Here is a 57,671-nt window from a genome sequence, read left to right as displayed (position 1 = left end):
GATCAGCCCCTGCAGGAACATAACCTCCGAGATATCAGACTGTCCTGTTGCGACCGCACCGATTGCACCAAAGATGAACATTAAGGAGTTTCCGATAAAAAACGCAATGACTGTAGTAGCAACCGCTGTTTTCTTTGTTTTTGCAAATCGTGTAAAATCCGGTGTCAGAGTACCGCCGCTGATAAAAGATCCAACACAGATGGTTAGTGCAGCTGCAAGGCCAATCGATTCAGATGGCTGATAGTGCATCAGTCCTTGAATGCCTCCGAGGTCTACCGCTGCTTCCGAAGCCGAGTACCCTCCGAGAATGACAATCGCAGGTACAGCGATAAAGCTCAGGATGGTCAATGCCTTCATGCCGAAAAACGCGGTAGCTGTCATTAAGAGCCCTGAAACAATAATCAACAGGTTCGTATCAAGGCCTGTCACTTTTTGAACCGGCACAGCAAACATGGCTACGCCTACCCCAAACCAGCCAATCTGAGTCAGGCTCAGTAAAAGGGAAGCAACATAAGAGCCTTTTTCACCAAACGCGTATCGAGTCAGCAAGTGCGTGGATAAACCAGTTTTGGCTGCAATATAAGCTAGAGTCCCTGTATAGGCGCCAAGAATCAAGTTTCCTGCGAGGACAATCCAGATGAATTCTGTCAGGGATAGCCCGAGCCCCAAGGTTCCGCCGGAAAGCATGCTCGCCGAGAAGAACGTAAAGCCAAGCATCACGACAAGCATCTTCCAGAAGCCGCTCCGATGGGTTTTAGGTACAGCTGTCAGTGAAAAATCGAGATCAATCTTATTCTTTTCCATTACCAATTCCTCCAATTTGTTAGTGTGCCTGGTACCGAAGAAACCTTCGTAGACATCGTTTTAACAGAGAATCGGCATAAAAAAAGCTACTTGCCGGATTCGACAAGTAGCTTTTTGCACATGAAAAAGGCCGCGGGCACAGAGCACGCTTATTTTTCACTATTCCGCTGTCCTTGTCAGCCTCACAGGACTGAATTTAAAGGTACCAGTTATTAAATTACCATCATTATTTCAGAAATATTTATATTCGTCAATACTCTTATTGCCCCAATTGTTTGAATTCTCCTGCGGCAAAACATTTAAGCAAGGGCTAAACCTTGTCACCATGCTGTTTATCACAATTTCGCAGCACTAGTAATTGGATAAATTTGGACAGCATAAGGTGACTCTTTCACCACATGAACACTATCTCCAAGTATAATGAATCTAACCGTGCGGCCAGCCGTACGGTGTTCTTGCTGCCTATGGTAAAGGTAACTAAAAAAAGATGCTTCCCGGCAAACAGGAAGCATCTTCATTTTCATGCTACATATTCATTTTTGCCAGGAATCCTCCCAGCAAATCCTCTGTATCTTCTTCACTTTCTGCTTCCTCTTCCGCAGGAGCCTGCTCTTGCTTCGCTTTCTCCCAATCAAAGTCCATTAAGTCATCTTCAAAATCATCCATAACCGATTCTGGGACGTCCTCCCGGCTTTCCGGTTCAGCCGGAAGATTCCTCACAGGCTCTTCATAAGAAGGGGATTCTGCGGGCCTTTCCTGCAGATATAAAGCCTGGTCGATATCAAGCGCATTGCTGTTCAGTGTAGCCAGAATGCTCGAAGCCCGCAGAGGGTCTGCCATCAGCTGGTAAACAATTGTCCCTAATAAGGCTTCGGAATGTGAGTGTTTAAGCCAGTTGCGCTGTTCCTTGCTCAATTGCTTCGGAAGCGGAATCGTAACTGTCTCCTTCTCCTTTGCAAGGAAATTGCTGATGCCTTCGATGGCGAACTCGGCTATCTTGCTGGAGAAGTTCCGTTTTTCGGTTTCCTTGAGCCTCTGCAATTGTTTGATGATGTGATCAGGGGTGTCAGAGGGGAGGCGAAATGTGATGGCCTGTCCCCTCTGAATTCGAGTCATTCCCTTTTTGTCCATGAAATCACCCTATTTTTCTACTTTTGAGCTGGCTGCTTTTGCTTCTCTTTGGCTTTATTCTCTTCTTTTTCATTTTTACGGACAAAGTCTGAGAGTAATTTATAGTAGGCATTCGCCATCATCCAGATGCTTTCCTTCTCATCTTCAAAGAACTCAATGTTGTAACCGTCCAAATTGTTGTTCAATGTTTTGATATACTCTTTCAGCACCATGGATCCGCCGCCGACAAAATAGCAGATTTCAGTCTGGGAATTCTTCTGCCAGACATTGCGAAGATGACGGTATTGCTTTTTGGCCAATTCCAGAAGGATCCTGTCAGTTATATCGTGAACGCTGGTGCGGCTTCCTTTAACCATGATATGGTTGCGGTCGTTTTTCCTGGTGATGATCTCAACTACGTCGCGGCGGCTGTCCAGCTCCACGCCATGCTTGGATCTGATTTCTTCCCTTATAGCTTCCAAAGCTTCCGAAACGCCAAGGTTGAATCCTTGAGCCTTGTCATCATCCACATTTCGATTCTTAATTACGGCTACGTCGGTAGACAATCCGCCGATATCCTGGATCAGGATGCTTTTATCAATAAGATCGCGGTTGATGATATTCAGGTTATTGTCCATTACAAGATTGATATAAGCGGCAAAGCCCTCTGGATAGACTTTGACCTGGTCGAATCGGATATTGACTTTCAGACCCTGGTATTTAGGAGTGACCAGGAATTCTACCTGATGGACAGAGCCCACCAGCTGTGAACGGTAGCCAACATCCTTTCCTTCTTTTACTTCGCGAAGGGGGAGGCCTGTACCAAGAGTATAGTTTGCATCAATTACATTATTGTTCTTTCTGAAAAGACCTGCATTTTCATCCCTGACAGCATCCAGTGCCAATGTTGCAAACAGCATAACAAGTGTCTGGTCCTCTTCGGACTTGCTGCTCCCCGGGTCAAGTTCGCTGGCATTGTCACTCTTCGTTGCAAGGCTGCCGACACGATAAATGGCGTTATTATCTTTCAGGGCAGGGGAGTGAATTCTGATATGAATACCGTCCAGCGGATCCTTTTCATTCAATTCTTCAATTCCGATAACCGGCCTGTCTTCTGTATCTCTAGCAATCACATTTGGTATGTACAATTCGTAATCCAACTTGCCAAATAAAGCTTTAACTGAGTCATTCCCTACATCAATCGCACAAATTCTGGAATTGCTCATCAAATCATTCCTTTCGACACTCTATAGTAAGGTTCTATAAAACTATCAAACCATAGTTAAAGATTATAACAGGTTAGTAGGGTCGTCAATGATTCTTTAGTTGTATTCAAATTCGTATACAACCGTTACAAAAACGTATACAACACGCACAATTTTGTATACTTGTTTTCTTTTTTGTACACATCCCTTTAAATCAACATGCAAACGATTTTGTACACACGTATACTTAATTGTATACATTATGTTTACTATTTGTTTACATGTATACAATTAAGTATACTAATGAAAATGTCATAAATGTAACAATAAATCTTCTTTCCGGGATACCGGCTTTCACAATAAACTTTCCAGTTTCTCCCCTCTGCCCTCTTAAAACAGACGAACCCTTTAGAAAATGGGGGATTTAAGCATTTTGAATCTTGATATTATTTCAAAAAAACTTATATTTACTGAGCTTTCCGCATGGAATCCTTTTAAATCAATGTTTTTAGACAAACCTAACTCCATTACCAAAAAAAGTTTTTGACAATTGAAAACTTAAATAGTTATCATGGAATAATGTTAAGGAGGTTGTATAATGTCAAACTCAAATAGGCAGAAAATTGTGGACAGTGTTCCTCAAACGGGTTTCTTTGGACACCCTAAAGGATTATTCACTCTTTTCTTCACCGAATTCTGGGAACGATTTTCCTACTATGGAATGAGAGCAATCCTTGTTTACTATATGTATTATGAAGTTTCCAAGGGAGGACTAGGACTGGATGAAACTCTCGCCCTATCCATTATGTCCATTTATGGTTCTCTTGTTTATATGTCGGGGATTATTGGAGGCTGGCTTGCTGACAGGATCTTCGGTACATCAAAAGCCGTATTTTACGGTGGAATATTGATTATGCTGGGACATATCGTTTTAGCGATTCCAGGCAGCCTTGCCATGTTCTTTGTGTCAATGGTACTGATCGTTCTTGGTACCGGATTGCTGAAACCAAATGTTTCAAGCGTAGTCGGTGAAATATACAGTGAAGAAGATAATCGGCGCGATGCCGGCTTCAGTATCTTCTATATGGGGATCAACCTTGGTGCTTTCATTTCACCATTGATTGTCGGAGAGGTAGGAATGAAGCATAACTTCCACCTTGGATTTGCCATTGCTGCAGTCGGGATGTTCCTTGGACTAGTTGTGTTCGTGCTGACGAAGAAGAAAAACCTCGGCCTTGCCGGGACGTTTGTTGCAAACCCGCTTTCAGGTAATGAAAAGAAAAAGGTCTACACGCGGTTTGCAATCGCTGCCGGCCTATTGGCAATCCTGATCGCAATCGCAATTCCAGCTGGATATTTAACATTTGACAGTTTTATTGCTCTAGTTGGTCTTTTAGGAATCGGGATTCCAATCGCATACTTTGTCACCATGTATCGCAGCTCCAAGACAACTGAAGTCGAGCGGTCACGCATTATCGCTTATATCCCGCTCTTTATTGCATCGGTCATGTTCTGGGCCATTCAAGAGCAAGGATCGACTATTCTTGCGAACTATGCAGACAAGCGTACCCAGTTAGAATTTGCAGGGTTCAACATCTCCCCTGCCTGGTTCCAATCCTTGAATCCACTATTCATCATTGTATTCGCGCCAGTATTTGCATGGCTGTGGGTAAAATTAGGCAAGCGCCAGCCAACCATCCCACAAAAGTTCTCTTTGGGACTCTTGTTCGCCGGGCTGTCGTTCCTTGTCATCCTGTTGCCTGCTTATTTCGGGGGAACAGATTCGCTCGTTAACCCGCTTTGGCTGGTTCTAAGTTACTTTATTGTTGTTCTCGGTGAGCTTTGTCTGTCCCCTGTCGGACTGTCAGCTACGACGAAACTGGCGCCGGCAGCTTTCTCCGCTCAAACGATGAGCCTTTGGTTCTTATCCAATGCAGCTGCCCAGGCAATTAATGCACAGATTGTTAAATTCTATTCACCAGCAACAGAAATGACTTACTTCGGAATTATTGGCGGAGCTTCGATCGTTCTTTCCATCATTTTGTTCACTATGGCTCCAAAGATCCAGGGATACATGAAAGGGATCCGCTAATACAGTTATAAAAAATTGAAACAGTGCATATGAGACCGCAGGCAATTTCGATAAAAATCGAGGTAGCCTGCGGTCTTATTTATATTTGCTATAAATCTGCCTATGTCGATAAAACTCAGGTACACAGCAGTGTACCTGAGTTTTTTATTTTTATTTCACCTCCTCTCCTTCCCATAGACAATGAGGAAGAACGTATATTGTTAAAAAATGGATTACACATAATCGGTAAAAAATGTCTATAATTGCTATATTAAGTATTATCTTGGCTGAAATGAACAAGGGGGATTAAGATTGGGAATCAGACGGCACCAACAGGAAACACTTGCGGCCACAGAAGGGATCATTAAGGGAGAAGTGCAAACACCTCGGACTTTAAGTTCAAACCATGAACGAAACTACCGAACCTCCCTCCCCTTCTATAAAAGAAAAATGAAATACTCTATACTTACGATAGTTGCCACTCTGCTTCTGATGAGCGGTCTTGGCACCTTCACCTTTTATAAATTGTTTTCGGGGAGCACTTCGCAAAGTGAATCAATCACGATTGTGGAACAAGTGCAGGAGCTGGCAACTCTCGCCACTGCTGAGGCTGTAGTTACGACTGTTATCAAGGAAGAAGACAATAAATTATTTAACAAAGAGCTGAATATCCATTTACCCGGGACAAAAAGAACGGTTTTATTAGTGGTTCCCGCGACTGTCCTGGCAGGTGTTGACCTTCAGAACGTCAGCGAGAGAGATATAAAGGTTAACGAGGAACAGAAAGAAATATCCTTAACAATCCCGCATGCCTCCATCATTCAGGAGCCATCCATTCAAATGGATAAAGTGGAGACCTATTCCGAAGAAGGTCTGTTTAGAAGCGAAGTGAACTGGGAAGAAGGCTTTGACCTCGCTGCAGCAGCTAAACAGGAAATTGAAAAAGAGGCACAAGGCATGGGTTTACTGGAAAAAGCAGAGGATAGTGCAGTCAAAGTAATCAGCAACTTTTACCACAACCTGGGCTATAGCGTCAAAATAGAATTTAAATAACATACAGCAGCCCGCCTTTTTAGGGGGCTGTATTTCGTTTCAGAAGGTTCTTTTTCATAACAGATTCACCATTATGCAGGTAAACTTTGTTCGCAGCATCAGGTAAACTATGCTTAGTCATTGGGCCAAAAAAGAGCTCCTGAAATCAGGAACTCTAAAAAAAATCTCTTATTCTCCCCATACCTCACGGGAAATATCAACTACATGACGGATTTTTTTCCACTGATCCTCTTCAGTGAGAATATTTCCTTCTTCTGTAGAGGCAAAGCCGCACTGAGGGCTCAGGCAGAGTTGATCTAATGAAACATATTCTGCAGCTTCAGCAATCCGCTTTTTAATCGCGTCTTTGTCCTCAAGCTCTCCAAACTTGGAAGTAATTAACCCAAGAACAATCTGAAGACTGCTTCTGTTCACATAGCGAAGCGGTTCAAAGCCTCCAGAGCGCTCATCATCATACTCCAGGAACAACCCATCGACGTCCAGCTCGCTAAAAATGGTCTCGGATACAGCATCGTAGGAACCGGCAGATGTATAAGTTGAACGGAAGTTTCCGCGGCAAATGTGCATGGTAATAACCATATCATCCGGACGGTCAGCAATTGATTCGTTGATTGCTCTTGTGTAGAGCTTGCGAAGTACAGCAGGCTCCTGGCCACGATCCCGGATTTGCTTCTCTCCCTGCTCCGAGAAAAAGGCAGCCCAGGATGTATCGTCAATCTGCAAATATCGGCAGCCAGCATCGTAAAATGCCCGAATGGCCTTTTTATAAGCCCTTGTTAAATCTTCAAGCAGAGCCTCGTTATTTTCATAAACACCCCGATCGATATTCGCTCTGTGAAAGATCATATTTGGGCTTGGAATTGTCATTTTGGCTACATGCTGATCCCCTGCAATTGAGTGCAGGAACATATAGTCTTGTAGCATTGGGTGTCCGTCAAAATCAACCTTGCCCACTACCCGGATGGAATGTGAATTTGTCTTTACACCGTTAAACTGAATGCCCGTTTCAGACTCGTAGCCTTCAACACCGACAAGGTTTTCAAGAAAGTCAAAGTGCCACCAGGCCCGTCTGAATTCTCCGTCCGTAATAGCCTGAAGCCCTGCCTCTTTTTGCTTCTCGACAAGCTTAATAATTTCTTCATCTTCAATTTTTCTCAGCTGTTCCGCTGAGATCTCCCCGTTTGCCTTCAGCTGCCTCGCTTCTTTCAAACGCTGCGGACGAAGGAAACTTCCAACATGATCGCCTTTAAATGGTGCCTTAAGTGTTCTGGTTGCCGTCATTTCGCGCTCTCTCCCAACTATTCTATAAGGTAATCACTTCAAATCTATCGATAAAAAAAAGCCCCTCCAATAAGAAGAGACTTTGCAGCTTACAACGCCATCCTCTTATCTTCCAAGTAAAAACTTGAAGGAATTAGCACCTTGTCCAAACAATATACAGGTTGCTGAGGCTTCACAGGGCCTTACCCTCGACCTCTCTCGATAAGAATTATATGAAGATTGTTAAAAATGAATTTAAAAGTAATACTATCAATAAAAATTCAAAAAAGAAAGGTTTTTTTTCAAAAAAATTATTTCAAAATAAAGAACCGCTGTTTCATACTTATAGAGATCTCTGTTTTGAAGCCTTGTCTCTTTCGTAAATAGTCTGGAAAAAGGGTATAATGAGGTGCAGCCTTTTGGCATATGCAATTTTAATAAAGCTCTTATAAGATTATTGGAGTGAATTCGAGAATGAATAATAAAAAAGCGTTGCCCATCCTGTTCGCAATCATGTTCCTAGTCATGGTGGGCTTTGGCATCATTATTCCGGTACTGCCTTTTTATGCAGAAGAAATTGGTGCTTCGCCTCTTCAGCTTGGGCTGCTGATGGGTGTTTACTCTGTGATGCAGCTGCTGTTTGCTCCGATGTGGGGACGAATTTCTGACCGGGTTGGACGAAAGCCAGTCATTATGATTGGCATAGCAGGCCTTGCGCTATCATTTTTCCTGATGGCTGTCTCATCCCAGCTCTGGATGCTGTTTGCTGCCAGAATGATCGGCGGAATCCTTTCCTCTGCAAATATGCCGACCGTCATGGCCTATGTCGCCGATATTACATCGGAGGAAGACCGTGGAAAAGGAATGGGGATCATCGGTGCCGCAGTCGGCCTCGGCTTTATTTTTGGGCCCGCAATAGGCGGTGTTTTTTCAAAGGAAAGCTTAAGCACTCCCTTTTATATCGCAGGTGCCTTTTCAGTCATTACCTTTATCCTCGTCCTGTTTGTGCTGAAGGAATCCCTCGCTCCTGAACTGAGGCAAGGTCATTTAAAAAAGGGAAAGTCAATTCTTTCGGCATTCAAGGGCCCTTCCTCCATTCTATTTATTTTACAGTGGTTTGTGTCTTTGTCCCTCTCAGGCCTCGAGGCCACCTTCGCTTATTTTGGAGCTGAAAAGGCCGGACTGGGAACCACAAGCCTGGGCTACATTTTTATGATTATGGGCTTAGCCGGAGCCATTGTACAAGGAGGACTTGTGGGAAGATTGACAAAAAAGCTCGGTGAAGGTTTTGTTATCCAGCTCGGCATTGTGATTTCGGCGCTTGGCTTTGGATTGATTCTGCTGATTGATTCTTTTTTAACGGCCGCAGTTTTTTTAACCGTATTCGGTATCGGAAATGGTTTCATCCGACCGAGTGTATCCTCCCTGCTGACCAAGACCTCGGCAGCTGGCCATGGAAGTACAACAGGGCTTCTGTCATCCTTTGACTCCCTTGGAAGGGTCATTGGCCCTCCAATGGGCGGCTGGCTCTTTTCTGTCTCTATGGGTCTTCCCTATCTTTCCGGGATCATCCTATCGGCTGCTGCCTTCCTTTTATACCGGATTTACACCCTGCAGCACAAGAGAAGAGTGGCTTCCTAGACTCGTGTATCAGCCAATATGAATAACTCAGCAGTGAAGCCACATCAACCAGCACACGTGAAATCTCAACCTCCACAGAGGACCAGCTGGCTGCCATGCAGGAGATAACGGCATCCGCGAGTGAACTATCCAGAATGGCGGAAGAGCTTCAGGTGCAGGTTTCCAAATTTAAGATCAAATAAAAAAGAAGGATCAAAGGCGTAACTTTCGCCTTTGATCCTTCTTTTTGCCCAGTTTACAGATTTCTTGCATTAAATGTATCACCCTGGTCTAAATTTCCGGATTGAAACCCTTTATAGAACCAGCGTTTCCTCTGCTGGGAGGTTCCATGTGTAAAGCTTTCCGGCACCACATGTCCTTGAGCCCTCCTTTGGATAGTATCATCACCGACTGCGCTCGCTGCATTTAATGCCTCTTCCAGGTCTCCCTCCTCAAGCACGTCCATTCCTTGAGCGTGGTGGGCCCATACACCTGCCAGGTAATCTGCCTGGAGCTCAAAGCGGACAGACTTTTCATTGCTGCTGTGAGGCTGTATCTTCTGAGTTGTGCCCAATAGGGTCTGCACATGATGACCGACCTCATGGGCAATGACATAGGCCATGGCAAAGTCCCCTGGAGCCTTGAACTTTTGCTGCAGCTCATTGTAAAAGCTCAGGTCAATGTAAAGCTTCTGGTCTCCCGGACAGTAAAAGGGCCCAACTGCCGAACTCGCCGTCCCGCAGGCGGACTGCACACTATTTGTATATAAAACCAGGGTTGGCTCTTTATACTCCAAACCCTCTTCCCTGAAGATTTCCGTCCAGACCTCTTCCGTATCGGCAAGGACCACCGAGACAAACTCCGCCAGCTCTTTTTCCTGCGCTGTCTCTTCATATGGCACCGCAGGGTCGGTCCCGCCCATATTGGCCATATTATTTAAAAGATCTCCAGGATTCCCGCCTCCAAGGAAGGTCAGGATCAGGACTAGAACCAGGCCGCCAAGCCCGCCTCCCACAAGGGTCTTGCCTCCCCCTCCCATGCCTCTTCGGTCTTCCATATTGGAGCTTCCTCGTCTTCCTTTCCACTGCATGGTTTTTCCTCCCTAGTTCAGCCGCCATTTTAAAAGTGCGATTCTATTACTAGGTTAATACCCAAATTTGAAGGAATTATTTATTCAGCCAGCATAATTCTTAATTGAAGTTATTGGAAAACGGGAGATGTCCCCTTACTTATTCCTTATCGATTATCGATCTTTTCTGGGTTCAGGTCATGGTTCATCAACCGGTAGTCAGCCATTTCTTCGTATTTTGTTCCTGGTTTTCCGTAATTGCACCATGGATCGATGGAAATGCCGCCGCGGGGAGTGAATTTCCCCCACACCTCGATATAGCGTGGATCCAGCAGCTTGATTAAGTCATTCATAATGATATTTACACAATCCTCATGGAAATCTCCATGGTTCCTGAAACTGAATAAATACAATTTAAGTGATTTGCTTTCGACGATTTTTTTATCTGGAATGTAGGAAATGTACATGGTAGCAAAATCAGGCTGATGGGTCATCGGGCATAGACTGGTGAACTCCGGACAGTTGAATTTTACGAAATAGTCCCTGCTGGAATGCATATTGTCGACTGCCTCCAAAACCTCCGGAGCATATTGAAATGAATACTTTGTATTTTGATTTCCGAGCAGTGTCAGATCCTTTAAACCTTCTTCATGGCTTCTGCCAGACATAATAAAAAACCCCCTTGTATGATGACCCCACAAATTGACAAGAGAGCCGCATGCTGATTCTAAGGAAAAACGCAACGGATAAAAGCAACAAAAAAGCCATGCCCAATATGGACATGGCAGATTGTCATGAATCCATAGTTTTTTATAGAGGGTATCAGCTATGAACCTCTCCCGTTCAAGTACGGGGACTCTTTCCATATGATATAAAACACAAGGGAAAACGTCAAATGATTTTTTAACACCTAAGCAATGCAGGTACATTCCAAATATTCTTTAAGGCCCTCGTTTGCGTTTTTAGCCCTTGCTCCCTTCACTGATAGATTTTAAGTATTTCGTTACATATTCCTGGCCCCATTGGAAATTATATGAAATATGATCAGAGTGAAAGGACGTAATGAGTGATGGACGACTTATTGATTGCCCGTTCCTTATTTGGAACCACCATGGCATTCCACATTATATTTGCAACCATTGGAGTAGGCCTGCCTCTTATGATCTTGACGGCCGAGCTCATGTACCAAAGAACCAAAGACCAGGACTACGTCGTCATGGCCAAACGCTGGACGAAGGCCTTTGCGGTACTGCTTGGAGTTGGAATCCCGACAGGCACCATCGCAGGTGTTCAATTATCACTGCTTTGGCCCGGGTTCATGGAGGTCATCGGCCGTGTGATGCCGCTCCCCTTCCAGATTGAAATCTATGCTTTTTTCGTCGAGGCCCTGTTTATGTCGATCTATGTCTATGCTGCGGAAAGAATTGCCCCGTGGATGAGGATTGTCAGCCTGATTTTAGTAGCAATGGGAGCGCTTGCCTCGGCGGTTCTAATTACAAATGTCCATGCTTTCCAGGGTACGCCAGCAGGTTTTCGGTACGAGGATGGGAAGTATTTGGATATTGACCCATGGGCGGCCTTTTTTAACCCGAGCTTCTTTGTCACAGCCGGGCATGTCGCCTTGTCCGCTTATGTGACCGGGGCTTTTGTGGTCGCATCTGTAGCTGCTTTTAAACTCATGAAGTCAGACTTTGGCTCAAGAGTGTATAAACTGCATCAAAAGGCCATCATGATCAGCCTCGTGGTAGGAGGGATCGCGTCCTTTCTGACAGCCTTGAATGGCCATGAATCAGCTCAATATCTGCATGAATACCAGCCGGAGAAACTTGCGGCTGCTGAGGGGCTTTTCGAAACACAGGACCATGCTCCTCTCGCAATTGGGGGATTTACGGACCGCGAAACAAAGGAAATTAAATGGGCCATTGAAATACCTTGGGCTTTAAGCTTCCTTGCCGGAAACAGCTTCGATACGGTGGTAGTTGGTTTAAATGACTTCCCTGAAGAATACTGGCCCCCTTTGTTTGTCCATACCTTGTTTAATGCCATGGTCGGGATTGGCTCGCTGCTCATCCTTATATCACTTTTAGGCATAGCTTGGAAAAAATTCTTGAAAAAGGATCATTTCCCGAAAGTCTTTCTCTGGACCCTGGTTGCTTCCGGCCCTCTTGCTGTAGCCGCCATTGAATTTGGCTGGATCTTTGCCTGCACCGGGCGTCAGCCGTGGGTAATTTACCGGATATTATCCACGGCACAGTCTGCTACAACGGCTGCCAATTTAGGCATCCTTTTCATCCTGTTTGCCTTTGTCTATGTCATCCTGGGCACAGCTGTCGTTTTCGTGCTTTTATATTATTTTAGAAAAAATACGGTATTGGACGATCTCCAGCGTGCAGAAAAAAAGAGTGTGCCGTTATTTAGTTCAAATTCTTAGGAGGGGAAGCGAATGACCGATGCACTAATAGCCATTACAGTACTTTGGGGATTTGTGTTTATTTATGCCGTAATGGCGACAATGGATTTCGGGGCAGGCTTTTGGTCGATGATCTACATAGACAGGGAGAAAACGAAAGCAACCAATATTGCCAACCGGTATTTATCGCCAACCTGGGAAGTAACCAATACTTTTATTGTTGCCCTCGTTGTTGCGGTCTACAGCCTGTTTCCTACAGCAGCCTACACTTTGGGGACCATTCTGCTGGTTCCCGGCAGCATGATTCTGCTTTTACTGGCTTTAAGGAGTGCATTCCTGGTCTTCTCAAATGTGGCTACTGAGTATAAAAAGCCGCTGACCTACATTTCCGGCATTACAGGCATTATTATCCCTGGATTGCTGATTGCTGTCCTGCCGATTACACACGGCGAGTTCGTTGATTATGGGAATGGGCTGACGCAGCTGAACTTGGGACGCCTGTTCACAAGCCCCAATGTCTATACGTTTATTGGCTTCGCCTTCAGCAGCACCCTGTTCCTCTCCTCCCTGCTTCTGGCCGATTACTCGAAGACATCTGAGGAGATGGATGCCTATCGGGTATATTTGCGCGATGCCAAAATAGCCGGCCCTATTTCCCTCCTTATGGCTTTTTGCATCATGCTGACGTTAAAGGAAGAAGCTCGCTGGATTTATGATCGAATGATGGAAGACCTCCCTCTTCTGCTTACATCGCTGGGATTCTTCCTGCTGGGAGGGGCCGGTCTTTTCCTTCCAAACTTCTTTTCAAAAGGAGTGAAGGGGATGCCAAGGCTTTCGGTTATTGCCGTCACCGCTCAGTACTTAATCGCAAGCTATGTGTACGGAAAAGCCCATTTGCCTTATATTGTCTATCCCAATGTGACCATTCAGTCGGCTTTTACTGACCCCAATTCCTTTAGGGCAGTGTTTATCACCTACATTGTCGGATTTGCCATCCTCTTCCCTGGATTTATCTATTTCTGGAGCCTGTTCATGCATGATAAAAAATTCCTGAGGCAGAAGACCAACCCGAATCAGTGACAGCCTCCTAAAAATAAAACAGGCATCCCTTACGAATCGGGATGCCTGCTTTTATCTGTTGAAACTCTGTTCCTGCTGTCAGGAGATTGCCTCTTTCTCTTTTGAAGGTTTATCCTTCTCCAGCATAACAATCAAAGCGGGCAGCAGGATTCCCCTAATAAGAAACGTATCCAGCAAGATGCCTACAGCAACAATGAAGCCAAACACGAATAACAACTGGATAGGCTGGGTCATTAAGACAGCAAAGGTTGCGGCAAGGATGATCCCTGCAGATGAAATCACTCCTCCAGTGGTGGAAACGGCTATCTCGACTGCCTTTTTTACAGGATGGTGCTTCCGTTCCTCCATGAACCTTGAAATTAAGATAATATTGTAGTCAATGCCGAGGGCCACCAGGAAAACAAATGAATACAGCGGCACACGGTTGCTGATGGTATCAATGTCGAAAAACAGGCTGCTTAAAAACATACCCAGCCCGACAGCTGCCAGGAATGAAACCAAGATCGTCCCCATCATATAAATTGGCATTCTGATGGATTTGGTCATTACGATAAGGAGGCCAAAGATCAGGAGCGACTCAATCGCAACGATCACAATAAGGTCACGGTTGTTTGTTGCACGGTCATCTATTTTTTTAGCCGTTTCCCCTGCAAAGAACAAATCTCCTTCAAGATTGCTATCCTTCAGCAGTTCAGCTGAATTGTCCCGCATTTTTTCCAAGGCGTCCATTGTTTTCGCAGCATATGGACTCTCGGTGAATGTCAGGCTATATTGAACCGCTTTTTCATTGGCTGCAGTGCCATTTAGGCGAACATTGCTGACAAGAGGCTGTTCCTCAAGACGGCCCAGCAGGTCTGCCTGCTGCTCCTGAGTGACCGGTTGATCTGTCTCAAGCAAAACCGTTGTTGGGGCCAGATCACCCTTTTCGAACTTGTCTTCCAGGATTTCATATCCCACCCTGGAAGGCATATCCTCCGGAAAGGATTTGATCGTGTCGAATTCATACTTCATATTCAGCATGTTCAGAGCCGAAGCCAGCAGGATCACTCCAATGGCCGCTGCTGATATGGCAGGCTTTTTTGTAACAAAGCGCCCAACCCTGCTCCATACCGAATTCGATTTTACTGTATCTTCCCCAACCCTTGGAACTTTAGGCCAGAAGGACCTTCTGCCGAATAGGGCGAACAATGCAGGGACCAATGTGATGGAAGCCAGCATGATAATGAACATAGCTGTGGCGAAAACAGGGGCAAAATTGCGGTATTCCCCAAATTTGCCAAAGAACAGGACAAGCATGGCAGCCAATACCGTTCCTCCAGAAAAAAAGACAGGCAGTCCCGTTTCTCTCATCGCCAGCTTCATAGACTCGAGCTTACTCTCTGTTTTCTTTAACTCCTCGCGGAAACGCGAGAAGACAAACAGAGAGTAGTCAATGACTGCTGCAAATAAAAGAATCGTCATGATCGAGAAGGTCTGGCTGCTAATAACCAGGCCGGCTTTCCCCATCAAACCGAGCACCTGATTAACCACCTCATACACAAATGCTGCTGCCAGGAGTGGAATGAGGGCCAGCAGTGGCGAGCGATAAATCACAATCAGTAAAATTAAAATTAACCCAACAGTGGATAGCAGCAGGACAATGTCCGCCCTTGAAAAAAGATTAAGAGAATCCACTGCAATACCGGCTGGACCCGTAATATACAGATTTAAATCGGTAGAAGTTTTAACGATTTCCTCGATCTGTTCCTGTACTTCCCTCATTTCTGCCGATTCCATGGACGGGTCGAATGTGAGAGGAAGAGTAAGAGTGCTCTGATCCTCGGAAAAGAAGCCTGCCGCCGCCTGAGGCGGCATTTTTGTCAGCGGGACAATTTCCTTTATTCCCTCAAGCTTGCCAACTTCTTCATAGAAAGGCACCAGCTGCTCCAGTTCCACTTTACTATCCTCTGATTGAAAAACCAGAATCGCCGGTATCCCTTCGTTATCGTTAAAATACTGATCTACTTTGTCTTGGGCAATGACTGATTTTGCATCAGCAGGAAGAGATTCAATGCTGGAAGATTCATAATCCCTCGCGCTTGGGGCAAAAACGGCGAGCAATAGTGTAACAGCAAGCCAGATACCAAGAGTCGCCCACATCCCTCTTTTAGTTGAAACAAAATCGGTTATTGACTGTAAAAATGATTTCATACTTCCTCCTGCCCTTCTTTTTTTATGGATGTTAAAAAGAAAGTGACACGAGTGTCACTTTGGACAAAAATAAAAGACACCCGGTCACCACAATTATCTTCCATAGTGACACATGTGTCAATTATCTGCTTACGAACATTCCATCACTGAGGATGTCTTTTATCGAGGCAATCCACTCAGCTTTGGGAATTCCAAAATGATTTGGGATCGCGACACTTTGAAAAATCATTCCCAGCATGACGCTGTCCGGTATATGAGATTTTAACTTTCCTTCCTTTTTCCCCGTCGAGATAAAATCCTGTAAATACCGGTACATTTCCAATGGCAGTTTTTCCAGCTTGTCTTTGTTTTCTTTCCCATCTGGGTGGTGCTTTATTTGTTTGGCAATGGGAATTAATTGATGCAGCTCAGTTTTATTAAAAATGGTTTCCATCAGGAAGCTGAACTTTGGCTCAAATCCCGTGTGGCTATTAATTTCTTTCAATTCATCGATAAATTGCTCCATTTCATAAACCATGAACTGAGTAATCAATTCATCTTTATTATCGTAATATTTATACAAGGCTCCTCTTGAAACTTCAAGCCTGTCAGCCAAAAGACTGATTGTAAATCCATCATAGCCATGCTGGAGAAGAATATGCTTGACCGATTGAAATAGATCACTTGTAGAAAACTTCCGCTCGCGTGCCATACATTCACCTCTTGATTTATTATAAAGAAACCATGCGAAGGACAAAAGGGCAAACTGAGATGACCACTAAAGCCCTATGGTGGTGCAGTCCATTTTTACGTTATACTTATGCCAAGTTTCAAACCCTGCTTAATTACTGTTCCAAGTGTTATGATAAGTAATATATAGATTCCTATCATTCCTTACAGGAAGGAGCCCCATCATGAACCAGGATATCTTCATTCGAAACAATATAAAGATTCTAGGCAACGGAACAAAGTCGATGATACTGGCACCTGGTTTCGGCTGTGACCAAAGTGTATGGAAACCAGTTGCAAAAATGTTCAAGAATGAATACCGGATTATTTTATTCGATTACGTCGGTTCAGGGAATTCGGATTTGCGGGCTTATGATGCAAAAAAATACAGCACTCTTGAAGGCTATGCCCAGGATGTACTGGATGTTTGTTCATTACTTGAGCTGAAAGATGCCATTTTTGTTGGTCATTCAGTTGGAAGCATGATTGGAATGCTGGCCTCCCTTAAAAACCCTGAGCACTTTTCTGATTTGATCATGCTCGGACCTTCCCCCTGTTATTTAAATGTCCCGCCTGATTATTTTGGCGGGTTTGAAAAAGAACAGCTTCTTGGATTGATTGAAATGATGGAGCGAAATTATCTCGGCTGGGCAACCGTTTTTGCTGCCACAGTAATGAATAACCCGGACCGTCCCGAGCTCAAAGCAGAGCTGGAGGAACGTTTTTGCTCAACAGACCCGATCATCGCCCGCCAATTTGCGGAAGCTGCCTTTTTTGCAGACAATAGAAAGGACCTGTCAAATGTAACGGTGCCGACACTTATTTTACAATGCTCCGAGGATGTCATTGCCCCTGTTCAGGTTGGCGCATATATTCATCAGCAACTGCCCGGCAGTATGCTGAAACACATGAAAGCAACGGGCCATTGTCCGCATATGAGTCATCCCGAAGAAACTGTTAGCCTTATCCGCAACTATTTAAAGGAAACCTCAAAGGATGGATCTGAGGTGACCTTATGTAATGGATGAGCAGCTGAACCATGCACCATGCGGCTTTCTAACACTATCTAAGGACGGTGCGGTTGAGTCCATCAATGAAACCTTGCTGCGAATGCTCCACTATGAAAGGGACGAACTGGCAGGAAAGCAGATCAGCTCCATTCTGACTGTGCCTTCAAAGCTCTTTTACCAGCTTTATTTTGTTCCGCTTATAAAAGTTCAGGAAAAAATCGAGGAGATGTATCTCTCCTTCGAAGACAGCAATGGCGATGAAGTACCTGTAATCCTGAACGCCCGGAAGACAAAACAGGCCCAGATTGACTGTATCGTTTTCCCAATACGGAAAAGAAATCAGTATGAAAATGAACTTCTCGCCGCCAAAAAAGAGGCAGAGGCAGCTTTATTGGCCAAGCATGAGGCAAATAAACAATTAGAATCAGCCCTGAAGGAACTGAAGGTAAAGCAATTAGAACTTATGGAAGTAAACCAGCAAAATCAAAGATTTAAAATAGAAACAAAAAAGGAACTCGAACTCGCCAGGAAAATACAGGAGACTTCCTTGACGGACCCTATTGACCTTACGGATATTCAGGTTGAATCCTACTACAGAGCTTCCAGTGAACTGTCAGGTGATATTTATGGATTTTACCCCATAGATCAGCACCGCTACGGAATTATTCTGCTGGACGTAATGGGGCATGGAATTTCTTCGGCATTGATCACAATGTCCCTCCATTCCCTATTCCAAAGATTGATTTCAAGTGGGGTCCAGCCGGAGATTGTCATGCAGGAATTGGATAAACATCTGCACAGTCTGTTTCAGAACAAAGAGGAAACAAGGCATTATTGTACGGCGATTTACCTTTTAATCGACAGCAGGCAGCAAAAAATCGACTATATTAATGCAGGCCATCCTCCTGCAATCTGGCAGGACAAAAATGGACAACAGTCAGAACTCAAAGCCACCGGCGTCCCTATTGGCATGTTCGAAGACATAGTCTATAAAGCCAAAACGATTACATATACCAGGGGAGACAGACTGCTGCTCTTCACAGATGGAGTCACCGACCCTCTAGGTTCCAATGTGCTCCAAGCCCTGCTCAGAGAAAACCAGTCGCTTCCACTTGCAAAACTAAAACATAAAATTATTCAATCGCTTGAACACCAGGAAAAGTTCTATCATAAAAGTGATGATAAATGTTTCATACTAGTTGACCTTAAATAAGGGCCAACAGACACATAAGCAGGCCCTTTCCTTACCACTGAATTGATTCGGGCCTTCTTTCACTATGTTGTTTTCTTATCTCAGGACATGCAAAGAAGCATTCTCTTTGACGGGAACTTTACAGCTTAATTAGATTAGTAGTAATATTTAGCACCCGGGCCTATAAAAATACCCCCTGAAGTGAAGTGATCAGGGGGTATACTGCATTATAGCTTGAATCGGTTAACTAATTGTTTCAAATCGCCTGCCAGGCCAGTCAGGTGAACCGCACTTGCTGAAACCTCCTCCATGGAACTGGCTGTCTCCTGTACGGATGCAGAGGTTTCCTCAATTCCCGCTGCCGATTCCTCCGATATCGCCGCGATTTCTTCAATCGATTTATTGATATCATGGCTATTGCCAGCTATGTCTCCAAGATTATGGGAAATCTTTTGGACTCCATTGGCCATCTCAACAAGGGAGTGATTGATTTGCTCGAAGGTTTCACCGGTTGTTGTAATCTGGTTTTTGCCCTTTTCAACTTCTATATATCCGTTATTCAATGAATCGGTCACTGCCCTCGTCTCGGTTTGAATGCTGTCCACAATCCCCGATATATCCCTTACGGAGAGGGCTACTTGATCAGCCAGTTTCCTTACCTCATCAGAAACAATGGCAAATCCAGCTCCGTGCTCCCCTGCCCTTGCTGCCTCGATCGCGGCATTTAAAGCCAGGATTTTGGTTTGTTCGGCAATCTCTTTGATTACTCCGACAAGCTCGGTTATTTCCTGTGACTGTTCCCCTAATCCTTTTACCTTGACCACTGCTACGTTAACAATCTCATCAATGTGGCCCATCTGCGTAATCGAGGACTTCATTAGCTGACTGCCTTCCATGGACAGCTCTAGGACCTGCTGTGAGGCAGCATAAACCTCTCCACCGCTGTGATTCGCTTCCTCAAGCTTGTTTGTGAACATGCCCATTGAAGAAGCAATCTCCGTCGTAGTACGTGCCTGAGACTCGGATCCAATCGATAATTCCTGCATGGTTACGGCCACTTGATGGCTTCCTTCTTTTACCCCATTTGACGCATCAGTCAGGCTTCGGCTTTGATTAGACAAGGCCTCCGAAACCTGATTGATTTTCAGAAACATACCTTTTAGATTTTCACTGACCTTATTGGCTGTGTGAACCAGCATTCCCACTTCATCCTTTGATTCTGCTGCCAGCGGTTCATTGCTCAGGTCCCCATCCGCGATTAAGTCCATACGCTCCTTCAGTCTGTGAATAGGCTTTGCGATGGATCCTGAAATGATGAATGACCCCGATATTACGACGAGCATCAGCACTGCCCCAAAGATAATAGAAAAAGTGGTAGTATCCTCTGCATATCCTAAAGCCAGTTGGCTTCGTTCCTTGCTTTCCTTTTCCCTTGCCAAAGCCAGCTCCATAAATGAGTTGCTGGTTTTATCGATTAATGGGTCAATTTTTTCAGTTAATACCCGCCTTGCTTCCGCGGCACCCTTGGACTCATAAGCAGGAAAGAACTCACTGTCCGCTAATGTGTAAATCTCTTTTACCTGTTCGGCCAATTCTTTTGCCGATGGGTCTTCCGACTGCTTTAATAAGTCTTCCAGGAATTGAAAATTAACTTCTTTTAATGCCTGATAGGTTCCTTTGTTTCCTTCATCTCCATGAATGACATATCCGCGCAGTGCACTTTGATTCGAGCCAAGGATAGAAAGAATTTTCATATCCGTAGCGAGCAGCGGAATCTCCTTATCCGCAATCTCCTCCGTCTGTTGCTTCATTTCTTGTATTGAATAAATTAAATAAAACCCGAACCCCAGAACCAATAGGGTTATCAGCATAAAGGAGGCCATGAGTTTTGCCCTTATACTTTTAAAGTTTAATAAACCTTTCATAAACTCCACTCCATCTTCAATATATGATCGCCACAATTTGTAATCCTCTTAAGAATTATTTCCATATTAAGTCTATCAATTGTCTATCCTGAATTTACGCGGTATTATTTATGACCAACTCCCATTCATTACTCCAAAGTAAATATCTTCGACAACTTTTATATCGGCTGAATTGGAAGCGATGTTAAGTAGGAGTTCATGGTAAACATTAAGGAGTTATCTCCAATGGTCAAAAGGTAAATTTTTGCTTAAATACATGCATTAATTAAAGTTTTAAGGGAGACCCAACTTGGATTAATTCCAGTAAAAATGAGACTCTGCTTCCGGTTTAATAAATGAAGTGTAAAGAGGAATCTTATTTCAGAATTGTCACAAAAAAAGAGGATACCCATAAGGCATCCTCCCTCGTCTATATTTATTATCGTTTGGTAAAAACAACATGATCTAAGCCGGAAATACCAATCCGGTCTCCAGACTTAAGAGTTACTGTTACACTTGTAACCGTATAAGTACCAGGTTTATGTGCAAGGATTTCATTTACAAGTAGATTATCTCCCCTGTAAATGAATAAATTCCCCATATAATCAGGTGTTGTAATTTTATACTTCCCCGGAGCTATATCCTTGCCTACAGTCCAGTATCCAGAGTGCAAAGTGTTGGACCTTATATTTGCGACACGGGTGAATTGTACATTGTCAAGGCCCGAAATCTCAATATTGTCTCCTGCTTTAATATCTGTTGTAACTGCTGTAACGCCAAATTCATCCTTCTCACTCGACAGGATTTCATTTATAAAACGATCCTCTGTACCCATACCAATGACTAAGTTGCCGCTGCCTGCTTTAGCGGTAATCTTATAGCGCCCCGCAGGTATATCCTTTCCTGCCTTCCATTTTCCAGCACTTAAATTCTTAACATAAGGTACAGTAATAGTCGCTGCTGTTGTTTTTCCATTTATTGTTGAAGCTGTAATTCTTGCGGTTCCTGAACCAACGGCCTTGACCTTCCCCTTGCTGTCAACCGTTGCTACTCTAGTATTTGAAGATTTCCATTTCACTGTTTTATTCGTTGTATTATGCGGACTAACCGTGGCTGTAAGAGCTAGAGTTTTCCCCTTGCCCAAGGTAACTGAATTTTTATTCAGTTTAACCGATTTTGCTGGAATAGGTGCCGTGACTGTCACCTTTACCTTAACCGCCTTGGCATCTTTCACTGTGGCAGTTATAGTTGCCGTTCCTTTTGTCTTTCCACTTACTTTCCCTTTACTGTCTACCGTTGCAATTCTTGTATTTGAAGACGTCCACTTTACAGCTTTATCGGTACTGTCTAGTGGTGAAACGGTGGCTTTAAGTACCGCTGTCTTTCCCGCTGTTAAAGTTAGGCCAGTTTTATTTACTTTTACTGTTTTAGTCGAAACCTTTACTGCTACTTTTTTATAGACCTTAGGGTTATCCTTTGCAGTTGCTGTAACAGTAGCCGAACCATTGGCAAGTCCTTTGATATTTCCTTGCGAATCGACGGTTGCTACCTTAGGGTTTGAGCTTTTCCACAAGATGGTTTTATCTGCTGCATCCTTAGGATCTACTGTCGCTGTTACCTTTACAATTTGTTTTTTTGAAATATGCAAAGAGGACTTATTTAATTTCAAGCTAGTCGGGATAATTTTTAATACGGTTACAGGGATGGTTTTTGTGATAGATTTGTCGCCGTTTGCGGTAGCTGTAATAGTTGTTTTTCCAACCTTCACTGCTTTTACATTCCCTTTAGTATCGACAGTTGCAATTGCCGGGTTACCGCTAGTCCAGCTGACACCCTTATTTCTGGCAGTTGATGGGTTAACTGTTGCACTTAGCTGTGCCGTGCGGTTAACCATTAGAGTTAAACTGGTTTTGCTTAATGTGATACTTTTTGGGACAAGGATGACCTCTTTAAAGTTTATTGTCTCAATTAACGAAGAGATATAAATCTTCTCACCTTTTGAGAAAGTATATCTATCAGGATTTACTTCTTCATAAAATAAACTAAATGATTCCTTTTCAAAATATTCGTTGTCCAAAATACTAATATAGGCACTATCATCAGGATTGACAATATCTAATGTATAAGTCCCTGCAGGAATATCAACGTCAACTTCATAATACCCAGCCCTGATGTTTTTCATATCCAGTTTTCCAGTTTGAGACACTTCTATATGGGAGCCGCCATCTAAGTAAATCTCTATTGCATCCCCATCTCTTAAACGGGCAGAAAATTGATTAGATGAATAAGTTTTATCACTGTCAAGGGTTTCAACTAGTAAAACTTCCTCCCCCCTGCTAATGAGAATAGTAGCAGTCCCTTCCTGAACGCTAAAGTTATTTAATCCTGCCGAAATATCCTCCCCTACCTTATAAGTACCTTCTCCCAACGAAGCAGCGGATGCGCCTGTTACTTCACATCCGAACCAAAATGACAGAAAAAGCACCATCATGACTAATAATTTTATTGAACTATTCCTATTCAAAGGCAAACCTTCCTTCCGACTTATATTTTCTATGTATATATCGGCAGAAATACCTCGACTTTCATTATATTAATAATCTCTTTACAATTTTTGTTTAAGAGGCTACTCAGCTATTGAAATAACAGTTACTGGAAGATACTATAGGGATACGAGGATAAAACTTCTTCAGAGGGGGAAAGCACTGAGGCTATACACAGCCACCTGGTAAAAGCTTAATTGTAAAAGGTTGGTTGGGAAAGGTTCTTTGTGAATACCTGTATTAAATCAGACATCTTTGAACCCGGAGGCTATAATGAAAAATAAATCTGTACGGTCGGTGACAATTGTTTTATGCGCACTGGTTCTCCTCTTCAGTATCCCTTTCCCGTCGGCCATAAGTGTTTATGCTGGAACAAATGCGGTGCACACTTTGAAATTCAGCAATAACATTAAAGTGAAGACTCTTTTTTACCCATATCGGGATCCTGCCAATATCAAAGGGACTGCGGCAAAAGGGCTGCAGGGAATTACTGCAGACCCTAAAAATAATTTTTATTTAACTTATGGAACAGGCGATAAAACCAGTTATGGATATATTTATAAGTACAGCAGCAAAGGAAAACTCTTAAAGAAAAGCAAGAAGCTGACGATTGGGCATGGACAGGCCATCTCCTATATGGATGGTTTTCTCTACCAAATTGCCGATATTAAGGGCCAGAAGAGCTATGTGCTGCAAAAAATCAACCCGGCGACTTTAACAGTTGTGAAAAAGTGGAGGATTCCTTCTGCCATTCATCCAAATGTCCTTGCCATGCAGGATGCCAATACCGTAATTGCTGTTTCAAAGGCAGGCGACGGCTACGATATTAATAAGATCCATTTAGGCAAGGGCCCCGAAGCAACTCGTGACTGGCGTGAAAAGATTCATGTGAAGGGACTCATCGGCAAAACACCGAAAAAAGAAATACAGGGCTTTGCGATTGGGGGCCATTCATACTATCTGCTCTCAAACGGAGAATACATGACCTTTGATCGTAACGGCAAAAATATAAAGCGCGTATCCCTTAATACCGCAAGGGAGCCTGAAGGCATTACCATCTTGAAAAATGGCAAGCTTGTAATAGCCTTTAACAAGTTAAATGAAATCTTCATCCAGCAATAGGGAAAGCGATACCCTGAAGGCCATCTCCAATACCGGCCTTTAGGGTACCGCTGCTTTCAATAGATTGACCATTTAGTCTCGGCGAAATTTCTCTTACTCGTCATTAACCTCGCCGTCACCAATTTCATCCTCTTCCTCTACATCTTCAATTTTTTCGTCTTCCTCCGGTTTTTCATCATTTCCGCACCCGCTTATCGAAAAGATTGAAAAGCATAAGAGCAGCATCAGAAAATACTTCTTCATTGATTTCATTGATTGAAAACCTCCTTTCTCTGTTAGGTTTTCCAATCTAATGAATAATATTATTCTGTAAACTGTGCGTCTTCATTGGAACCAATAAAAAAAGCAGCTCGCCAATATGCCGGCAAAAGCTGCTGCTATGTCTTTATTAAGGTTTCATTGTCAGCCAGCTGCCGACATGGTGAACGGCTATCCCACTATATCCGGGTGTTCCCGCATAAAAGCTTTTCACTTTCTCCAGTTCCTGATCGAGATAAGCCTCTCCTTCCTCAAAGAAGGATATCATGTTTCCCTCATTCGTCTGCCCTGTCTCCACACCGATGACCAGCTTTTTATTATATTTTCCGGCATAGCCTACTTCATTTTTTACAAGCTCAATGATCATCGGCGCTGAATCCCGGTAAGCCATGATCGTGACTCCGCTTGTATTTGCAATGACCCATTCAGCAAGAATGCCTTTTCCATACGTATTTTTATAGGATATCTCATCGAACCAGAAAGGCAGGTCCGCCTCAAGCGGAATATTTAACGAAGCTGCACTGCTTTTCGCCTTTAATAATAAAGCCTGGTAAGTTTTGACCGTTGCAGCCTGTTTCGAGGACCAGCCGCTGTATAAATAGGGTTCAACATCTAAATGGATTCCGGTAAACCGTTGCAAAGGACTGGAACCGTTCTGGTAGGTCTTTATCCAGTTTACAAGCTGATCGAGGCTAAGATAGCCATTAGGCGCCACCCAGTTTGGTGCCCCATCCAGTGCGTAAACCTTCATTCCCTTGGCTGAAGCTTTTTCAATGAAGCTTCGGTAAACGCTCTGCGGAATATCCCGGTCGATTTGCAAATAAACCTTGTTTACATTCTTGCTTTCCAGGAATGCCAGTGTTCCCGCCTCGTCATCTACCATCATCCACGGATTCCAAAGCCAGGTAGCAAAGTCCTCCGCTCCAGCAGCTTTTACGTTCATTCCGGAACCTCCTGCTAAAAACGAGAAAAAGAATACTGCCGCCATCACTATTTTTGCCATTCCTGCATCCTCCACTCTGCAGCCAGGGCACACAGAATGGTACCTGGCAACCTGACAACCATACGAATTCTTTCGCTTAGGCTCATGGCTTTGCGTCCTTCCCTTTCGGTGAAGTTTGCCTTTTTCAGATTTTTAAGTCCCTTTAGTATACATTATCTTTCTATAAAATTAGCGAAAATTAATTGTCAATTTTTTGAAATATATCGTTGTTCGCTAAAGGAATGAGGCCTTGCAATGGATGTTGCTGTTTGCCTCAATTCAAAAGGACTTTTCAAAACAATCTGAGTGTAATCGATTGCTTTTTATTAAAAGCGTTTGCATAATATAAAATCTGCGTTATAATACTTGTATACAAGTATACTTATTTTACAAGAAGGTGTATGCATGGCTGAACCTAAGGAATTATTATATCCCGAAAAGTGGCTTTTAAAAGCATCTACTGGGGATCGTGTAACATGCGAGCTGAGAATGCGGATTATTTCGGGCATGATTGAGAGCGGTACCATCCTGTCGGAAAATAAATTGGCTGCAGACTTTGCCGTTAGCCGTTCGCCAGTCCGTGAAGCATTGAAAGTAATGGCATCTGAAAATATTATCCGTTTGGAAAGAATGGGTGCCGTTGTTATTGGATTAACGGAAAAAGAGATAGAGGAAATTTATGATGTTCGCTTACTCATTGAAACGTTTGTATTTGAACGGCTTGTCAGAATGGACGTTTCCGAGCTGGTAAGAGAGCTGAGTAAAATCCTGGAGATGATGAAGGTTGCAACAAGATATGAAGACGCAGATGAGTTTTCCTTTCAGGATGTACTGTTTCATGAAACGATCATCCGCGCCATCAACCATTCCCACATCTTGATGATCTGGAATAATTTAAAGCCTGTAATGGAAAGTCTCATCCTTTTATCAATGCGTGCACGTTTTAAGGAAAAGTACGAGGACTTTGACCGGATTATAAAAAACCATGAGCTTTATATCGAAGCAATCAAGGCAAAGGACAGAGATCTTATGATTGAGTCCTTGCATCAAAACTTTGATGATGTTCAAGGGAAAGTAGAAGATTTATGGATGTCACAGCAAATCCTATCAAAAGGAGTGGAGCAAAATGACTAACTATATGTTAGGGATCGATATCGGCACTACAAGTACAAAAGCTGTCTTGTTCAGTGAAAAAGGTGAAGTGATCCAGCAAGAAAACATTGGCTACCCGCTATACACACCCAACATTTCAACTGCTGAACAAGATCCCGAAGAGATATTCCAGGCAGTTTTACAGGCAGTTTCGGCTATTATGAAACATCATTCCCAGAAAAAACTATTATTTGTTTCATTCAGCAGTGCGATGCACAGCCTCATAGCCATGGATGAAGATGACCGGCCGCTTACGCCTTGTATTACATGGGCTGATAATCGAAGCGAGGCATGGTCCCACAAAATAAAACATGAGCTCAACGGTCAGGAAATCTACAGGCGAACCGGAACGCCCATCCATCCAATGTCACCTTTGAGCAAGATTGCCTGGATTGTGAATGACCGCCCTGAAATCGCTGCCAGAACCAAAAAATATATTGGTATTAAAGAATATATCTTTAAAAAGTTTTTTGATCAGTATGTGGTCGATCATTCTTTGGCATCAGCCATGTGCATGATGAACCTGAAAGACCTGGACTGGGATGAAGAAGCGTTAAAAATAGCTGGCATAACGCGGAATCAATTGTCTGAGCTCGTCCCTACTACCAGGATTTTTACCAATTGCGACCCCAATCTGGCAAAACAGATTGGAATTGATCCGGAAACTCCTTTTATCATCGGAGCAAGCGACGGAGTTCTTTCCAACCTGGGTGTAAACGCCATCAGGCCCGGCGAAATTGCAGTGACAATTGGGACAAGCGGGGCCATCCGGACCATCATTGACCAGCCGCAGACAGATGAAAAAGGAAGAATCTTCTGCTATGCCCTGACGGAAAAACACTGGGTCATTGGCGGACCGGTCAACAACGGAGGAATGGTCCTCCGCTGGATCCGCGATGAATTTGCTTCTTCTGAAATCGAGACAGCAAAAAGACTCGGAATTGATCCTTATGAAGTATTAACAAAGATTGCCGAACGAGTAAGACCAGGCTCTGATGGACTGCTGTTCCATCCATACCTCGCAGGGGAACGTGCTCCATTATGGAATCCGGATGTCCGGGGCTCCTTCTTCGGGTTAACCATGTCCCATAAAAAAGAGCATATGATCCGGGCAGCCCTTGAAGGTGTCATTTATAACCTATATACCGTATTTTTAGCCTTGACGGAGTGCATGGATACTCCTGTAACACGACTTCAGGCAACAGGCGGTTTTGCCAGGTCCGAGGTTTGGCGCCAAATGATGTCCGACATATTCGAATCAGAGGTGACCGTTCCAGAAAGCTATGAAAGCTCATGCCTTGGTGCCTGTATTTTAGGACTGTATGCCACAGGAAAAATACAATCATTCGAAATCGCATCCGAAATGATTGGCACTACCTACAAACATACACCAAAAGAAGACGCAGTTAAGGAGTACAGGGAGCTGCTGCCAATTTTTATTGACCTATCAAGAGTGCTGGAAAACGATTATAAACGGATTGCTGATTATCAAAGAAGCTTGACAAAACACAGCTAGATAACAACTGGGGGAATTCACATGCCATTAATTATTGTTGCCATTGGGATTTTGGCCTTATTGCTGCTTATTATGGGACTTAAACTAAATACCTTTGTATCGCTCATCATTGTTTCATTCCTTGTTGCTTTAGCACTGGGGATGCCTCTTGATCAAATCGTCAAAACGATTGAGGCCGGATTAGGCGGAACACTTGGACACCTCGCGCTAATCTTTGGGCTTGGAGCAATGTTAGGGAAGCTTATTGCCGATTCAGGGGGCGCACAGCGCATTGCGATGACCCTCGTCCACAAATTTGGGGAGAAGAATATTCAATGGGCAGTGGTTGCTGCCTCATTCATTATTGGTATCGCTTTATTTTTCGAAGTTGGATTAGTGTTACTAATTCCTATCGTCTTTGCTATTTCAAAAGAGTTAAAGATTTCTATCTTGTTCCTTGGAATTCCGATGGTTGCCGCTTTATCGGTGACACACGGATTCCTTCCGCCGCACCCGGGGCCAACAGTGATTGCTGGCGAATATGGAGCTAACCTGGGCGAAGTATTGCTATACGGTTTTATCGTCGCTGTTCCTACAGTTATTCTTGCAGGACCATTATTTACAAAGCTGGCTAAAAAACTGGTGCCTGAATCATTTACGAAAACAGGCAGCATCGCCTCTCTGGGAGAACAGAAAGTCTTTAAGCTTGAAGATACACCAGGATTTGGCGTCAGTGTATTTACAGCGATGCTTCCGGTTATCTTAATGTCAATTGCCACAATTATTACCCTGCTTCAAAAAACATTGGGATTTGAAGACAACAGTGTCCTTGCGGCGATTCGTTTTATCGGAGATGCCTCTACTTCCATGCTGATTTCCCTGCTGGTTGCTGTTTATACAATGGGGCTGGCCAGGAAGATCCCAATTAAAAACGTAATGGATTCATGTACAACGGCAATTACCCATATTGGCATGATGCTTTTGATTATTGGTGGGGGCGGAGCCTTCAAGCAAGTGTTAATTGATGGAGGTGTCGGTGACTATGTGGCCGAGCTTTTCAAAGCCACTACCCTGTCTCCAATCGTCCTTGCCTGGCTGATTGCTGCCATCCTGCGGATTTCCCTGGGATCTGCCACTGTTGCTGCGCTGACAACAGCTGGTCTGGTGATTCCGATGCTGGGACAAACTGACGTTAACCTTGCTTTAGTGGTACTGGCAACTGGAGCGGGAAGTGTAATTGCCTCACACGTTAACGATGCCGGTTTCTGGATGTTTAAGGAGTATTTCGGCTTAAGCATGAAAGAAACATTCGCAACCTGGACCTTGCTTGAGACCATCATTTCGGTTGCTGGTTTAGCCTTTATCCTGTTGCTAAGTTTGTTTGTATAAAAGGGAAACTCATTCGTTTTCGTATACCCTTACCTTCCAGGCAGTAGATCCCCCGCTTCCAACTATTAAGCGGCGGCTTTACTGCCTGTTATTCTAAATTAAAGGAGCAGTGAAAGATGAATACAATTGGCGTAATTGGTTTAGGAGTCATGGGCAGCAATATTGCCTTGAATATGGCAAACAAGGGAGAACAGGTTGCTGTCTATAATTACACAGAGGATTTAACGCATCAGCTTATGAAAAAGGTTGATGTCCAGGAGATCACCCCGTACTACGAAGTGGCTGAATTTGTCCAATCGCTGGAAACTCCCAGAAAGATCTTTCTAATGGTGACAGCGGGCGGGCCAATTGATTCGGTGATTGGTTCTTTAGTCCCCTTTCTTGAGAAAGGCGATATCATCATGGATGGAGGAAACTCCCATTTTGAAGATACAGAACGCCGGTATGATGACCTGAAGGCGAAAGGGATCGGCTATTTGGGGATCGGGATTTCCGGCGGTGAAGTCGGAGCATTAACAGGTCCTTCCATCATGCCCGGCGGAGACCGGGATGATTATGAAAAGGCGGCTCCAATCCTGACTAAAATAGCCGCCCAGGTGGACGATACCCCATGCTGTGTTTATATTGGGCCTAAAGGAGCAGGCCATTTTGTAAAAATGGTCCACAATGGGATTGAATATGCAGATATGCAATTAATTGCGGAGGCCTATACGTTTTTACGAGAAAAGCTGCATTTATCTGTTGACGAGATTGCAGACATCTTCGAGACATGGAATCAAGGGGAACTGAACAGTTACTTAATCCAGATTACCGCAGAAATTTTAAAGAAAAAGGACGAATTGACAGGCTTGCCCCTGGTCGATGTCATCCTGGATAAAGTAGGCCAGAAAGGCACAGGAAAATGGACGAGCATTCAAGCAATCGACAATGGCATCCCTTCTTCGATTATTACTGAATCCCTGTTTGCCCGCTACATATCCTCTTTAAAAGAACAAAGGGTACATGCAAAAGACATTCTTTCCGGCCCAGAGGCGGACAAGCTTTTATTAGATAAAGAGGAATGGATTGAGCATGTCAGGAAGGCACTGTATATGGGAAAGATCTGCGCCTATACGCAAGGCTTCACACAATATAAAATGACTTCCGAGCTTTATGGCTGGGACTTGCCATTAAAGGATATTGCCCTTATTTTCCGGGGCGGGTGCATCATTCGTGCCGAGTTCCTGAATATCATATCGGAAGCTTACGAAGCTCAGCCGGACCTGAACAACCTATTGGTCGCCCCTTACTTTGCTGAAAAAGCAAGAGATTATCAACGCGGACTGAGGAAGATCCTCTGTGAAGGAATTAATTCGGGGATTTCTTTCCCATGCCTAAGTGCATCCCTCACTTATTACGACAGTTACCGGACAGGCCGGTCAAACGCCAGCCTATTGCAGGCGCAGCGTGATTATTTCGGTGCACATACTTACGAGAGGACGGACCGCGAAGGTGTTTTTCATACAAACTGGCAGTGAAGATTATAGAAGCTGAACTCTAACGTTCAGCTTCTTTTTATTTGTGGCCAGCATACAAACATTGAGTGAACTGGTTTCACCAAACCTTCAACAGTACCTTTTTGATTACCAGTTGATTTTATTCCCTTGGTAATCGATATACATATGTTCGTCTATCGCCGGTAATTTAAGAATTTCAGTCACAATGCCATTGGCGGATTCGGCTGCGTTAATCGTTGCTTCATGGTTGAAATCACCCATTATGTACGATTTCACATAACCTGGATGAAACGCCATCACCTTTATTCCATAGTCCTTTAACTGATTTTGCATGATAGTTAATTGCATGTTTAAGGCCGCTTTGGACATGCAGTAGCCATACTCCTTCTTTCTCCAGGAATCTGTCAGGCTTCCAGCTTCCGACGAAATATTTGCAAGTATTTTACAGTCACTATTCATTAATAATGGAACAACAGACTGGGATACGCGCAATGGCCCAAATGTATTGGTATCAATCAGCTTCATCATATCCTCATAATGAAACTCCCCAAATAGATCCCCCGAACGATCCTTGAAGATTCCCGCATTATTAATAAGGATATCCAGCCTGCCAGCCTGTTCCTTTATATGGTTCGCGGCCGCATCGACTGACTGCTGTTCCGTAACATCCAACGTTATAATGTCTAAATCCTCTCCATGTACGGCTTTTAATTCATCAAGTTCCGGCCAATTTTCCATAAAGCGCCCTGCAAAGACCTTAAACCCTTTTTCAAGAAATACCTTGGCCAATGCCAGACCCAACCCTCTGTCTGCCCCTGTTATATAAGCGGTCATTTTCATTTGTAAAATCAACCTCCGGAAAAATAATGTTGAAAACACTTACACCAAACCTTTTCACCATCAGGCTCCTATATCCTGCGATATTTCAAAATAATTTGACTAACTTGTGAAGAAAAAAATATATATCTGCGTAAAGCTGAATGCTATCCCTTGACAAAATAAACGGTAGTATATAATAATTGATACTTGATTATAATAATTCCATTTAAACAATAGTTTTGCCATTTCAATTTTGGCAAACTATTAAAATAAACTAGGAGGAATATCAAAATGTCCCTAATTGGAAAAGAAGTAGCACCATTTGCAGCAAAAGCTTACCACAACGGAGAGTTCATCGATGTTAGCGAGCAAAACTTTAAAGGTAAATGGAGTGTTGTTTGCTTTTACCCAGCAGATTTCACATTCGTTTGCCCTACTGAGCTGGAAGACCTGCAAAATGAATATGCAACTTTGAAGGATCTTGGAGTGGAAGTCTATTCTGTATCTACTGATACTCATTTCACACATAAGGCTTGGCATGATCATTCAGAAGCTATCAGCAAAATCGAATATGTAATGATTGGCGACCCTTCCCAAAAGATTTCCCGCATCTTCGACGTATTGAACGAAGAAGAAGGTCTTGCAGACCGCGGTACTTTCATCATCGATCCAGACGGTGTCATCCAGACTGTTGAAATTAATGCAGGCGGAATCGGCCGTGACGCTAGCACTGTTGTAAACAAGATTAAAGCAGCACAATATGTGCGAAACAATCCAGGCGAAGTTTGCCCGGCAAAATGGCAGGAAGGTTCTGCAACACTGAAGCCAAGCCTTGACCTTGTCGGCAAAATTTAAGGAGCAGATTTAAATGTTACTAGATGCAGATATAAAAGCACAATTAGCTCAATATCTTGAACTGATGGAGGGAGAAGTTCTTCTAAAAGTCAGCGCAGGTTCCGATGATGTATCTCGTGACATGCTGGCACTGGTGGATGAACTTGCCACCATGTCTTCCAAAATCAAGGTAGAACAGGCCCAATTGCAGCGGACTCCGAGCTTTAGTGTAAATCGTACCAAGGAAGATACTGGCATCGTTTTTGCCGGTATCCCGCTTGGACACGAATTTACATCATTGGTTTTGGCTCTGCTCCAAGTGAGCGGAAGAGCTCCTAAGGTTGATCAGAGTGTCATCGACCAGGTGAAAAACATTAAAGGCGAGTACCACTTTGAATCTTATATCAGCCTAACTTGCCACAACTGTCCAGATGTCGTGCAGGCGCTCAACCTGATGAGCAATCTTAACCCTGGCATCACACATACCATGATTGACGGTGCTGCTTTTAAAGAAGAAGTTGAAAGCAAGGACATCATGGCTGTACCAACTGTGTTCCTGAATGGGGAATCCTTTGGCAGCGGACGCATGACCCTTGAAGAGATTCTTGGCAAGATGGGCAGCGGCCCGGATGCTTCAGAGCTTTCCGATAAGGACCCTTATGATGTGCTTGTTGTCGGAGGCGGACCTGCTGGTGCAAGTGCAGCCATCTACGCGGCGCGCAAAGGCATCCGCACAGGTATCGTAGCTGAACGCTTTGGCGGCCAGGTCATGGATACCATGGGCATCGAGAACTTTATCGGCACAAAATATACAGAAGGTCCTAAGCTCGTAGCGAGCCTTGAGGAACATGTAAAAGAGTATGGCATCGATGTGATGAACCTTCAGCGTGCCAAAGGCTTGGAGAAGAAGGACTTCGTTGAACTTGAACTTGAAAACGGCGCTGTCCTAAAGAGCAAGACCGTTATCCTTTCAACAGGTGCCCGCTGGCGCAATGTTGGGGTACCAGGTGAAGCAGAGTTTAAAAACAAAGGTGTAGCCTACTGCCCTCATTGTGACGGTCCACTGTTCGAAGGTAAGCATGTAGCGGTTATTGGCGGAGGAAACTCCGGCATCGAGGCAGCAATTGATCTGGCAGGCATTGTGAAGCATGTCACAGTCCTCGAGTTCATGCCGGAATTGAAAGCCGATGCTGTCCTCCAGGAGCGTCTATACAGCCTCCCTAATGTAACTGTCCTGAAGAACGTTCAGACAAAGGCGATTACGGGTACTGACAAAGTAAACGGCATTTCCTACATTGACCGTGAAACAGGTGAAGAGCACCACGTAGAATTGGAGGGTGTATTCGTTCAGATCGGTCTTGTGCCAAACACGGACTGGTTAGGTGAAACGATTGAACGCACTCGCTTCGGCGAAATCGTCGTGGACAAGCATGGCGCTACCAACATCCCTGGGGTGTTTGCTGCCGGCGACTGCACAGACAGTGCCTACAAGCAAATCATTATTTCAATGGGATCTGGTGCGACCGCTGCCTTGGGCGCATTCGATTATCTCATTCGAAACTAATGGAATACAGGTTTAACAGCCCGTTCTGTTAATCTAACTGGAAAGCCGCTTTACTATTTGATAGTAAGGCGGCTTTTTCGTGTTTTCCCCAAAATTGAGGATAATTCGTACTTACCTGCACTTTTCTCGCTTCCATAAATTCCTTTTAAAAATCGATACGATTCAATGAGGAATCTACCTTTCTCCTTTCATATTCAGGCTCACGATTACTTATTATATATATCCCTCCTCCTATGGAATTTTTCATAGTGGCATTCAAAAAAGGGAAAACTAAATAATGGGGATTAACTCAATTTATAAACGAGGTGATTTGATGAATCCATACGTTGAAGTAAGGAATGTCTCGAAGATCTTTGGCAAATCTCCGAAAGCTGCCATTGATTTGTTAAAACAGGGAAAATCCAAGAAAGAAATCTTAAAAGAAACCGGGCTTACTGTTGGGGTTAATAATGTTAGTTTTAAAATTTATCCCAGTGAAATTTTTGTCATCATGGGTTTATCCGGGAGTGGAAAGTCAACGTTAATTCGGATGTTTAACAGGTTGATTGATCCTACCATTGGAGAAATCCTGATCAAGAATGAAGATATCGTGAAAATGAATCCCGCAAGATTACGGGAAACCAGACAAAAAAGAATTAGTATGGTTTTTCAAAACTTTGCCCTTTTTCCACATAAAACAATTTTAGAAAATGCTGAATTTGGTCTTGAAATCAAGAAGGTCACTCCTAATGAACGTCGCGAAAAAGCAATGCAGGCATTAGAAGCTGTCGGGTTAAAAGGGTACGAACACCAATACCCATCACAGTTGAGCGGTGGAATGCAACAAAGGGTTGGCCTTGCTAGGGCTCTTGCAAGCGATACAGATATTATCCTGATGGACGAAGCCTTCAGCGCTCTAGACCCGTTAATTCGTAAAGACATGCAGGATGAATTAATTGGCATTCAGGAACAGTATCAGAAAACGATTATTTTTATCACCCATGATTTAGATGAAGCACTGCGAATTGGCGATCGAATTGCCCTGATGAAAGATGGCAGTGTGATTCAACTGGGAACACCTGAGGAAATTATGATCAAGCCTGCTAATGAATTTGTCGAGAAGTTTGTGGAAGATGTTGATTTATCGAAAGTACTGACCGCGTCGCATGTGATGAAGCGTGGAGAAAAGATTAGTGTAGACCGAGGTCCAAGGGTTGCGTTAGGAATTATGCGTAATCAAGGTTACTCCAGCATTTTTATCGTTGATCGGAAAAATAAGTTATTGGGTGCGATTACCGCTGAACAAGCACGTCAAGCCATTGACCAGAATCAAACCATTGCCGAAGCCATGACAACCGATATCCCTACGGTTTCAGAAGATACATTACTTACAGATCTGATGGATATGATTGCGACATCCAGTCTGCCATTATCTGTTATAGATGAACATGGACGATTCAAGGGAATTGTGATACGTGGAGCTGTCATTGGTGCCTTGTCAGGGAATAAAGATTCTTTGAATGAACTGGAGAGTGACTAATTAAATGGATATAGCTAAAATTCCGTTAGGGGAATGGGTCGATTCTTTTGTCGCATGGCTAACCGTTGCATGGGCAGGTTTTTTTTCTTTTATCACCAATCTAATCGGTGGTCTATTGGATATTATCACAAACGTTTTAAGCGTAGGGCCTCCTATTGTCTTAATTCTCGCATTAACTCTTTTGGTTATTTATACAAGCAGATGGCCGTTAGGAATTTTTACGTTATTAAGTTTACTTTTGATTGTTAATCTCGGTTATTGGGATTCAAGTATTGAAACCATCGCGATTGTTTTATTATCGGGATTACTGACGATTATCATTGGAATTCCGATAGGAATATGGTGTGCACAAAGAAAAACAGTGCAACGCATAGTTACACCTATTTTAGACTTTATGCAAACGATGCCGGCATTTGTTTATTTGATTCCAGCTATTTTATTTTTTGGGATTGGAGTTGTACCGGGAATTATAGCCTCCTTTATTTTTGCAATTGCACCCACCATTCGAATGACGAATCTGGGTATTCAAAAAGTGCCGGAAGATTTAATTGAGGCTGCAGATGCTTTTGGTTCCACTGCCAGTCAAAAATTGTTCAAAGTCCAGTTGCCTTTGGCTACGCCAACCATAATGGCCGGGGTTAACCAAAGTATTATGCTTGCACTTTCCATGGTGGTTACGGCTTCCTTAGTTGGGGCACCCGGACTTGGTGCAGATGTTTACCGAGCAGTAAGCCAAATTGACGTTGGCCAAGGATTTGAAGCCGGGTTATCAATTGTCTTCATCGCGATTATTCTGGACCGTATCACGCAAAACTTGCGTAACCCAGCTTATAGGCATGTTATTAAGCCTAAAATAGCTTTTTCTGTTTTAGCTTTGCTTGTACTCGGTACGGCTATTGTTGGGGTGATTGCAGACAACAAGACTACTGTGAACAAGAATGCTAACGGGATTGGTGCCCAAACAGAATATGAAATTGTTGGAATTGAACCCGGAGCAGGATTGATGGAGTTGACAAATACAGCACTGGAGGATTACGGGCTAGACGACTGGACGTTAATCGAAGGTTCTTCTGCCGCAATGGTTGCTGAGCTGCAGAAAGCCTACACGAATCAAGAACCAATTATAATCACTGGATGGTCACCACATTGGATGTTCTCCTCGTTTGATCTAAAATATCTCAAAGATTCAAAAGGGTCGTTTGGCGGAGAAGAAAGTATTCATTCAATTGTAAGAAAAGGTCTCAAACAGGATGCACCTGGTGCTTATAGCATCCTTGACCAATTTTCCTGGGAACCAAGTGATATGGAATCCGTGATGGTCGATATTACAGATGGTATGGAACCGAGTGAGGCTGCTGAAAAGTGGATTAAAGCCCATGCTGACAAAGTTTCCGAATGGACAAACGGTGCCCAATCAGGAAGTGGTGAACCAATCAAACTGGTTTTTGTAGCCTGGGACACAGAAATAGCCAGTACCTATGTGATTGGCAAAGTTCTTGAGCAAAATGGTTATGAAGTGACATTAAGCCAAGTTGAAGTTGGGCCTATGTTCGCTGGTGTAGCCAATGGGAGTGCAGATGGGATGGTTGGTGCATGGCTCCCAACTACGCATGTTGAGTATTATAATACGTATAAAAACGAGGTCGTTGACCTAGGACCAAATCTCCATGGGACGAAGAATGGACTGGTTGTGCCAGAGTATGTCGATATTGATTCGATTGAAGACCTGAAATAAGATAGAGAGAGCCTCCTTCTTTAGACTCTCTCTCAAAAAAATAAATAACAGCTTAAATTAGGAAGCAGAGATGTACGAATCATATCTCTGCTTTCTTTATAAAAAATTGTATCTATTTACGGCACGGTACCCCGTAAGGTATCTAAATGAGGTTTTTTTAAAACTGTCACTTATATGCTTAACTGACTGATATCATTTTCCTTTTTCTATGGCAAATTCTTTATAAAGACAACCTTAAGATAGTTGCCCTCTGGGAATTCTTTTATTGTTTTAAAGTCTTTCGGAAGGGAAAATTCCTCAACTAGCTGATAATTTCTGTTCATTTCTTTAAACGCCTGATCAATAAAGCTTTTAAATTTTTTCATATTAAAAGAGCTGGAATTAGTCGATGCTACAATAATTCCCTCATCTTCTGTTATTGAAATAGCTTCCTTTAAAAGATTTTTATAATCCTTTTCCGCGCTAAATACCATTTTTTTTGACCTTGCGAAGCTTGGAGGATCGAGTATGAGCATATCAAACCTTAGCTGTTTTTTCACTGCATATTTAAAGTAATTGAATACATCCCCAACAACGATATCTTGTGAATCAATATCTAACCCGTTAAGACGAAATTGTTCAATGGTCTTGTTTAAGCTTCTATTTGCTAAATCCACACTTGTTGTTTTAACTGCGCCTCCTACGGCCGCAAATACTGAAAATGCACCTGTGTAGGAAAAGGTGTTCAGTACGTTCTTTCCCTCCGCATAAGCATCCCGAATAGTCTTTCTTACATTTCTTTGGTCTAAAAAAACACCAACCATCGCACCTTCATTTAAGTAAACAGCAAAGTTTACCCCATTTTCTTTTACGTTAATTGGGAAGATTCCTCTTTCTCCCGCTACGAAATCATCTTCTTCAATATATTTCCCGCTGACATCAAATCTTTTCTTTTGATAAATTGCCTTAAACTCAACTAATTCTTTTAGAGCATTTATGATATACTCCCGAAAGCGGTAAATTCCCTGGCTATACCAGTTGATTAAATAGTAGCCATCAAAATACTCTATAGTTAACCCTCCTAAACCATCGCCTTCTCCATTCACGATCCTGAAAGCATTGGTATCCGGGCTGTTAAAAAACGATTCTCTATACTTGATGGCAGCCTTCATTTTATTCACAAAAAACCTTTGGTCAATCTGTTCATTCTCATTTCTGCTAAGAACCCATCCATAACCTTTATTTTGTTTGCCATAATAGCCTTTTGCTATGAACTTATTTTTATCATCAACTAAGCGGACAATGGTTCCTTCTGCAGTAACTTCGTTCAAATTAATGATTGCATCTCTTAAAATAAGCGGATAACCGTCTTTATATTTATTTACATACTTGCCCTTTACCGTTAAAGTAACATCATTTTTCATTTTGTCATCCTATCAAAATTTTTTTATTCCACTCAATATTGTATACAAGCATTTTGGGAGACAACCTTATTAAGGTTACAAGGTATTACAACCAAAACCTCATCTACTTATGGTAAGGTTCCCCCCGATTGATCCGAAACGCCCGGTAAATCTGTTCCACCAATATCAGCCTCATCAGCTGGTGCGGGAAGGTCATTTTGGAGAAGCTTAGCTGTTCATCTGCCCGCTTAAGTACCTCACCGCCTAAGCCAAGGGAGCCGCCAATAATAAAGGTTACCTTGCTTTTCCCGTAGGTAGCCAGTTTATTAAGTGTATCAGCCAGTTCCTCGGATGATTTCAGCTTTCCGTTGATGGCCAGTGCAATGACATGTGCATCCTGATGAATTTTTGCAAGGATCCGCTCTCCCTCCTTTTGCTTGACCTGCTCCATTTCAATCTCGCTTAATTCCTCTGGGGCTTTTTCGTCTGGCACTTCGATTATTTCCACCTTGGCGTAACTGCCGAGCCTCTTTAGATATTCCTCTATCCCTTGTTTTAAGTATTTTTCTTTTAATTTCCCAACTGTGACAATTGAGATATTCACAAGCCATCCCCACTTTACAAACAGTTTACAAACATCTTATCCACAAAAGTTATCCACATATTCACAACGAAATCCACATTTAGTAGGCGATCATTCGTTCCCTACAATATATACAGCTTGTTGTCCACAGTATCCACAGATAAAATCGCTGTTTTCCACAACTTTTTCTAGTTTTGGTGCCAATTCATGCTCATCCACCGTCTCATCCAACGCCAATTCCACATGCTCCTCACAGCAGTAAATCATTGCTTTTCAGCTCCTTTTCCTTTTTATGCTCTCTGTTTTCGTGCAAAGAAGATTTATTTATAATTTATCCACAGACCATTTTAGCATACGGTAAAATGGTTAAGGCATTATTATTTCCATGTAAAAAGCAGAGAGCTGAATAATTGCTCTCTGCTTTAACATTTCCTTTATCAGGTCAGTTCTTCCTGGGAAAGAACCATTGTTGCTTCCTGCAGCTTCCCTTTCCGGTAAAACTTAACCTTCATTTCATCTCCAGCATCTTTTTCATTATATAAATGTTTTCGAAGATCTACGGCATCATTGATTTTCTTCCCATCCATCTCTACTATGACGTCAAGTGCCTTCAGGCCAGCCTTCGCTGCTGGTGAATTAGGCTGAACCTCCTGAATTGCCACACCGTAGTTGATATCCTCTGGGAGCTGGAGCATAGACTCCTGAAAATGCTCTGGAATCTCATTTACTGAACTTAAGGATATGCCCATATAAGGACGTTTCACTTCGCCGAACTTCTCCAGGTCGCTGATTACCGGCATAGCCGAGTTGATTGGGATTGAAAGCCCGATTCCCTCTATGGATGTCTGGGCGATTTTCATGGAATTGATCCCGACGACCTGACCATCAATATTCACAAGCGCCCCTCCGCTGTTTCCAGGGTTGATCGCGGCATCCGTCTGAATAACCTGGGCCTGCCAATCCGGCGTTCCGTCCTGGTTGATATCTACCGGGATGGCCCGTTCCAGACCGGAAATGATCCCTTGGGTTACTGAACCGGAAAAAGTCAAACCTAGCGGGTTTCCTATTGCAATGACAGGTTCTCCGATTTTCAGCTTATCCGAATTGCCGAACTCGGCAACGGTTTTGACCTTGTCGCTTGAAATCTCCAATACAGCGAGGTCGGTCCATGGATCGCTGCCAATCATCTTCGCAGGAATCTTCGTTCCGTCATTAAGGCTGACCTCTAGCTCGGATGCCCCCTCTACTACGTGGTGGTTGGAAACCACATAGGCTTTATCGCCCTGTTTTTTATAAATGACTCCGGACCCTGTGCCGGCTTCTTGCTGCTGGCTGCTGCCAAACCAGTTGCTTGTATTCTGGATATTCGTAATGCCAACGACCGCTTCTCCGGCTTTATCAACGGCCTTTGTAACTTCAGAAGTGACATCAACGGACACATTCTTTGCTGCACCAGATTGATTCTGTCCAGTCTGATTAGTTGTATCAGCATTATTCCTTGGCTCCACACTGTACGGCAGCAAGCCTGTATTGGACAGTACTGGTATGGTAAAAATAATTAATAAAGCCCCAACCACAGCTCCCAGAAGTCCGGATAAGAAAGATCCTCCCTTTCTTCCCTTTTGCTCCTGGTAACGCCGCTGGTTATCTTCATCATAATAGCCCAAACTTAACCAATCCTTTCTCATCAACATCTGCAGTAAGAATTTTCTACCTACATTATACCCTTTGAAGCCAAAAATTTTAATTTAAAAGCCTTTTTAAGACACCATAAAAAAAAGAATGAAAGCGGCCAGCTTCCATTCTTTTTGCCGTAAGCACTGCTATCCTTTGAACCTAAACTGCCGTCAAGATAGTCGGCTTTTTTGGATCGGTATCAAATAGAGACAGCTGCTCTCCTACTGCAATTCCCCGGCTTTCAAGTGTCTGCGAAACAGACATCCTCGCAAGGTCCTTCATGTTGTTATCAAGGCTCAAATGGGCTAAATAAATGCTTTTCGTGTTATCTCCTGCTACTTCGCTCATTGCAATCGCGGCATCTTCATTGGATACATGGCCATAATCGCCAAGGATCCTCCGCTTAATATTCCAAGGATAACGCCCCATTCGGAGCATCTGTACATCATGGTTGCTTTCAAACACGTAGGCATCCGCATTAGTGATGATCCCCTTCATTCTGTCACTCACGTAACCCGTATCCGTTATAAGGACCAGTTTCTTTCCTTCATGGTGAAAAACATAAAACATTGGCTCGGCGGCATCGTGCGAAACACCAAAGGATTCAATATCCAGCGAACCAAAGCTTTTAACAGTTTCCATCTCAAAGGTGAATTTCTGATCAACCGGAACTTCCCCAATTAACCCATCCATCGCCTTCCATGTCTTATCATTTGCATAGATGGGGAGCTTGTACTTGCGGGCAACGATGCCGATTCCCTTTATGTGATCGCTGTGTTCATGCGTTACTAATATCCCGGAGAGGTTCTTCATTTCCCGGCCGACTTCCTTGAATAAAGCGTCCATTTGTTTCCCGCTTAATCCTGCGTCAACCAAAAAGCTCTGGTCCTCCGTCTCCACATAGATCGCATTTCCCGTACTCCCACTTGCGAGAACACTAAAATGCAAAGTCATATATTTTCACTCCGTTACTTCAGATTCTTCACTGTTCAACTGGATTACCTGTCCTTCAAAAGCATGTACAAACAGGTTTCCTTCCCCATTTACGAGAATTCTCCATGTTGGCGCCAGCACCTGGGAGGCTGTCAGCTGTACTAGAGTTGAATAACCAAGCTCAGCCTTTGTAATTTTACTTTTTGGACTCAATAATCCTTTTTTATAAAGGGTCTCAATGGCCTCCATCGGGGTGATGACCTCTTCTTCCTCCATCAATTCCTCTGTTGGCTCCAGGTAACTCTGCTCATAGGAGGTCACTTCATTCTGATCATTTATAAAGAAAGTGAGCTTGCCGTTGAGATTATGATAAATTGGCTTTCCCTTGTATTGCTGAAAATACGTGATGGTATTTTCCTCGTCGTCCTTTTTCCAGAAACGGTATTCTTCTCCCGATTGCACATCGTTCATTACGGCAGCAGTAAACTCTTCAGGATTAAATTTCTCATTAAGCTCGATAGGTTTGTCAAGCTTGCCTCTTAAAACAGCTCCATCGCCCAGCCCCAATTGCTGAGTCTGATTTGAAAGCAGCTCGTCTTTAACAAAAATCTTAGGTCTTACGCTGACATAACGCTCCTTCATAATAGTATCAGAAGGGGTACTGAATTCTATATCAATATCATCATTTTTCAGCTTTTCTTCCAGAGAAACTTCCTTATAGAATTCATAGTTCTTTGCTTCACTTCTCGTATTAATAAATTGATAGGCAAGATAAATATCCAGGATAAGGAAACTGATGATAAAAATGGTCTTGATCTTGCTCCAATCCATTTATCTCACCTCCCCATCAAGCAGCAATTCCCGCCATTCATCATCATAATTATAAAACCACCCTGGTTCCAGAAAGATCAAAGAAGAATCGTCCGGATCCTTTTTCATATAATAGCCTGGTGAGATATCCTTAATCAGTTCAGGCTTCAAATCTGTCTTTTGCTTCAGAATCTCAAGGGCTTCCTCCCCCGAAGGCAAGGTGACCATATTCATCTCGGGATTCAGCGGCAGTTCAAGGTGAAAGTTTGGCCGTTCATAGCGGCTAATATCCTTCGGCCCCCATGTCTGGGAAATTTCAGACATCCCCAGTTGATTAAATATTGGGTAGCCCTCACTGCTGTACATCCTGAAGACTACTTTTTGATTAAAATCATCTTTATAGACATAGCGGTAGTTATCAGTCCAGCCGCTGTGATCATTCACAAAATCAATGCTTTTCTGGACAAGATTGGTCGTTCCTATGACGGCGTCGTTTTCCCTGAAAGGGTTCACGTAATCTATCATGTTCGTATTGTTGTCAACCGTCATTTTGCTCGCTTCGTCCGCATACTCTTCTCCATCCTGTACCACACTCTTTTGAACAAAGCTTGGGTCCCTGAACAAAGCTTCCTTCAACTCATCCGGATCGATATTGTTCCGATAATACGTATATTTCACCATCTTTGTTTGATTAACTGGCAGATAGACCGTCTTCCCGCCCGACATCTTATGCGGAAAATACGGGTTAAAGCTTGCGGCCTCATCCTGAAATTCTTTCGAGAACTCATTGATGGCTGAAACACTGACATTGCTTATATAAGCTTCCTGGTTCTTGGAAGAATAAAAGTAAATGGATCCTTCTTCCCTTTGCCCGGTTTTAGCGTCAATGATGATCCGGTCAAACTCAAACTTCGGAATATTCTGGTCTTCGAAGTTAAGAACCTTTTTATACAAGTCAATGGGAACCTCATCCGGGAATATAATCTCGGTTTGATTATCCTGGGAAAATCGCTTGTTCAGTTGCGAACTGCTCTCTGAAGACTTCTTCACATCATAATACTTCCACTTGCTCGCCATTGCTGTGACTCTGTCAATCACAACTATGTTATTGGTTCCGTAATCCTTCCCGCCTGTATGGAAAATGACCTGATGAGGCTTCACAATTCTCTTTATTTCCCGTTTTGAGCCGATGTTTACCTCATTGACCGTGTTTTCATTCTCGATAATTTCATACTCCGGCTGAAAGGTCCATATATTCCATGTAAGCACTCCGCCAAGAACAATTAAAATGGTTAAGATTGCCGTTTTAATATTTTCATATGTCATGACCAATCATCCTCTGCATTCCGGTCATAAGGCAAGGTGAAATAAATGGTTGTTCCTTTCCCTTCCACACTGGTTGCCCAGATTCTTCCTCCATGGGCGGTTACCATTTCCTTTGCTATAGCAAGGCCAAGTCCAGTACCGCCCAGCTTTCGTGTCCTGGCCTTATCCACCCGATAGAAGCGGTCAAAGATTTTATCCAAATTATTTTTAGGAATCCCGACCCCTTCATCAGAAATACTGACAACAATCTCAGTGTCCTTTTCTTTTACCTTGAAGACGATTCTCCCGCCTTCAGGGGAATACTTCATCGCGTTTGAAATGATGTTATATAAAACCTGTGTCACTTTATCTTCGTCTATTTCCACAAATATACTTGTTTTTGGCAGCTTGCGGACAAACGTGACATTTTGATTTTTGGTAAATTCGAATCGATCAATGATTCGACTGAAAAATGTTGGAAAGTCAATCCATTCCTTGTTCAGTCGATAGTCTGTACTATCCATTTTGGAAAGCTGAAGTAAATCATTTACTAGCCTGATCATTCTCTCTGTCTCAGTCTGAGTAGTCTGCAGGAATTGAGGAGCAATCTCATCATCCTTCCAGGCACCTTCAGCGAGAGCATCGAGATAGCTTCTCATCGTGGTTAATGGTGTCCTGAGTTCGTGGGAAACATTGGCGACGAACTCTCTTCGCTCCATTTCGATTTTTTCCTGTTCCGTAATATCATGAAGTACCGCAATCAAGCCGTTCACAAAACCGCTGTCCTTCTGAATAACAGAGAAATTGGCACGCAAAATATAAGGTTTGTTTTTGGTGCTGTAATCAAGAATGACCGATTCCTGCTGCTCCAGCAAGTCTTCAAATGTATACTCATCCTCAATCCCAAGAACAGATACAATTGGATCAGACAGGACTGTTTCACGTGAAACATCCAGAATTTTAGCTGCCGGTTCGTTGATCAGAATGATTTTCCCTTTCCGATCCGTCGCAATAACTCCATCGGTCATATAGGAAATAACCGAGCTAAGCTTCCGTTTTTCCCCTTCAGTTGTTGCATTTGCTTCCTGCAGCTTTTTTGTTAAGTCATTAAAGGTAATGGCGAGCTGTCCAATTTCATCATAGCCATACACTTTTACTTTCCTCGTAAAGTTACCCCGTGTCATTGCAAGGGCCTGCTTCTTCATGTCCGAGATCGGCCTTGTAATGGTTTGTGCAAGCAAAATCCCCAGAATGGCAGTAAAAATGAGGGCGATCGCTGTACCAGTCGCAAGGATTTTATTGATATCCTTCATCTGTGAAAAAATGTTTTCCACTTGTGCAACTAGATATACAGCACCTATGACCTCTCCCTTTGACCGGATCGGTGTTGATTGGACCCAGACTCTCTTGACTTCCTTGCCCCTTTTGGTATCCACCTGTATGATGCTCTCCTCTTTGTCTAAGACAATGGAGCGTTTGATTTTCAATTCTGTGGTTCTTTGACCGACAAGTCCCTGATTGTCTGGATCGGAGGTGCCAAGAATCCGGAAGCTGCCCCCATCGATGACCCGAATTTCGGAAATATCGGAGGTTTGGTAATCATCAAGAATTTTCCAGATAGCTTCTTCCTCGGTCGGGTCTTCCTTCCCACGCTCTTTCACCATTTCTTCCTCAATATCGTAAACAAGCAAGTTGACCCGCTGCTTTAAGGAATTCTGATAGTTGGTCATCAGGGTATCTTCCAGTTTTTTTACAAAGTATACACCAATGATTTGCATGGCTATTAAAATCAGCAGAATGTAAATGATGACAAATTTAAAATGGATCGAGCGAAAAAAACCAACCTTTTTCATTATCTGTCCTTACTCCTGCTCAGAGTTTCTTAAATAATATCCGACCCCTCTGCGGGTGACAATCCAGGTAGGATGGCTAGGGTTGTCTTCTATTTTCTCGCGCAGACGTCTTACGGTTACATCTACTGTCCGGACATCTCCATAATAATCATAGCCCCACACTGTCTGAAGCAGGTGTTCCCTTGTCATGACCTGGCCAATATGCTTTGCCAGATAGTGCAGCAGTTCAAACTCACGGTGAGTCAGCTCGATTGTTTCTCCTCGCTTGGAAACAACATAGGCATCCGGGTGGATCGTCAAGGAACCGATGGTAATCTCGTTGGTTTCCTCCTCTTCATCTGCCTTTGCTGCATTTTGCTGATGTCGGCGCAGGTTCGCTTTAACCCTTGCAATCAATTCCCTTGTACTGAATGGTTTAGTTACATAGTCATCAGCTCCAAGTTCAAGTCCGAGCACCTTATCAATTTCAGAGTCTTTCGCTGTCAGCATGATAATTGGCATCTCGTACTTTTTCCTGACTTCACGGCAAACCTCCATTCCATCTCTTAATGGAAGCATAATATCAAGGAGGATAATGTCTGGGTGAATTTCTTCAACCATTTCGAGGGCAGAATTCCCGTCATAGGCACAGTAAACCTCGTAGCCCTCTTTCTTTAGATTGAACTGTAATATATCTGCAATTGGTTTTTCATCATCGACAACCAGTATTTTCTTATCCATACCAATTCTCCTTCTATTCTTTAGTTCTATATAATAGGAATCTTCATCTAAAAAAGGTCTTATTCTTTCTATTTTACTTTATTTCAGGCAAAAACTGAATTCATCTGATAAAACCTTCTCAAATCTTCTCTGCCAAAGTCACTAATAAATGTAAAAAAGTCTCTAGTCGTGACGTCTAGAGACTTATTTTCACTTATTTACCTACTACACTCAGCGGGTCAATGCGGTTTCCATTCTTGTATACCTCAAAATGGAGATGAACACCAGTTGAATCGCCTGTTGATCCCATTACCCCAATTTTAGATCCCCGTGGCACGGTTTGTCCAGAACTGACAGATATGGAATCAAGGTGTGCATATATCGTCCTGTACCCATTTTGATGATCAATGACAACCTTGTTGCCATAGCCGCCATTATCATAGCCTGCCGATAAAACGACACCATTATCTGCTGACTTAATAGTAAGGTTGCTCGGCCTTGCAATATCAATCCCCTTGTGAACCTTTCCCCATCGGTAACCCATTTTGCTGGAGATGTAACCTCCGGAAGCAGGCCATGTAAAATTTCCATCTCCACGTGAAGGAATGACTTTCGTCCCTTTAATGGTGATTTCTTTAATCGGTTCCTTTAGGACGGTTTCCTCTATTTCCTTTTGTTGTGTCACCCGTCCATTTTCCTCCGTGATCGAATAAGTGATTCCTTTCAGGCCATCTCTGCCTTCTTGCTTTACTTTCGTATCCCCTTTAAACATTGAAGAATCGGTTATTACTTCTTTTTGATAATCTACAGTTTCTTCCCTGTAGACTTCCTTATCAACGATTACCTTTGCATATGGCTCATGATAGGTTACCTTTAGCTTTTGCCCAGGTTTTAGAACAGATTCTCCAGAAAGCTCCTGATTGAGTGACAACAGCTGTTGAAGGCTAAGCTTATGATCATCCGCTATTGTTCCAAGAACATCGCCTGGCTGGACCTCGTACTTCTTCTCTTCCAGGGTTCCATTCTTAAACAGCTTAACCGCTTCTTCAATGCTTAAAATTTTCTCTGGGTCAATTTCATCAGCTGAAATGGAAACATCTTCTGATAATTTTACGTCTAATAATCGTGTTTCATCTTTCTTTAATGGTGGTAAAGGTAGATGAGTAGATTTTCGGCGATTCTCCAGATCCTTGAGTTCATTTTCTGTTACAAAGTCCAGCTTTAGCTGCCTGATGACTTCCTGTGCTGAATCGATATCCTTTACGTAGGCTATCTCCTTTCCGTCAATAGCGAACACCGCTGCCTTAGCAAGCACTGTTAGTTCATTTTCCAGCTTATCCAGGACTATTTCCGTATTGGCTGTGGAAGCTGACTGGAAAACCTGTTCCGGAACATAGGAAAGATCTTTGCCAAGCTCAAGGTCAAGTCCGTCATATACTTCCACTAAGGAATTTGTTTTTTCCTCAATTACCTTCTCCACTTCATTCTTATCGGTGACTGTTCCGATAAAGTCATCCTGTTTATATACATGATACACCGTCGTTAAATCAGCTTCAGCAGCCTCTGTTGAAAGGGCTCCTGTCCCTAGGGTCAAAGCTGTTGACATCAGCGCGTAAACAATGATTTTATTGATATTCCGTTTTATCTGTGTTGCGGATTTAGGCAAATTCAGTTTTAAACCTTTCATATAATCCTCCTGCAGGTACAACAACACGCTGGAAACAAGCAGTACCAATATACTAGTAGTTAAAAATATTCCTTTTTTACCTTATCATAAATCACTATTCATATCGTAAAAACGGCCATGATGTAACGGAAATGTATAAAAGCTGCCAATTAATAACGTATTTTGTAAAAATATTGGTGAAACACAGTATATTCCACCTATAAATTTACATAAAATGACAACTAACACACAAAAAAAGAAGCATGTATTGGATACACGCTCCCTTTTTTGATGGCTCAGGACGGAATCGAACCGCCGACACAAGGATTTTCAGTCCTTTGCTCTACCGACTGAGCTACTGAGCCAAGCTAATATTAATGTCCTTAATCGGTATGATTAAGTCCTTTGCTCGAAAGACCTCCGGCCTGTCTCGCAGATTGCCGAGGATGTTCATTCGGTGAAGCAAGAAATCTGCTCTACCGACTGAGCTACTGAGCCAAGCTATTATAACCTGTAATAAAAATGGTGACCCCTACGGGATTCGAACCCGTGTTACCGCCGTGAAAGGGCGGTGTCTTAACCGCTTGACCAAGGGGCCGGATAAATGGTGAGCCATGAAGGACTCGAACCTTCGACCCTCTGATTAAAAGTCAGATGCTCTACCGACTGAGCTAATGGCTCAAATATTAACTAGCATATTTATCGATATAATAAGCAATCTGCCTCAACCGACTAGCTAATCTAAGATGTTATTTCGACATTTCCTGTCGCCCTTCGACGACTTTTTTATATTACCATAGACCTTTTATGTTGTACAAGGTTTTTTTGAATTAATTTTAAAAAAAGAAAGCTTCCACTTTTAAGGGAGCTTTCTTTTCTCACTTTTAGTTTTGGCGCCAAGGACTTCTGACTACATTTGTCTGGTTCCGATCCGGTCCTACAGAGAAGATGGATAGCGGAATTCCAGTCAGCTGAGAAACTCTTTCAATATAATGTCTTGCATTGTCAGGAAGCTCATCAAGAGTTTTACATCCAGTAATATCTTCTTTCCAGCCTGGAAGCTCTTCATAGACAGGCTCGCATTGAGCAAGGGTCTTAAGGCTTGCCGGGAATTCTTCAATGACTTCCCCTTTATAGCGGTATGCGACACAAATTTTCAGTGTTTCAATGCCTGTCAGAACATCGATTGAATTCAGGCTCAGGTCTGTAAGTCCGCTAACCCTGCGGGCATGGCGAACAACGACACTGTCAAACCAGCCAACACGGCGCGGTCTTCCTGTAGTTGTGCCATATTCACGGCCTACTTCACGGATCTGATTGCCGATTTCATTGTCAAGCTCTGTTGGGAATGGTCCATCGCCAACTCTTGTTGTGTAGGCTTTGCAGACTCCAACTACATGTTTGATCTTGCTCGGGCCTACACCTGATCCAATTGTTACTCCACCAGCCACAGGGTTTGAGGAAGTTACAAAAGGATAAGTTCCCTGATCGATATCAAGCATTACGCCCTGTGCCCCTTCAAATAGAACGCGGCGCCCTTCATCAAGAGCATCATTCAGCACAACGGAAGTATCACAGACATACTTTGCCACCTGCTGGCCATATTCATAGTATTCGTCCAGGATCTCTTCCAGCTTAAAGCCTTCCGTTTCATACATCCGCTCAAAAAGACGGTTCTTTTCTTCAAGATTGCGGGTAAGCTTTTCTTCGAATACTTCCCTGTCCAGTAAATCTGCCACTCTGATTCCGACACGGGCCGCCTTATCCATATAAGCTGGGCCAATCCCTTTTTTGGTTGTCCCAATCTTATTATCACCTTTACGTGCTTCTTCCACCTCATCAAGTTTTAAGTGGTAAGGCAAAATAACATGGGCACGATTGCTGATTCTTAAATTATCCGTAGAAACACCCTTTTCATGAAGGTAGCTCAGCTCTTGCACAAGCGCTTTCGGATCTACGACCATCCCATTCCCAATCACGCAAATTTTATCTTCATAAAAAATCCCTGATGGAATTAAGTGAAGCTTATAGGTTTCTCCATTAAACTTAATCGTATGTCCTGCGTTATTTCCTCCCTGGTAACGGGCAACCACTTCTGCATTTTCAGACAAAAAATCGGTGATCTTCCCTTTCCCTTCGTCTCCCCACTGCGTACCTACTACAACTACTGATGACATATTAGAAGCACCTCCAAAGGTTCTATGTATAAAAGTTTATATGCTATTCAAACAAATCAATTTTACCAGTATCCGCAAAGCAAAGTCAATGAAACACGAACATTTTTTAAATAGTTTTATTTTACGTTCGTAATATAACTTTTTATCCTCTCACTTCCATCTATTATTCCCAGGTTAGGGATAAAAAAAAAGACTAACCTGTAAAAAGGTTAATCTTTTAGGCTCCTGGAGGCATGGATGGATCGCCGTAGCGTGTCTCCAGGTTGACGAACTTGTTGTATTCTTTAACGAAGGCGAGCTGTACCGTTCCAACCGGACCGTTACGCTGCTTGGCAATGATGATTTCAATGATGTTCTTGTTTTCAGATTCCTTGTCATAGTAATCATCACGATACAAGAAAGCCACAATATCGGCATCCTGCTCAATACTTCCCGATTCACGGATGTCTGACATCATCGGGCGTTTATCCTGCCGCTGCTCAACCCCACGGGAAAGCTGGGACAGGGCAATTACCGGCACCTGCAATTCCCTCGCAAGGGACTTCAGCATCCGGGAAATTTCCGATACTTCTTGCTGGCGGTTTTCTCCCGATCTGCCGCTTCCCTGGATCAGCTGCAGGTAATCAATCAATATCATGCCCAGGCCCTGCTCCTGCTTGAGCCGGCGGCACTTTGAGCGTATGTCGGTGATTTTAACCCCTGGAGTATCGTCTATAAAAATACCGGAATTGGACAGGCTCCCCATCGCCATGGTCAGTTTTCCCCAATCCTCATCTGTCAAAGACCCTGTCCTCAGGTTTTGCGCGTTGATATTGCCTTCCGCACAAAGCATACGCATTACAAGCTGTTCTGCTCCCATCTCAAGACTGAAGATTGCAACATTCTCCCCTGTTTTGGTTGCAACATTCTGGGCGATATTCAGGGCAAACGCTGTTTTACCCACGGAAGGACGCGCAGCAACAATAATCAAATCATTTCGCTGAAAACCAGCTGTCATTTTATCAAGCTCTGAAAATCCTGTAGCAATCCCAGTGATATCCCCCACACGGTTATGCAAGGTTTCAATATTATCATATGTCCGGACCAGGACATCCTTAATATTATGAAAGGCTCCAGCATTCTTCCTTTGGGCAACCTCAAGGATATTCTTCTCTGCTTCGCTAAGGAGCGCCTCTACTTCATCTTCCCTTGAATAGCCATCCTGGGCGATGTCAGTCGCTGTACGGATCAGTCTTCTTAAAAGGGACTTTTCTTCCACAATTCTGGCATAATACTCAATATTGGCTGCAGTTGGCACAGCAGCAGCAAGTTCACTGAGGTAGCTGACACCGCCTGTATCCTCAAGAAGCTTTGCAGCGGCTAATTCCTCGGTGACAGTGATGAGATCGACCGCTTTCCCTTTATCATTCAGGTTGAGCATCACATCAAAGATCTTCTGATGGGCCGCCCGGTAAAAGTCCTCGGGAATAAGAACTTCAGAAGCAAGTGTCAGGGATGAAGGTTCCAGGAAAATAGCCCCTAAAACGGCCTGCTCTGCTTCTACGTTTTGCGGAGGAAGCCGATCAGCAAATAACTCATTCAACTTCGAAAACCTCCTTAAATAAAGAAAAAAGTGATCAGCACAGACCAATCACAATGTTTTGTCATAGAAAGGACAGAAAAGCTTGGCCGCTTTTCTGCCGGTTCTTATATTTTACCATGTTTATTCTGTAAAGGAACTGGCAAATTTAGTTTCCTTCTTTTACATGAACGTTTAGAGAGGCTGTCACTTCAGAATGGAGCTTGACCGGCACTTTCGTATAGCCAAGTGCGCGGATGGCATCTTCAAGTTCAATTTTTCGCTTATCGATTTTAATGCTGTGTTTTTTCTGCAACGCTTCCGCAATCTGTTTGGAAGTAATCGATCCGAACAGGCGGCCGCCCTCTCCAGATTTGGCTGTCAGCTCAACCGTAAGCTTCTCCAGCTCTTCTTTAAGCTTTTTAGCCTGCTGAAGCTCTTCCTCCGCCAGTTTTTCTTCCTTCTTCTTCTGGGCGCTCAGAGAGCTCATGGCTGCATTGGAGGCCTCTACTGCGAGACCTTGTTTAAGCAAGAAATTCTGTGCGTAGCCGTCCGCAACGTTTTTTACTTCTCCTTTTTTCCCTTTTCCTTTTACATCCTTTAAAAAGATTACTTTCATTCTTTATTTCCCCCTTCAAGATAATCATCGATGGCACTCTTCAGCATGTACTCGGCTTCTCCGAGTGAAATATTTTGCAGCTGGGTAGCCGCGTTCGTCAGATGGCCGCCGCCTTCCAGGTGTTCCATGATAACCTGGACGTTCACCTCTCCCAGTGAACGAGCGCTTATGCCAATCAGATTGTCCGCCCTTTTCGAAATCACAAAGGAAGCTGATACACCATCCATCGTGAGAAGAGTGTCAGCTGCCTGGGCAATGAGCACCTGATCGCATTCTTCTTCCTCGTCTGCACGCGCAATCACAATCCCATCGCGGTAAAAATAGACATTTTCAATAATCCGGGCCCGTTTGATATACGTGGTAACATCCTCTTTTAAGAACCTTTGAACGAGTACCGTATCGGCCCCATGGCTTCGCAAATAGGAAGCAGCATCAAACGTCCTGGATCCAGTCCTTAATGTAAAGCTTTTGGTATCTACAATGATACCGGCAAGCAAGGCTGTCGCTTCAAGCATCTGGATCTTCCCATTTTTCGGCTGATACTCAAGCAGTTCTGTTACTAGCTCAGCCGTTGAAGAAGCATACGGCTCCATATAAACAAGCAGCGGATTTTTAAGGAATTCCTCTCCCCTGCGGTGATGGTCGATGACAACAACATTTTCAATCCGGTGCAAGAGACGTTCGTCAATGACCATAGATGGCTTATGGGTATCCACAACAACGAGCAGGGTATCATCAGAGGCAATTTCATAGGCTTGTTCTGGAGAGATAAATCGCCCATACAAGTCTTCATTATGCCTTATTTCCTCCATCATCCTTCGAACACCAGTATCGATTTCCTGTTTATTGACCACGATGAAGCCTTCACGGTTATTCATCTGTGCCACCTTCAGAATACCAATTGCCGAACCAATGGCATCCATATCAGGGTTTTTGTGGCCCATAATCATCACTTTATCACTCTCGATAATCAATTCCTTCAGAGCATGGGAAATAACCCTGGCTCTGACCCGTGTACGTTTTTCGACCGGATTCGTCTTTCCTCCGTAAAACTTTACCTTTCCATTTGGCAGCTTGATCGCCACCTGGTCACCGCCGCGGCCAAGTGCTAAGTCCAGGCTGGACTGGGCCTGTGACCCTAGCTCAGGCAAGGACGAAACTCCTGTCCCCACCCCAACACTGAGGGTCAGTGGCACATTCTGTTTGGAAGTTGTTTCTCTAACCTCATCAAGGATACTGAATTTCCCCTTTTCGAGCAGATGAAGGATATGTTCATTAAACACGCCAATAAACCTCTCAGAAGAAACCCTTTTCAGGAAGACACCGTTATTCGTTGCCCATTTATTTAATATCGAAGTTACAAGATTGTTAAGGCTGCTTTTTGTCTGATCATCCATCCCCTGGGTCAATTCATCGTAATTGTCGAGGTAAATGATGGAAATCACCGTGCGCTCATCATGGTACATTTTTTCAATCTCTGTTTGTTCAGTGACATCAAAAAAGTACAGCAACCGCTCTTCGGACTTATGAATGACTCTGAATTTCCTGTCATTCAGTGTAATGATCTCCGTTTCTACCTCCTGCTTAATCAATGGAACAAGGGTATCTGCCACATCGTAGAGCGACCTGCCAACCAATGTATCCTCGTGGAAACAGGAAGAAATGAATGGGTTCGTCCATTCGATGTAATAATCATCATTGATCAGCATGATTCCTATAGGCATCTCCATCAGAGCCTCTTCGCCAACCTTTTTAACCCGGTAGGAAAGTGTCGAGATGTAGGCCTCCGTTTCCTTTTTCATCTTATAATTCATTTGGAAAATGAAATAAATAAGCAGGCCGGTAAGGAGGTAGCCAATGCCTCCTGCAATCATATTATAATAAGACAGGATTCCCAGCAGAACGAGAATCACTGCAATCAATCCATACAATGGATAGCGTATCTGTCGCCTTTCCAAATATGAAGGCATGTACTCAGCTCCTAAAGCGATAGTTTCTGATTACTTTTTCTCTTCCAGACGTTTTCGTAGATTAAATCCTAAATCAATTATACCTAATATCCTGACAATATAAAGGACAAAAGGCAGCAGGAAAGTCAGGATGACGGCAATAATCAGAAAAGCTTTTGGAAACTTTTTTATGTGAGTGAAATATGCGACAAATGACAATCCCTGCAGAAGCATAAAAAATTGCAGGATAAAAACCAGGTTGGCCAGGGCCCAGTACCAATAGCTCCCTGCTTCCGGCTGAAAGACCATTGTAGCGATCATGGATAAAAGATAATACCAAAGCAGGCTTTTAGGCAATGTCATTTCCCTAAAAGGCTTCCACCTTGGAACCGCAATACCAAACCGTTTAAGGATTGGAAAAGATACCAGCTGGATGATAAAGATAATCATGAAAGACGCCATTACAAACATACTTGGCATCAGGGTTTCAATTAAATCAATCGTTGTCTCAAGCTGTTCAAGCATACGGTCGTCAGCAGTCTGTCCAAGACTCCCCATAATATCAGTCGACATCTCCATAGCTTCGCGGAAAGATGCCATCATCTCTTCAATGAAGTTGATCTTAAACAGAGCTACTGCCAATATATATTGAAAAACTGTATTAGCTAGGAACACCAGTGAACCTGCAACAAAAACAGCCAGCCTGCTCTTCCCCTCTTTAATCATAGCCCCCATAACCATGCCGGTGATCCCGTAAGCGAGAGCAAGAGGCACAGCAAGCAATGTTCCGACCACGAGAGAAAGCAGAACAGCGGCAATTGTAAAAATGGCGGTGCTCTTCCAGCCATGCTTGGCAGCAAACATCATAAAGGGTAATGCCAGAAATAAATTAACGACAAACCCCAAACCGGGAATATACAGTGTGATCAATAGCAAAACAGTAAAAATGGCTAACAGGACGGCACCTTCAGTCAACCTATATGTATTTTTATTCCTCAAACGCCCACCTCTTAACAAGAAACATTCTTCACTTCTCTATTTTATCCAGTACTATCGTGATATTCAACATAGGTGCTTCTTAAGCTTTATGTATGTAAAAAGGCAGCGGGTAAGCCCGCTGCCTTTTTTGATTGTCCGTACATTATTCACCAGTTACATATGGTAGTAAAGCCATTGTACGAGCTCTCTTGATTGCAACTGTTAATTTACGCTGATATTTCGCGTTAGTACCAGTTACACGACGTGGTAAAATCTTACCGCGCTCAGAGATGAATTTTTTCAAAAGATCAGTGTCTTTATAGTCGATGTGTGTGATTCCGTTTGCTGTGAAGTAGCAAACTTTACGGCGTTTTGCACGACCGCCTCTGCGTCCACCCATTGCCATGGTTGTTTCCCTCCTTTGTATTTTTTTAGTTATATACGTTCATTAATTGGACAATTAGAATGGAAGATCATCATCCGAGATGTCGATTTGACCGCCACCTGCAAATGGATCTTCATCCAGTCTTGTATTGCGTTGAGGCTGGCGTTGATTCTGATTTCCAAATGAAGAATCCTGTCCACCTGGACGAGAAGAATAATTATCTCCTCTGTCATTGCCCTGACTATTTCTTGGCTCAAGGAACTGAACGCTCTCAGCCATTACTTCCGTAACGTAAACGCGTTTGCCATCCTGGCCTTCATAACTGCGAGTTTGAATGCGGCCATCAACACCTGCAAGGCTTCCTTTCTTAAGGAAGTTTGCGACGTTTTCAGCTGGCCGGCGCCAAACAACACAGTTTATAAAGTCAGCTTCTCTTTCACCCTGCTGATTCGTAAACGCACGATTAACAGCTAACGTAAAAGAAGCAACTGGCACTCCGTTTGGCGTATAGCGAAGCTCCGGGTCCTTAGTCAAACGGCCGACAAGAATTACACGATTCATCATCAGTATCAACCCCCTTCCTTTCAGCCACATTAATTCCTGGCTGAAAGTAAATTTATCTAAAATTATTTTTCGTCTTTAATAACGATATGGCGAATGATATCTTCGTTGATTTTAGCAAGACGGGAGAACTCATCAACCGCAGCAGGAGCTGCATTTACCTGAAGGATTTGGTAGTATCCATCACGGAAATCGTTGATTTCATATGCAAGACGGCGCTTGCCCCAGTCTTTAGCTTCAGCCACTTCCGCACCATTATCAGTAAGGATTCCGTTAAAACGTTCAATCAACGCTTTTTTGGACTCATCTTCAATATTTGGGCGGATGATGTACATAATTTCGTACTTTCTCATCACTGTCACCTCCTTTTGGTCTAAACGGCCCAGTAAAATGGGCAAGGAGCAATTATTCATTACTCACAAGTTGAAATTATAGCACACCAATTCTTCAAAAGCAACCTACCATTTGGCTCGCAGCTGTGATTGAAGTTTTGGAAGCTTGTTTCTATATATAAATACTAACATATGTTCGTATTCCTTGTCCAGTTTTAGAGAATTGCGGGAGGGTGTATTTCAGTATTTCTTATTAAAAGGATCTTAGTTTATAAATTGGAATTGTTTTTTCAAAATGCCGGGAATGTTCCATTTTTCAAAATGACCCTTTTATTTTTCAAACAGCATTCGGGGGACCTGCCCGGACTATTTATTTTCCAAAATGACCTGCTTATTTTTCAAAAATCCATTTTATTTTCCAAACTCTCCATTTTATTATCCGAAGCTACACTTTTATTTTCCAATGCCACTGGTTTATTTTCCAATCAGCATCCGGGGGACCTGCCCGGACCATTTATTTTCCAAAATGACCTGCTTATTTTTCAAAAATCCATTTTATTTTCCAAACTCTCCATTTTATTATCCGAAGCTACACTTTTATTTTCCAATG

The 57,671-nt window shown here is 43.3% G+C and carries 48 protein-coding genes, 3 tRNA genes and 3 riboswitches (1 of these 54 only partly in view); of the genes, 17 read left to right on the top strand and 34 right to left on the bottom strand.

Annotated features, from left to right (window positions below):
• The 3 genes from codB to EV146_RS15480 all read right to left on the bottom strand — a co-directional run.
• Positions 1-804, bottom strand: partial view of a cytosine permease gene (gene codB / locus EV146_RS15490; protein ID WP_132007899.1) — the 5' portion only. Its footprint begins 471 nt before the window's first position; only the first 804 of its 1,275 coding nucleotides appear in the window; its start codon is at positions 802-804; its stop codon lies off the left edge, out of view.
• 525 nt (positions 805-1,329) lie between these two features.
• Positions 1,330-1,935, bottom strand: coding sequence for a hypothetical protein (locus tag EV146_RS15485; protein ID WP_132007875.1), 606 nt, complete (start codon positions 1,933-1,935; stop codon positions 1,330-1,332).
• Between the two features lie 17 nt (positions 1,936-1,952).
• Positions 1,953-3,140 carry a ParM/StbA family protein gene (locus EV146_RS15480; RefSeq protein ID WP_121610474.1) on the bottom strand — a complete coding sequence of 396 codons (1,188 nt, stop codon included), beginning with the start codon at positions 3,138-3,140 and terminating at the stop codon, positions 1,953-1,955.
• 577 nt (positions 3,141-3,717) lie between these two features.
• Here EV146_RS15480 and EV146_RS15475 point away from each other — a divergent pair.
• Positions 3,718-5,211 (top strand): peptide MFS transporter, encoded by a 1,494-nt coding sequence (locus EV146_RS15475; protein ID WP_132007873.1) that lies wholly within the window; start codon positions 3,718-3,720, stop codon positions 5,209-5,211.
• 291 nt (positions 5,212-5,502) lie between these two features.
• Positions 5,503-6,243, top strand: a complete 741-nt coding sequence (locus EV146_RS15470; protein WP_132007870.1) for a DUF4230 domain-containing protein — start codon at positions 5,503-5,505, stop codon at positions 6,241-6,243.
• Between the two features lie 168 nt (positions 6,244-6,411).
• On the opposite strand, the gene EV146_RS15465 is transcribed toward EV146_RS15470, so the two are convergent.
• Complete coding sequence (locus EV146_RS15465; RefSeq protein ID WP_132007867.1) at positions 6,412-7,524, bottom strand: 5-methyltetrahydropteroyltriglutamate--homocysteine S-methyltransferase; 1,113 nt, start codon at positions 7,522-7,524, stop codon at positions 6,412-6,414.
• Positions 7,525-7,626: 102 nt separating this feature from the next.
• Positions 7,627-7,732, bottom strand: a riboswitch (SAM riboswitch).
• Positions 7,733-7,977: 245 nt separating this feature from the next.
• Here EV146_RS15465 and EV146_RS15460 point away from each other — a divergent pair.
• A complete protein-coding gene (locus EV146_RS15460; protein WP_132007864.1) occupies positions 7,978-9,144 on the top strand; it encodes an MFS transporter in 1,167 nt (388 codons plus the stop codon).
• Between the two features lie 235 nt (positions 9,145-9,379).
• Here EV146_RS15460 and ypfJ read toward each other — a convergent pair whose 3' ends face one another.
• Both ypfJ and queF read right to left on the bottom strand, forming a co-directional pair.
• Positions 9,380-10,213, bottom strand: a complete 834-nt coding sequence (gene ypfJ, locus EV146_RS15455) for a KPN_02809 family neutral zinc metallopeptidase (protein WP_132007861.1) — start codon at positions 10,211-10,213, stop codon at positions 9,380-9,382.
• 146 nt (positions 10,214-10,359) lie between these two features.
• Positions 10,360-10,860 (bottom strand): preQ(1) synthase, encoded by a 501-nt coding sequence (queF, locus tag EV146_RS15450; RefSeq protein WP_132007858.1) that lies wholly within the window; start codon positions 10,858-10,860, stop codon positions 10,360-10,362.
• Between the two features lie 128 nt (positions 10,861-10,988).
• A riboswitch (PreQ1 riboswitch) is annotated at positions 10,989-11,035 on the bottom strand.
• 226 nt (positions 11,036-11,261) lie between these two features.
• Here queF and EV146_RS15445 point away from each other — a divergent pair.
• Positions 11,262-12,623, top strand: coding sequence for a cytochrome ubiquinol oxidase subunit I (locus EV146_RS15445; protein ID WP_132008484.1), 1,362 nt, complete (start codon positions 11,262-11,264; stop codon positions 12,621-12,623).
• A gap of 12 nt (positions 12,624-12,635) precedes the next feature.
• Positions 12,636-13,682 carry a cytochrome d ubiquinol oxidase subunit II gene (locus EV146_RS15440; RefSeq protein WP_121610465.1) on the top strand — a complete coding sequence of 349 codons (1,047 nt, stop codon included), beginning with the start codon at positions 12,636-12,638 and terminating at the stop codon, positions 13,680-13,682.
• Positions 13,683-13,760: 78 nt separating this feature from the next.
• Here the strand turns inward: EV146_RS15440 and EV146_RS15435 are convergent, their stop codons facing one another.
• Together EV146_RS15435 and EV146_RS15430 are read right to left on the bottom strand one after the other, a co-directional pair.
• Positions 13,761-15,872 carry an MMPL family transporter gene (locus EV146_RS15435; RefSeq protein ID WP_132007855.1) on the bottom strand — a complete coding sequence of 704 codons (2,112 nt, stop codon included), beginning with the start codon at positions 15,870-15,872 and terminating at the stop codon, positions 13,761-13,763.
• 121 nt (positions 15,873-15,993) lie between these two features.
• Positions 15,994-16,563 carry a TetR/AcrR family transcriptional regulator gene (locus tag EV146_RS15430; protein WP_132007852.1) on the bottom strand — a complete coding sequence of 190 codons (570 nt, stop codon included), beginning with the start codon at positions 16,561-16,563 and terminating at the stop codon, positions 15,994-15,996.
• Between the two features lie 202 nt (positions 16,564-16,765).
• On the opposite strand from EV146_RS15430, the gene EV146_RS15425 reads away from it, so the two are divergent.
• Both EV146_RS15425 and EV146_RS15420 read left to right on the top strand, forming a co-directional pair.
• Positions 16,766-17,608 carry an alpha/beta fold hydrolase gene (locus tag EV146_RS15425; RefSeq protein WP_132007849.1) on the top strand — a complete coding sequence of 281 codons (843 nt, stop codon included), beginning with the start codon at positions 16,766-16,768 and terminating at the stop codon, positions 17,606-17,608.
• Positions 17,601-18,803 carry a SpoIIE family protein phosphatase gene (locus EV146_RS15420; protein ID WP_132007846.1) on the top strand — a complete coding sequence of 401 codons (1,203 nt, stop codon included), beginning with the start codon at positions 17,601-17,603 and terminating at the stop codon, positions 18,801-18,803. The genes EV146_RS15425 and EV146_RS15420 overlap by 8 nt, the downstream gene beginning before the upstream one ends.
• Before the next feature lie 206 nt (positions 18,804-19,009).
• Here EV146_RS15420 and EV146_RS15415 read toward each other — a convergent pair whose 3' ends face one another.
• Together EV146_RS15415 and EV146_RS15410 are read right to left on the bottom strand one after the other, a co-directional pair.
• Positions 19,010-20,593, bottom strand: a complete 1,584-nt coding sequence (locus tag EV146_RS15415; RefSeq protein WP_158287109.1) for a methyl-accepting chemotaxis protein — start codon at positions 20,591-20,593, stop codon at positions 19,010-19,012.
• Between the two features lie 532 nt (positions 20,594-21,125).
• On the bottom strand, positions 21,126-23,177 hold the full coding sequence (locus EV146_RS15410; protein ID WP_158287108.1) for an Ig-like domain-containing protein: 2,052 nt from the start codon (positions 23,175-23,177) through the stop codon (positions 21,126-21,128).
• 325 nt (positions 23,178-23,502) lie between these two features.
• Between EV146_RS15410 and EV146_RS15405 the strand changes: the two genes are divergently transcribed.
• On the top strand, positions 23,503-24,351 hold the full coding sequence (locus EV146_RS15405) for a hypothetical protein (protein WP_132007837.1): 849 nt from the start codon (positions 23,503-23,505) through the stop codon (positions 24,349-24,351).
• 93 nt (positions 24,352-24,444) lie between these two features.
• Here EV146_RS15405 and EV146_RS27075 read toward each other — a convergent pair whose 3' ends face one another.
• A complete protein-coding gene (locus EV146_RS27075; protein WP_158287107.1) occupies positions 24,445-24,603 on the bottom strand; it encodes a hypothetical protein in 159 nt (52 codons plus the stop codon).
• 136 nt (positions 24,604-24,739) lie between these two features.
• The gene (locus EV146_RS15400) at positions 24,740-25,612 is read right to left on the bottom strand and encodes an amidase (protein WP_132007834.1); all 873 of its coding nucleotides are present in this window, start codon (positions 25,610-25,612) and stop codon (positions 24,740-24,742) included.
• A gap of 42 nt (positions 25,613-25,654) precedes the next feature.
• Positions 25,655-25,742: riboswitch (cyclic di-GMP riboswitch) on the bottom strand.
• A gap of 254 nt (positions 25,743-25,996) precedes the next feature.
• Between EV146_RS15400 and EV146_RS15395 the strand changes: the two genes are divergently transcribed.
• The 4 genes from EV146_RS15395 to gnd all read left to right on the top strand — a co-directional run bounded on the left by EV146_RS15395 (position 25,997) and on the right by gnd (position 31,144).
• Positions 25,997-26,725, top strand: a complete 729-nt coding sequence (locus EV146_RS15395; protein WP_132007831.1) for a GntR family transcriptional regulator — start codon at positions 25,997-25,999, stop codon at positions 26,723-26,725.
• Entirely contained in the window at positions 26,718-28,259 is a 1,542-nt protein-coding gene (gntK, locus tag EV146_RS15390) for a gluconokinase (RefSeq protein WP_132007828.1), read from the top strand. The genes EV146_RS15395 and gntK overlap by 8 nt, the downstream gene beginning before the upstream one ends.
• Before the next feature lie 21 nt (positions 28,260-28,280).
• The gene (locus tag EV146_RS15385) at positions 28,281-29,627 is read left to right on the top strand and encodes a GntP family permease (RefSeq protein ID WP_132007825.1); all 1,347 of its coding nucleotides are present in this window, start codon (positions 28,281-28,283) and stop codon (positions 29,625-29,627) included.
• Positions 29,628-29,743: 116 nt separating this feature from the next.
• Positions 29,744-31,144, top strand: a complete 1,401-nt coding sequence (gnd, locus tag EV146_RS15380; protein ID WP_132007822.1) for a decarboxylating NADP(+)-dependent phosphogluconate dehydrogenase — start codon at positions 29,744-29,746, stop codon at positions 31,142-31,144.
• A gap of 105 nt (positions 31,145-31,249) precedes the next feature.
• Here the strand turns inward: gnd and EV146_RS15375 are convergent, their stop codons facing one another.
• Positions 31,250-31,963: an SDR family NAD(P)-dependent oxidoreductase gene (locus EV146_RS15375; protein WP_132007819.1), complete on the bottom strand. Its 714-nt coding sequence runs from the start codon at positions 31,961-31,963 to the stop codon at positions 31,250-31,252.
• A gap of 270 nt (positions 31,964-32,233) precedes the next feature.
• On the opposite strand from EV146_RS15375, the gene ahpC reads away from it, so the two are divergent.
• From ahpC to EV146_RS15355, 4 genes are all read left to right on the top strand, one after another.
• The gene (gene ahpC, locus EV146_RS15370; RefSeq protein WP_121610449.1) at positions 32,234-32,797 is read left to right on the top strand and encodes an alkyl hydroperoxide reductase subunit C; all 564 of its coding nucleotides are present in this window, start codon (positions 32,234-32,236) and stop codon (positions 32,795-32,797) included.
• A 13-nt stretch (positions 32,798-32,810) separates the two neighbouring features.
• On the top strand, positions 32,811-34,340 hold the full coding sequence (gene ahpF, locus EV146_RS15365; protein WP_132007816.1) for an alkyl hydroperoxide reductase subunit F: 1,530 nt from the start codon (positions 32,811-32,813) through the stop codon (positions 34,338-34,340).
• A 313-nt stretch (positions 34,341-34,653) separates the two neighbouring features.
• Complete coding sequence (locus tag EV146_RS15360) at positions 34,654-35,859, top strand: quaternary amine ABC transporter ATP-binding protein (protein ID WP_132007813.1); 1,206 nt, start codon at positions 34,654-34,656, stop codon at positions 35,857-35,859.
• 4 nt (positions 35,860-35,863) lie between these two features.
• Positions 35,864-37,594 carry a glycine betaine ABC transporter substrate-binding protein gene (locus tag EV146_RS15355; RefSeq protein ID WP_132007810.1) on the top strand — a complete coding sequence of 577 codons (1,731 nt, stop codon included), beginning with the start codon at positions 35,864-35,866 and terminating at the stop codon, positions 37,592-37,594.
• Between the two features lie 206 nt (positions 37,595-37,800).
• On the opposite strand, the gene EV146_RS15350 is transcribed toward EV146_RS15355, so the two are convergent.
• The 21 genes from EV146_RS15350 to rpsF form a co-directional block, all read right to left on the bottom strand.
• On the bottom strand, positions 37,801-38,997 hold the full coding sequence (locus EV146_RS15350) for a class I SAM-dependent rRNA methyltransferase (protein WP_132007807.1): 1,197 nt from the start codon (positions 38,995-38,997) through the stop codon (positions 37,801-37,803).
• Positions 38,998-39,100: 103 nt separating this feature from the next.
• Complete coding sequence (gene rlmH / locus EV146_RS15345; RefSeq protein WP_132007804.1) at positions 39,101-39,580, bottom strand: 23S rRNA (pseudouridine(1915)-N(3))-methyltransferase RlmH; 480 nt, start codon at positions 39,578-39,580, stop codon at positions 39,101-39,103.
• 90 nt (positions 39,581-39,670) lie between these two features.
• Positions 39,671-39,826 (bottom strand): CxxH/CxxC protein, encoded by a 156-nt coding sequence (locus tag EV146_RS15340; RefSeq protein ID WP_121610445.1) that lies wholly within the window; start codon positions 39,824-39,826, stop codon positions 39,671-39,673.
• A gap of 170 nt (positions 39,827-39,996) precedes the next feature.
• Positions 39,997-41,226, bottom strand: coding sequence for a S1C family serine protease (locus EV146_RS15335; RefSeq protein ID WP_132008481.1), 1,230 nt, complete (start codon positions 41,224-41,226; stop codon positions 39,997-39,999).
• A gap of 169 nt (positions 41,227-41,395) precedes the next feature.
• Positions 41,396-42,190 (bottom strand): MBL fold metallo-hydrolase, encoded by a 795-nt coding sequence (locus tag EV146_RS15330; protein WP_132007801.1) that lies wholly within the window; start codon positions 42,188-42,190, stop codon positions 41,396-41,398.
• Positions 42,191-42,196: 6 nt separating this feature from the next.
• Positions 42,197-43,000, bottom strand: a complete 804-nt coding sequence (locus EV146_RS15325) for a two-component system regulatory protein YycI (RefSeq protein WP_132007798.1) — start codon at positions 42,998-43,000, stop codon at positions 42,197-42,199.
• The gene (locus tag EV146_RS15320; protein ID WP_132007795.1) at positions 43,001-44,305 is read right to left on the bottom strand and encodes a YycH family regulatory protein; all 1,305 of its coding nucleotides are present in this window, start codon (positions 44,303-44,305) and stop codon (positions 43,001-43,003) included.
• Positions 44,302-46,137: a cell wall metabolism sensor histidine kinase WalK gene (gene walK / locus EV146_RS15315; protein WP_121610440.1), complete on the bottom strand. Its 1,836-nt coding sequence runs from the start codon at positions 46,135-46,137 to the stop codon at positions 44,302-44,304. The genes EV146_RS15320 and walK overlap by 4 nt, the downstream gene beginning before the upstream one ends.
• A 9-nt stretch (positions 46,138-46,146) precedes the next feature.
• Positions 46,147-46,857, bottom strand: a complete 711-nt coding sequence (gene yycF, locus EV146_RS15310) for a response regulator YycF (RefSeq protein ID WP_121610439.1) — start codon at positions 46,855-46,857, stop codon at positions 46,147-46,149.
• A gap of 193 nt (positions 46,858-47,050) precedes the next feature.
• Positions 47,051-48,523: a peptidoglycan DD-metalloendopeptidase family protein gene (locus EV146_RS15305; RefSeq protein ID WP_132007792.1), complete on the bottom strand. Its 1,473-nt coding sequence runs from the start codon at positions 48,521-48,523 to the stop codon at positions 47,051-47,053.
• A gap of 271 nt (positions 48,524-48,794) precedes the next feature.
• Positions 48,795-48,867 (bottom strand) — tRNA-Phe (locus EV146_RS15300).
• 158 nt (positions 48,868-49,025) lie between these two features.
• Positions 49,026-49,100: transfer RNA gene (locus EV146_RS15295), tRNA-Glu, on the bottom strand.
• Between the two features lie 7 nt (positions 49,101-49,107).
• Positions 49,108-49,183 (bottom strand) — tRNA-Lys (locus EV146_RS15290).
• 203 nt (positions 49,184-49,386) lie between these two features.
• Positions 49,387-50,679 (bottom strand): adenylosuccinate synthase, encoded by a 1,293-nt coding sequence (locus EV146_RS15285; RefSeq protein ID WP_132007789.1) that lies wholly within the window; start codon positions 50,677-50,679, stop codon positions 49,387-49,389.
• 217 nt (positions 50,680-50,896) lie between these two features.
• The gene (gene dnaB / locus EV146_RS15280) at positions 50,897-52,261 is read right to left on the bottom strand and encodes a replicative DNA helicase (RefSeq protein WP_121610436.1); all 1,365 of its coding nucleotides are present in this window, start codon (positions 52,259-52,261) and stop codon (positions 50,897-50,899) included.
• A 145-nt stretch (positions 52,262-52,406) separates the two neighbouring features.
• On the bottom strand, positions 52,407-52,856 hold the full coding sequence (gene rplI / locus EV146_RS15275; RefSeq protein ID WP_132007786.1) for a 50S ribosomal protein L9: 450 nt from the start codon (positions 52,854-52,856) through the stop codon (positions 52,407-52,409).
• Positions 52,853-54,826, bottom strand: coding sequence for a DHH family phosphoesterase (locus EV146_RS15270; RefSeq protein ID WP_121610434.1), 1,974 nt, complete (start codon positions 54,824-54,826; stop codon positions 52,853-52,855). The genes rplI and EV146_RS15270 overlap by 4 nt, the downstream gene beginning before the upstream one ends.
• A 30-nt stretch (positions 54,827-54,856) precedes the next feature.
• Positions 54,857-55,804, bottom strand: coding sequence for a YybS family protein (locus tag EV146_RS15265; protein ID WP_132007783.1), 948 nt, complete (start codon positions 55,802-55,804; stop codon positions 54,857-54,859).
• A 142-nt stretch (positions 55,805-55,946) separates the two neighbouring features.
• Positions 55,947-56,183 (bottom strand): 30S ribosomal protein S18, encoded by a 237-nt coding sequence (rpsR, locus tag EV146_RS15260; RefSeq protein ID WP_121613831.1) that lies wholly within the window; start codon positions 56,181-56,183, stop codon positions 55,947-55,949.
• 60 nt (positions 56,184-56,243) lie between these two features.
• Positions 56,244-56,732: a single-stranded DNA-binding protein gene (gene ssb / locus EV146_RS15255; RefSeq protein ID WP_121610432.1), complete on the bottom strand. Its 489-nt coding sequence runs from the start codon at positions 56,730-56,732 to the stop codon at positions 56,244-56,246.
• Positions 56,733-56,794: 62 nt separating this feature from the next.
• Positions 56,795-57,082: a 30S ribosomal protein S6 gene (rpsF, locus tag EV146_RS15250; protein ID WP_121610431.1), complete on the bottom strand. Its 288-nt coding sequence runs from the start codon at positions 57,080-57,082 to the stop codon at positions 56,795-56,797.
• 261 nt (positions 57,083-57,343) lie between these two features.
• Here rpsF and EV146_RS27725 point away from each other — a divergent pair.
• Positions 57,344-57,671: hypothetical protein (locus EV146_RS27725; RefSeq protein ID WP_206751981.1), on the top strand; the 328-nt coding region annotated here is incomplete at its 3' end.

Source organism: Mesobacillus foraminis (assembly GCF_004340465.1).
GTDB lineage: Bacteria > Bacillota > Bacilli > Bacillales > Cytobacillaceae > Mesobacillus_B > Mesobacillus_B foraminis.
This window is presented reverse-complemented; position numbering and strand designations above follow the sequence as displayed.

Coding starts and splice junctions, on each gene's coding strand:
- EV146_RS15485 (WP_132007875.1), bottom strand. CDS start 1,935: ATGGACAAAAAGGGAATGACTCGAATTCAGAGGGGACAGGCCATCACA.
- EV146_RS15480 (WP_121610474.1), bottom strand. CDS start 3,140: ATGAGCAATTCCAGAATTTGTGCGATTGATGTAGGGAATGACTCAGTT.
- EV146_RS15475 (WP_132007873.1), top strand. CDS start 3,718: ATGTCAAACTCAAATAGGCAGAAAATTGTGGACAGTGTTCCTCAAACG.
- EV146_RS15465 (WP_132007867.1), bottom strand. CDS start 7,524: ATGACGGCAACCAGAACACTTAAGGCACCATTTAAAGGCGATCATGTT.
- EV146_RS15460 (WP_132007864.1), top strand. CDS start 7,978: ATGAATAATAAAAAAGCGTTGCCCATCCTGTTCGCAATCATGTTCCTA.
- ypfJ (WP_132007861.1), bottom strand. CDS start 10,213: ATGCAGTGGAAAGGAAGACGAGGAAGCTCCAATATGGAAGACCGAAGA.
- queF (WP_132007858.1), bottom strand. CDS start 10,860: ATGTCTGGCAGAAGCCATGAAGAAGGTTTAAAGGATCTGACACTGCTC.
- EV146_RS15445 (WP_132008484.1), top strand. CDS start 11,262: ATGGACGACTTATTGATTGCCCGTTCCTTATTTGGAACCACCATGGCA.
- EV146_RS15440 (WP_121610465.1), top strand. CDS start 12,636: ATGACCGATGCACTAATAGCCATTACAGTACTTTGGGGATTTGTGTTT.
- EV146_RS15435 (WP_132007855.1), bottom strand. CDS start 15,872: ATGAAATCATTTTTACAGTCAATAACCGATTTTGTTTCAACTAAAAGA.
- EV146_RS15430 (WP_132007852.1), bottom strand. CDS start 16,563: ATGGCACGCGAGCGGAAGTTTTCTACAAGTGATCTATTTCAATCGGTC.
- EV146_RS15425 (WP_132007849.1), top strand. CDS start 16,766: ATGAACCAGGATATCTTCATTCGAAACAATATAAAGATTCTAGGCAAC.
- EV146_RS15420 (WP_132007846.1), top strand. CDS start 17,601: ATGGATGAGCAGCTGAACCATGCACCATGCGGCTTTCTAACACTATCT.
- EV146_RS15415 (WP_158287109.1), bottom strand. CDS start 20,593: ATGAAGCAACAGACGGAGGAGATTGCGGATAAGGAGATTCCGCTGCTC.
- EV146_RS15410 (WP_158287108.1), bottom strand. CDS start 23,177: ATGATGGTGCTTTTTCTGTCATTTTGGTTCGGATGTGAAGTAACAGGC.
- EV146_RS15405 (WP_132007837.1), top strand. CDS start 23,503: ATGAAAAATAAATCTGTACGGTCGGTGACAATTGTTTTATGCGCACTG.
- EV146_RS27075 (WP_158287107.1), bottom strand. CDS start 24,603: ATGAAATCAATGAAGAAGTATTTTCTGATGCTGCTCTTATGCTTTTCA.
- EV146_RS15400 (WP_132007834.1), bottom strand. CDS start 25,612: ATGGCAAAAATAGTGATGGCGGCAGTATTCTTTTTCTCGTTTTTAGCA.
- EV146_RS15395 (WP_132007831.1), top strand. CDS start 25,997: ATGGCTGAACCTAAGGAATTATTATATCCCGAAAAGTGGCTTTTAAAA.
- gntK (WP_132007828.1), top strand. CDS start 26,718: ATGACTAACTATATGTTAGGGATCGATATCGGCACTACAAGTACAAAA.
- EV146_RS15385 (WP_132007825.1), top strand. CDS start 28,281: ATGCCATTAATTATTGTTGCCATTGGGATTTTGGCCTTATTGCTGCTT.
- gnd (WP_132007822.1), top strand. CDS start 29,744: ATGAATACAATTGGCGTAATTGGTTTAGGAGTCATGGGCAGCAATATT.
- EV146_RS15375 (WP_132007819.1), bottom strand. CDS start 31,963: ATGAAAATGACCGCTTATATAACAGGGGCAGACAGAGGGTTGGGTCTG.
- ahpC (WP_121610449.1), top strand. CDS start 32,234: ATGTCCCTAATTGGAAAAGAAGTAGCACCATTTGCAGCAAAAGCTTAC.
- ahpF (WP_132007816.1), top strand. CDS start 32,811: ATGTTACTAGATGCAGATATAAAAGCACAATTAGCTCAATATCTTGAA.
- EV146_RS15360 (WP_132007813.1), top strand. CDS start 34,654: ATGAATCCATACGTTGAAGTAAGGAATGTCTCGAAGATCTTTGGCAAA.
- EV146_RS15355 (WP_132007810.1), top strand. CDS start 35,864: ATGGATATAGCTAAAATTCCGTTAGGGGAATGGGTCGATTCTTTTGTC.
- EV146_RS15350 (WP_132007807.1), bottom strand. CDS start 38,997: ATGAAAAATGATGTTACTTTAACGGTAAAGGGCAAGTATGTAAATAAA.
- EV146_RS15340 (WP_121610445.1), bottom strand. CDS start 39,826: ATGATTTACTGCTGTGAGGAGCATGTGGAATTGGCGTTGGATGAGACG.
- EV146_RS15330 (WP_132007801.1), bottom strand. CDS start 42,190: ATGACTTTGCATTTTAGTGTTCTCGCAAGTGGGAGTACGGGAAATGCG.
- EV146_RS15325 (WP_132007798.1), bottom strand. CDS start 43,000: ATGGATTGGAGCAAGATCAAGACCATTTTTATCATCAGTTTCCTTATC.
- EV146_RS15320 (WP_132007795.1), bottom strand. CDS start 44,305: ATGACATATGAAAATATTAAAACGGCAATCTTAACCATTTTAATTGTT.
- walK (WP_121610440.1), bottom strand. CDS start 46,137: ATGAAAAAGGTTGGTTTTTTTCGCTCGATCCATTTTAAATTTGTCATC.
- yycF (WP_121610439.1), bottom strand. CDS start 46,857: ATGGATAAGAAAATACTGGTTGTCGATGATGAAAAACCAATTGCAGAT.
- EV146_RS15305 (WP_132007792.1), bottom strand. CDS start 48,523: ATGAAAGGTTTAAAACTGAATTTGCCTAAATCCGCAACACAGATAAAA.
- EV146_RS15285 (WP_132007789.1), bottom strand. CDS start 50,679: ATGTCATCAGTAGTTGTAGTAGGTACGCAGTGGGGAGACGAAGGGAAA.
- rplI (WP_132007786.1), bottom strand. CDS start 52,856: ATGAAAGTAATCTTTTTAAAGGATGTAAAAGGAAAAGGGAAAAAAGGA.
- EV146_RS15270 (WP_121610434.1), bottom strand. CDS start 54,826: ATGCCTTCATATTTGGAAAGGCGACAGATACGCTATCCATTGTATGGA.
- rpsR (WP_121613831.1), bottom strand. CDS start 56,183: ATGGGTGGACGCAGAGGCGGTCGTGCAAAACGCCGTAAAGTTTGCTAC.
- ssb (WP_121610432.1), bottom strand. CDS start 56,732: ATGATGAATCGTGTAATTCTTGTCGGCCGTTTGACTAAGGACCCGGAG.
- rpsF (WP_121610431.1), bottom strand. CDS start 57,082: ATGAGAAAGTACGAAATTATGTACATCATCCGCCCAAATATTGAAGAT.